Source organism: Pseudomonas nitroreducens NBRC 12694 (assembly GCF_002091755.1).
Lineage (GTDB): Bacteria > Pseudomonadota > Gammaproteobacteria > Pseudomonadales > Pseudomonadaceae > Pseudomonas > Pseudomonas nitroreducens.
This window is the reverse complement of record NZ_BDAI01000005.1, coordinates 1-56,537: the sequence shown is the minus strand read 5'-3', so window position 1 is coordinate 56,537 and position 56,537 is coordinate 1. Positions and strand designations below refer to the sequence as shown.

50 protein-coding genes and 1 tRNA gene (1 of these 51 running past the window's edge) are annotated in these 56,537 nt (G+C 63.8%); 27 read left to right on the top strand and 24 right to left on the bottom strand.

Annotation, left to right across the window (positions count from 1 at the left end; translation table 11 throughout):
• The 11 genes from PNI01S_RS15070 to PNI01S_RS15020 all read left to right on the top strand — a co-directional run.
• Window positions 1-24, top strand: a tRNA-Met gene (locus tag PNI01S_RS15070) (it extends 53 nt beyond the left edge of the window).
• Between the two features lie 127 nt (window positions 25-151).
• Window positions 152-610, top strand: a complete 459-nt coding sequence (gene rimP, locus PNI01S_RS15065; RefSeq protein WP_024765321.1) for a ribosome maturation factor RimP — start codon at window positions 152-154, stop codon at window positions 608-610.
• A gap of 45 nt (window positions 611-655) precedes the next feature.
• Window positions 656-2,137, top strand: a complete 1,482-nt coding sequence (nusA, locus tag PNI01S_RS15060) for a transcription termination factor NusA (RefSeq protein ID WP_038803375.1) — start codon at window positions 656-658, stop codon at window positions 2,135-2,137.
• Window positions 2,138-2,164: 27 nt separating this feature from the next.
• Window positions 2,165-4,690: a translation initiation factor IF-2 gene (infB, locus tag PNI01S_RS15055; protein WP_084358520.1), complete on the top strand. Its 2,526-nt coding sequence runs from the start codon at window positions 2,165-2,167 to the stop codon at window positions 4,688-4,690.
• A gap of 106 nt (window positions 4,691-4,796) precedes the next feature.
• Window positions 4,797-5,186, top strand: coding sequence for a 30S ribosome-binding factor RbfA (gene rbfA, locus PNI01S_RS15050; RefSeq protein ID WP_024765327.1), 390 nt, complete (start codon window positions 4,797-4,799; stop codon window positions 5,184-5,186).
• Window positions 5,187-5,189: 3 nt separating this feature from the next.
• Window positions 5,190-6,104 (top strand): tRNA pseudouridine(55) synthase TruB, encoded by a 915-nt coding sequence (truB, locus tag PNI01S_RS15045; protein ID WP_037014352.1) that lies wholly within the window; start codon window positions 5,190-5,192, stop codon window positions 6,102-6,104.
• 98 nt (window positions 6,105-6,202) lie between these two features.
• Window positions 6,203-6,472, top strand: coding sequence for a 30S ribosomal protein S15 (rpsO, locus tag PNI01S_RS15040; protein ID WP_017518939.1), 270 nt, complete (start codon window positions 6,203-6,205; stop codon window positions 6,470-6,472).
• 169 nt (window positions 6,473-6,641) lie between these two features.
• Window positions 6,642-8,747: a polyribonucleotide nucleotidyltransferase gene (gene pnp / locus PNI01S_RS15035; RefSeq protein WP_037014346.1), complete on the top strand. Its 2,106-nt coding sequence runs from the start codon at window positions 6,642-6,644 to the stop codon at window positions 8,745-8,747.
• 94 nt (window positions 8,748-8,841) lie between these two features.
• Window positions 8,842-10,263 carry a DUF4013 domain-containing protein gene (locus PNI01S_RS15030; protein WP_084358519.1) on the top strand — a complete coding sequence of 474 codons (1,422 nt, stop codon included), beginning with the start codon at window positions 8,842-8,844 and terminating at the stop codon, window positions 10,261-10,263.
• A 193-nt stretch (window positions 10,264-10,456) separates the two neighbouring features.
• Window positions 10,457-10,804, top strand: coding sequence for a BON domain-containing protein (locus PNI01S_RS15025; RefSeq protein WP_024765330.1), 348 nt, complete (start codon window positions 10,457-10,459; stop codon window positions 10,802-10,804).
• 46 nt (window positions 10,805-10,850) lie between these two features.
• Complete coding sequence (locus PNI01S_RS15020) at window positions 10,851-11,048, top strand: CsbD family protein (RefSeq protein WP_024765331.1); 198 nt, start codon at window positions 10,851-10,853, stop codon at window positions 11,046-11,048.
• A gap of 63 nt (window positions 11,049-11,111) precedes the next feature.
• Here the strand turns inward: PNI01S_RS15020 and PNI01S_RS15015 are convergent, their stop codons facing one another.
• The 19 genes from PNI01S_RS15015 to dksA all read right to left on the bottom strand — a co-directional run bounded on the left by PNI01S_RS15015 (window position 11,112) and on the right by dksA (window position 34,590).
• The gene (locus PNI01S_RS15015) at window positions 11,112-12,566 is read right to left on the bottom strand and encodes a rhomboid family intramembrane serine protease (RefSeq protein ID WP_084358518.1); all 1,455 of its coding nucleotides are present in this window, start codon (window positions 12,564-12,566) and stop codon (window positions 11,112-11,114) included.
• 65 nt (window positions 12,567-12,631) lie between these two features.
• Window positions 12,632-12,955 carry a DUF2845 domain-containing protein gene (locus PNI01S_RS15010; RefSeq protein ID WP_024765333.1) on the bottom strand — a complete coding sequence of 108 codons (324 nt, stop codon included), beginning with the start codon at window positions 12,953-12,955 and terminating at the stop codon, window positions 12,632-12,634.
• Window positions 12,952-13,242 (bottom strand): DUF2845 domain-containing protein, encoded by a 291-nt coding sequence (locus PNI01S_RS15005; RefSeq protein ID WP_024765334.1) that lies wholly within the window; start codon window positions 13,240-13,242, stop codon window positions 12,952-12,954. The genes PNI01S_RS15010 and PNI01S_RS15005 overlap by 4 nt, the downstream gene beginning before the upstream one ends.
• A gap of 11 nt (window positions 13,243-13,253) precedes the next feature.
• The gene (locus PNI01S_RS15000) at window positions 13,254-16,403 is read right to left on the bottom strand and encodes a DUF748 domain-containing protein (protein ID WP_084358517.1); all 3,150 of its coding nucleotides are present in this window, start codon (window positions 16,401-16,403) and stop codon (window positions 13,254-13,256) included.
• Between the two features lie 100 nt (window positions 16,404-16,503).
• Window positions 16,504-17,184 (bottom strand): response regulator transcription factor, encoded by a 681-nt coding sequence (locus PNI01S_RS14995; protein WP_226045591.1) that lies wholly within the window; start codon window positions 17,182-17,184, stop codon window positions 16,504-16,506.
• A gap of 125 nt (window positions 17,185-17,309) precedes the next feature.
• Entirely contained in the window at window positions 17,310-18,488 is a 1,179-nt protein-coding gene (locus PNI01S_RS14990) for an acetyl-CoA C-acetyltransferase (protein ID WP_084358516.1), read from the bottom strand.
• A 99-nt stretch (window positions 18,489-18,587) separates the two neighbouring features.
• A complete protein-coding gene (locus PNI01S_RS14985; protein WP_037014340.1) occupies window positions 18,588-19,466 on the bottom strand; it encodes an oxygenase MpaB family protein in 879 nt (292 codons plus the stop codon).
• An 82-nt stretch (window positions 19,467-19,548) separates the two neighbouring features.
• A complete protein-coding gene (gene acs, locus PNI01S_RS14980; protein WP_037014337.1) occupies window positions 19,549-21,486 on the bottom strand; it encodes an acetate--CoA ligase in 1,938 nt (645 codons plus the stop codon).
• A 243-nt stretch (window positions 21,487-21,729) separates the two neighbouring features.
• Entirely contained in the window at window positions 21,730-23,394 is a 1,665-nt protein-coding gene (gene pgi / locus PNI01S_RS14975; protein WP_084358515.1) for a glucose-6-phosphate isomerase, read from the bottom strand.
• A gap of 89 nt (window positions 23,395-23,483) precedes the next feature.
• Complete coding sequence (gene panD / locus PNI01S_RS14970) at window positions 23,484-23,864, bottom strand: aspartate 1-decarboxylase (RefSeq protein ID WP_084358514.1); 381 nt, start codon at window positions 23,862-23,864, stop codon at window positions 23,484-23,486.
• A 122-nt stretch (window positions 23,865-23,986) separates the two neighbouring features.
• Window positions 23,987-24,838, bottom strand: a complete 852-nt coding sequence (gene panC / locus PNI01S_RS14965) for a pantoate--beta-alanine ligase (protein WP_024765341.1) — start codon at window positions 24,836-24,838, stop codon at window positions 23,987-23,989.
• Window positions 24,838-25,635: a 3-methyl-2-oxobutanoate hydroxymethyltransferase gene (panB, locus tag PNI01S_RS14960; RefSeq protein ID WP_024765342.1), complete on the bottom strand. Its 798-nt coding sequence runs from the start codon at window positions 25,633-25,635 to the stop codon at window positions 24,838-24,840. Before panB ends, panC begins: the two co-directional genes overlap by 1 nt.
• A gap of 141 nt (window positions 25,636-25,776) precedes the next feature.
• On the bottom strand, window positions 25,777-26,262 hold the full coding sequence (folK, locus tag PNI01S_RS14955; RefSeq protein ID WP_084358513.1) for a 2-amino-4-hydroxy-6-hydroxymethyldihydropteridine diphosphokinase: 486 nt from the start codon (window positions 26,260-26,262) through the stop codon (window positions 25,777-25,779).
• Window positions 26,259-27,662, bottom strand: a complete 1,404-nt coding sequence (locus PNI01S_RS14950) for a polynucleotide adenylyltransferase PcnB (RefSeq protein WP_038803378.1) — start codon at window positions 27,660-27,662, stop codon at window positions 26,259-26,261. The genes folK and PNI01S_RS14950 overlap by 4 nt, the downstream gene beginning before the upstream one ends.
• Window positions 27,663-28,416: 754 nt before the next feature.
• On the bottom strand, window positions 28,417-29,853 hold the full coding sequence (locus tag PNI01S_RS14945) for a sigma-54-dependent transcriptional regulator (protein ID WP_038803379.1): 1,437 nt from the start codon (window positions 29,851-29,853) through the stop codon (window positions 28,417-28,419).
• A 26-nt stretch (window positions 29,854-29,879) separates the two neighbouring features.
• Window positions 29,880-32,831 (bottom strand): sensor histidine kinase, encoded by a 2,952-nt coding sequence (locus PNI01S_RS14940; protein ID WP_054910799.1) that lies wholly within the window; start codon window positions 32,829-32,831, stop codon window positions 29,880-29,882.
• The gene (locus tag PNI01S_RS28240; protein ID WP_015478907.1) at window positions 32,815-32,991 is read right to left on the bottom strand and encodes a hypothetical protein; all 177 of its coding nucleotides are present in this window, start codon (window positions 32,989-32,991) and stop codon (window positions 32,815-32,817) included. The genes PNI01S_RS14940 and PNI01S_RS28240 overlap by 17 nt, the downstream gene beginning before the upstream one ends.
• 199 nt (window positions 32,992-33,190) lie before the next feature.
• The gene (gene gluQRS / locus PNI01S_RS14935) at window positions 33,191-34,078 is read right to left on the bottom strand and encodes a tRNA glutamyl-Q(34) synthetase GluQRS (protein WP_084358512.1); all 888 of its coding nucleotides are present in this window, start codon (window positions 34,076-34,078) and stop codon (window positions 33,191-33,193) included.
• Window positions 34,079-34,146: 68 nt separating this feature from the next.
• Window positions 34,147-34,590, bottom strand: a complete 444-nt coding sequence (dksA, locus tag PNI01S_RS14930) for an RNA polymerase-binding protein DksA (protein WP_015478905.1) — start codon at window positions 34,588-34,590, stop codon at window positions 34,147-34,149.
• A gap of 333 nt (window positions 34,591-34,923) precedes the next feature.
• Between dksA and PNI01S_RS14925 the strand changes: the two genes are divergently transcribed.
• Together PNI01S_RS14925 and sfsA are read left to right on the top strand one after the other, a co-directional pair.
• Entirely contained in the window at window positions 34,924-36,096 is a 1,173-nt protein-coding gene (locus PNI01S_RS14925) for a pyridoxal phosphate-dependent aminotransferase (protein ID WP_024765345.1), read from the top strand.
• Entirely contained in the window at window positions 36,096-36,803 is a 708-nt protein-coding gene (gene sfsA, locus PNI01S_RS14920; RefSeq protein ID WP_024765346.1) for a DNA/RNA nuclease SfsA, read from the top strand. Before PNI01S_RS14925 ends, sfsA begins: the two co-directional genes overlap by 1 nt.
• A gap of 28 nt (window positions 36,804-36,831) precedes the next feature.
• On the opposite strand, the gene PNI01S_RS14915 is transcribed toward sfsA, so the two are convergent.
• Window positions 36,832-37,161, bottom strand: coding sequence for a Rieske (2Fe-2S) protein (locus tag PNI01S_RS14915; RefSeq protein ID WP_038803381.1), 330 nt, complete (start codon window positions 37,159-37,161; stop codon window positions 36,832-36,834).
• A 240-nt stretch (window positions 37,162-37,401) separates the two neighbouring features.
• Here PNI01S_RS14915 and PNI01S_RS14910 point away from each other — a divergent pair, with 240 nt between their 5' ends.
• The 5 genes from PNI01S_RS14910 to PNI01S_RS14890 are packed head-to-tail and all read left to right on the top strand — an operon-like array spanning window position 37,402 to window position 42,086.
• Window positions 37,402-38,457: a hemin-degrading factor gene (locus tag PNI01S_RS14910; RefSeq protein ID WP_024765348.1), complete on the top strand. Its 1,056-nt coding sequence runs from the start codon at window positions 37,402-37,404 to the stop codon at window positions 38,455-38,457.
• 26 nt (window positions 38,458-38,483) lie between these two features.
• Window positions 38,484-39,377, top strand: a complete 894-nt coding sequence (locus PNI01S_RS14905) for a heme/hemin ABC transporter substrate-binding protein (protein WP_084358511.1) — start codon at window positions 38,484-38,486, stop codon at window positions 39,375-39,377.
• A gap of 50 nt (window positions 39,378-39,427) precedes the next feature.
• On the top strand, window positions 39,428-40,411 hold the full coding sequence (locus tag PNI01S_RS14900; RefSeq protein WP_089285844.1) for a FecCD family ABC transporter permease: 984 nt from the start codon (window positions 39,428-39,430) through the stop codon (window positions 40,409-40,411).
• Window positions 40,411-41,178, top strand: a complete 768-nt coding sequence (locus tag PNI01S_RS14895; protein ID WP_024765351.1) for a heme ABC transporter ATP-binding protein — start codon at window positions 40,411-40,413, stop codon at window positions 41,176-41,178. The genes PNI01S_RS14900 and PNI01S_RS14895 overlap by 1 nt, the downstream gene beginning before the upstream one ends.
• 11 nt (window positions 41,179-41,189) lie before the next feature.
• Window positions 41,190-42,086 (top strand): ChaN family lipoprotein, encoded by an 897-nt coding sequence (locus tag PNI01S_RS14890; RefSeq protein WP_024765352.1) that lies wholly within the window; start codon window positions 41,190-41,192, stop codon window positions 42,084-42,086.
• Window positions 42,087-42,626: 540 nt separating this feature from the next.
• Here PNI01S_RS14890 and PNI01S_RS14885 read toward each other — a convergent pair.
• The 3 genes from PNI01S_RS14885 to PNI01S_RS14875 form a co-directional block, all read right to left on the bottom strand.
• A complete protein-coding gene (locus PNI01S_RS14885; protein WP_024767177.1) occupies window positions 42,627-43,427 on the bottom strand; it encodes a Crp/Fnr family transcriptional regulator in 801 nt (266 codons plus the stop codon).
• Between the two features lie 104 nt (window positions 43,428-43,531).
• Window positions 43,532-43,804, bottom strand: a complete 273-nt coding sequence (locus tag PNI01S_RS14880) for a TfoX/Sxy family protein (protein ID WP_024767178.1) — start codon at window positions 43,802-43,804, stop codon at window positions 43,532-43,534.
• Between the two features lie 231 nt (window positions 43,805-44,035).
• On the bottom strand, window positions 44,036-45,598 hold the full coding sequence (locus tag PNI01S_RS14875; RefSeq protein WP_084358510.1) for a bifunctional aminoglycoside phosphotransferase/ATP-binding protein: 1,563 nt from the start codon (window positions 45,596-45,598) through the stop codon (window positions 44,036-44,038).
• A gap of 217 nt (window positions 45,599-45,815) precedes the next feature.
• Between PNI01S_RS14875 and mrcB the strand changes: the two genes are divergently transcribed.
• The 3 genes from mrcB to PNI01S_RS14860 are packed head-to-tail and all read left to right on the top strand — an operon-like array spanning window position 45,816 to window position 49,304.
• Complete coding sequence (gene mrcB, locus PNI01S_RS14870; protein WP_089285832.1) at window positions 45,816-48,140, top strand: penicillin-binding protein 1B; 2,325 nt, start codon at window positions 45,816-45,818, stop codon at window positions 48,138-48,140.
• Between the two features lie 16 nt (window positions 48,141-48,156).
• Window positions 48,157-48,975 (top strand): tetratricopeptide repeat protein, encoded by an 819-nt coding sequence (locus PNI01S_RS14865; protein WP_024767181.1) that lies wholly within the window; start codon window positions 48,157-48,159, stop codon window positions 48,973-48,975.
• The gene (locus PNI01S_RS14860) at window positions 48,975-49,304 is read left to right on the top strand and encodes a YqcC family protein (RefSeq protein ID WP_024767182.1); all 330 of its coding nucleotides are present in this window, start codon (window positions 48,975-48,977) and stop codon (window positions 49,302-49,304) included. The genes PNI01S_RS14865 and PNI01S_RS14860 overlap by 1 nt, the downstream gene beginning before the upstream one ends.
• Before the next feature lie 7 nt (window positions 49,305-49,311).
• Here PNI01S_RS14860 and PNI01S_RS14855 read toward each other — a convergent pair whose 3' ends face one another.
• Window positions 49,312-49,764: a DUF4124 domain-containing protein gene (locus PNI01S_RS14855; RefSeq protein ID WP_024767183.1), complete on the bottom strand. Its 453-nt coding sequence runs from the start codon at window positions 49,762-49,764 to the stop codon at window positions 49,312-49,314.
• A gap of 403 nt (window positions 49,765-50,167) precedes the next feature.
• Between PNI01S_RS14855 and PNI01S_RS14850 the strand changes: the two genes are divergently transcribed.
• The 6 genes from PNI01S_RS14850 (at window position 50,168) to msrQ (ending at window position 56,103) form a co-directional block, all read left to right on the top strand.
• Complete coding sequence (locus tag PNI01S_RS14850) at window positions 50,168-51,898, top strand: acetolactate synthase 3 large subunit (protein ID WP_084358508.1); 1,731 nt, start codon at window positions 50,168-50,170, stop codon at window positions 51,896-51,898.
• A 2-nt stretch (window positions 51,899-51,900) separates the two neighbouring features.
• The gene (gene ilvN, locus PNI01S_RS14845) at window positions 51,901-52,392 is read left to right on the top strand and encodes an acetolactate synthase small subunit (RefSeq protein WP_017516326.1); all 492 of its coding nucleotides are present in this window, start codon (window positions 51,901-51,903) and stop codon (window positions 52,390-52,392) included.
• 44 nt (window positions 52,393-52,436) lie between these two features.
• A complete protein-coding gene (ilvC, locus tag PNI01S_RS14840) occupies window positions 52,437-53,453 on the top strand; it encodes a ketol-acid reductoisomerase (RefSeq protein WP_017516327.1) in 1,017 nt (338 codons plus the stop codon).
• A 149-nt stretch (window positions 53,454-53,602) separates the two neighbouring features.
• On the top strand, window positions 53,603-54,427 hold the full coding sequence (gene pssA, locus PNI01S_RS14835) for a CDP-diacylglycerol--serine O-phosphatidyltransferase (protein ID WP_017516328.1): 825 nt from the start codon (window positions 53,603-53,605) through the stop codon (window positions 54,425-54,427).
• Between the two features lie 57 nt (window positions 54,428-54,484).
• A complete protein-coding gene (gene msrP, locus PNI01S_RS14830; RefSeq protein WP_084358507.1) occupies window positions 54,485-55,495 on the top strand; it encodes a protein-methionine-sulfoxide reductase catalytic subunit MsrP in 1,011 nt (336 codons plus the stop codon).
• The gene (gene msrQ / locus PNI01S_RS14825; protein WP_024767186.1) at window positions 55,495-56,103 is read left to right on the top strand and encodes a protein-methionine-sulfoxide reductase heme-binding subunit MsrQ; all 609 of its coding nucleotides are present in this window, start codon (window positions 55,495-55,497) and stop codon (window positions 56,101-56,103) included. The genes msrP and msrQ overlap by 1 nt, the downstream gene beginning before the upstream one ends.
• Window positions 56,104-56,537: the final 434 nt, after the last annotated feature.

Here is a 56,537-nt window from a genome sequence, read left to right as displayed (position 1 = left end):
GTTCAAATCCAGCTCCCGCAACCAGTTTGGCAGAGCCCCTTTTCAGGGGCTTTTTGCTAGCTGGACAGTCCGCGCCGCCGGTTCAGGGCGGTCCTTAAGGGATGGGCGTTTCGCCCATTTTTTGTTTCTACAGCATACGCGAGGCGATCAGGTGTCGAGCAAGCTAGAACAGTTGCAGGCCTTGTTGGCCCCTGTAGTAGAAGCGCTCGGCTATGAGTGCTGGGGCCTGGAGTTCATTTCCCAAGGTCGCCATTCCCTGCTCCGGGTTTATATCGACCGTGCGGAAGGCATCCTGATCGACGACTGCGAGATCGTCAGTCGTCAGGTCAGTGGCATCCTCGACGTGGAAGACCCGATCAGTGGCGAATACACCCTGGAGGTGTCGTCGCCCGGTATGGATCGGCCGCTCTTCACGCTCGAGCAGTTCGCCCGCTATGTCGGCGAGCAGGTGAAGATCAAGCTGCGCACGCCCTTCGAACGGCGGCGCAATTTCCAGGGCATTCTCCGTGGTGTGGAGGAGCAGGATGTGGTGGTCCTGGTGGACGACCATGAATACCTGCTGCCGGTCGACTCGATCGACAAGGCCAACATCATTCCCCGATTTGAGTGAGCCGCCAGAGCGCGGATTCCAATGGATTGAAAGGCGAGGCGTACGATGAGCAAAGAAGTACTGCTGGTTGTTGAGTCGGTATCCAACGAGAAGGGTGTTCCGCCTGGCGTGATTTTCGAAGCGCTGGAGCTGGCCCTGGCAACCGCGACCAAAAAACGTTTCGAGGACGACGTTGACCTGCGCGTGGAAATCAACCGCGCCAACGGCAACTACGAAACCTTCCGTCGCTGGACCATCGTCGAAGACGAGGATTACTCCAATCCGGCGTCTGAACTGACCGTCGAAGACGTGCAGGAAGAGCACCCCGGCATGAAGGCCGGTGAAGTCATCGAAGAGAAGATCGAGTCCATCGAGTTCGGCCGCATCGCCGCACAGACCGCCAAGCAGGTCATCGTGCAGAAGGTTCGCGAAGCCGAGCGCGCTCAGGTGGTCGACGCCTACCGCGAGAAGGTCAACGAGATCATCTCCGGCACCGTCAAGAAGGTCACCCGCGACAATGTGATCGTCGACCTGGGCAACAACGCCGAAGCGCTGCTGGCCCGCGACCAGATCATCCCGCGTGAAACCTTCCGCGTCGGCACCCGCGTGCGTGCCCTGCTGAAGGAAATCCGCAGCGAGAACCGCGGCCCTCAGCTGATCCTGTCGCGTACCGCGCCGGAAATGCTGATCGAGCTGTTCCGCATCGAAGTACCGGAAATCGCCGAGCAGCTGATCGACGTGATGGCCGCCGCCCGTGACCCGGGTTCGCGCGCCAAGATCGCCGTTCGCTCCAAGGACAAGCGTATCGACCCGCAGGGCGCCTGCATCGGCATGCGTGGTTCCCGCGTCCAGGCCGTCTCCGGCGAACTGGGTGGCGAGCGTGTGGACATCGTCCTTTGGGATGACAACCCCGCGCAGTTCGTGATCAATGCCATGGCTCCGGCCGAAGTGGCGGCGATCATCGTCGACGAAGATACCCACACCATGGATATCGCCGTTGCCGAAGACAACCTGGCCCAGGCCATTGGCCGTAGTGGCCAGAACGTACGTCTGGCCAGCCAGCTCACCGGCTGGACCCTGAACGTGATGACCGAGGCCGATATCCAGGCCAAACAGCAGGCTGAAACTGGCGACATCCTGCAGCGTTTCGTCGACGAGCTGGATGTCGACGAAGAGCTCGCCCAGGTACTGGTGGAGGAAGGCTTCACCACCCTGGAAGAAATCGCCTACGTACCGATGGAAGAGATGCTCAGCATCGACGGCTTCGACGAAGACATCGTCAACGAGCTGCGCTCGCGCGCCAAGGATCGCCTGCTGACCAAAGCCATCGCCACTGAAGAAAAACTTGCCGACGCCCAACCTGCCGAAGACCTGCTCAGCCTCGATGGTATGACCAAAGAGCTGGCCGTGGACCTGGCGCTGCGCGGTGTAACCACCCGTGAAGATCTGGCCGAGCAATCGATTGACGATCTGCTCGACATCGACGGCATGGATGAAGAGCGTGCTGGCAAGTTGATCATGGCCGCCCGGGCCCATTGGTTCGAGTAAGCATTCGCGGCCTGAGGAGAGAAGTGCATGACGCAAGTCACGGTGAAAGAACTGGCCAAGACGGTCGATACGCCGGTGGAGCGCCTGCTGCAGCAGATGCGCGAAGCGGGCCTACCCCATAACAATGCCGAGCAGGTAGTGACCGACAGCGAGAAGCAAGCGCTGCTGGCCCACCTGAAGGGCAGCCACGGTGATCGCGCGGATGAGCCGCGCAAGATCACCCTGCAACGCAAGACCACTTCGACCTTGAAAGTCGCTGGCAGCAAGACCGTCAGCGTCGAGGTTCGCAAGAAGAAAACCTACGTCAAGCGCGATCCTGAAGAGCTCGAGGCCGAGCGCCAGCGTGAGCTGGAAGAGCAGCGTGCCGCTGAAGAAGCTGTGCGTCTGAAGGCTGAGGAAGAGGCCCGTCAGCGTGCCGCTGAGGAAGAGGCCCGCCGCCAGGCGGATGCCGCTCGCCAGGCTGCCAGCTCTGCGCCTGCCGCTGCTGCGGTTGCTGCCGACGCCCCGCGCGCCGCGGCTCCTGCTCCGGCGGCGCCGGTCGCTGCTGCTCCTGCTGCGGACGACCGCAAGAAGGAAGAGCCCCGCCGTGCGCCCAAGCGCGACGAGGAAGACGAGCGCCGCGATCGCAAACATGCCCAGCATCGCCCGTCGATCAAGGAAAAGGAAAAGACCACCGCGCCGCGCGTCGTGCGCAGTGGTGGTGACGACGACGACAGCTTTGGCCGTCGCGGCGGTGGCCGTGGCAAGGGCAAGCTGAAGAAGCGTAACCAGCACGGGTTCCAGAGCCCGACAGGACCGATTGTGCGTGAAGTAAATATCGGTGAGACCATCACCGTGGCCGAACTGGCTGCGCAGATGTCGGTGAAGGGCGCTGAAGTCGTCAAGTTCATGTTCAAGATGGGCACCCCGGTGACCATCAACCAGGTACTCGACCAGGAAACCGCCCAGTTGATCGCCGAAGAGCTCGGCCACAAGGTCAAGCTGGTCAGCGAGAACGCCCTGGAAGAGCAACTGGCCGAGTCGTTGAAGTTCGAAGGTGAAGCCGTTTCCCGTGCGCCGGTCGTGACCGTGATGGGCCACGTCGACCACGGCAAGACCTCGCTGCTCGACTACATCCGTCGCGCCAAGGTGGCAGCTGGCGAAGCCGGTGGCATCACCCAGCACATCGGTGCCTACCATGTGGAAACCGACCGCGGCATGGTCACCTTCCTCGACACCCCTGGCCACGCTGCGTTCACCGCGATGCGTGCCCGTGGTGCCCAGGCGACCGACATCGTCATTCTCGTGGTGGCCGCGGACGACGGCGTGATGCCGCAGACCCAGGAAGCCGTGCAGCACGCGAAAGCCGCTGGCGTGCCGATCGTGGTCGCGGTGAACAAGATCGACAAGCCGGACGCCAACCCGGACAACATCAAGAATGGCCTGGCCGCTCTGGATGTGATCCCGGAAGAGTGGGGTGGCGATGCTCCCTTCGTCCATGTATCCGCCAAGGTGGGTACCGGCGTCGACGAGTTGCTCGAAGCCGTGCTGCTGCAGGCTGAAGTACTCGAACTCAAAGCCACTCCGTCGGCTCCGGGCCGTGGCGTGGTGGTCGAGTCCCGTCTGGACAAGGGCCGTGGCCCTGTAGCCACTGTACTGGTTCAGGATGGCACCCTGCGTCAGGGCGACATGGTGCTGGTCGGCGTCAACTACGGGCGCGTCCGTGCGATGCTCGACGAGAACGGCAAGCCGATCAAGGAAGCCGGTCCGTCGATTCCGGTCGAGATCCTCGGCCTGGACGGCACCCCGGATGCCGGTGACGAGATGACCGTGGTCGCCGACGAGAAGAAGGCCCGCGAAGTCGCTCTGTTCCGTCAGGGCAAGTTCCGCGAAGTGAAACTGGCTCGTGCCCACGCCGGCAAGCTGGAAAACATCTTCGAGAACATGGGCCAGGAAGAGAAGAAGACCCTCAACATCGTCCTCAAGTCCGATGTCCGCGGTTCGCTGGAAGCCCTGCAGGGCTCGCTCAGTGGCTTGGGCAACGACGAGGTGCAGGTTCGCGTGGTCGGCGGCGGCGTCGGTGGTATCACCGAGTCCGATGCCAACCTGGCGCTGGCCTCCAACGCGGTGCTGTTCGGCTTCAATGTTCGTGCTGATGCGGGTGCGCGCAAGATCGTCGAGACCGAAGGCCTCGACATGCGTTACTACAACGTGATCTACGACATCATCGAAGACGTCAAGAAAGCCCTGACCGGCATGCTCGGCAGCGATGTTCGCGAGAACATCCTGGGTATCGCCGAAGTGCGTGACGTGTTCCGTTCGCCGAAGTTCGGCGCGGTCGCCGGCTGCATGGTCACCGAGGGTCTGGTGCACCGCAACCGTCCGATCCGCGTGCTGCGCGACGACGTGGTGATCTTCGAAGGCGAGCTGGAATCCCTGCGTCGCTTCAAGGATGACGTCGCCGAAGTGCGTGCCGGCATGGAGTGCGGTATCGGCGTGAAGAGCTACAACGACGTTCGCGTCGGCGACAAGATCGAAGTGTTCGAGAAGGTCGAAGTCGCTCGTACTCTGTAAGGGTATTCGAGCGTGAACGCAGCGCCCGGGCCAGCTTGAAAGCTGCCCCGGGCGTTTGCCGCTTTCAGGCCCGGAGCCTTCTGGCTCGGGTAAGCAGGTTAGGAAAATGGCCAAAGAGTACAGCCGTACCCAGCGTATCGGCGACCAGATGCAGCGCGAACTGGCGCTGCTGATCCAGCGTGAAATCAAGGACCCCCGTCTGGGCCTGGTGACTATCACCGGCGTCGACGTGGCCCGTGACCTGTCCCATGCCAAGGTGTACGTCACCGTGATGGGCCAGGATGACAACGCCGAAGTGGTAAAGCAGAACACCAGCATTCTCAACGATGCCGCGGGCTTCCTGCGCATGCAGTTGGGCAAGGCGATGAAGCTGCGCACCGTGCCGCAACTGCACTTCAGCTATGACGCCAGTATCCGCCGTGGTGCCGAGCTGTCGGCGCTGATAGAGCGCGCAGTGGCAGCCGATCGCCGTCATGGCGGCGATGCCGAGGAGTAACGCGTGGCCCAGGTGAAACGCATTCGCCGTGCGGTCAACGGCGTGCTGATTCTCGACAAGCCGCGTGGCATGAGCTCCAACCAGGCCCTGCAGAAGGTGCGCTGGCTGCTCAATGCCGAGAAGGCCGGCCATACCGGCAGCCTCGACCCACTGGCCACCGGTGTCCTGCCGCTGTGCTTCGGCGAGGCGACCAAGTTCTCCCAGTACCTGCTCGATGCTGACAAGGGCTACGAGACCGTCGCCCAACTGGGCGTGACCACCACCACCGGCGATGCCGAGGGTGAGGTCCTTGAGCAGCGCGAGGTGACCATTGGTCGGGACGCCATCGAGGCCATGCTGCCGCGCTTCCGTGGCGACATAGAGCAGGTGCCGCCGATGTACTCGGCCCTGAAGAAGGACGGTCAGCCGTTGTACAAGCTGGCTCGTGCAGGAGAGGTAGTGGAGCGCGAGGCGCGTTCTGTTACTATTGCGCGCCTGGATTTGCTCGCCTTCGAGTCGCCCTGTGCGACGCTGGCCGTTTCCTGCAGCAAGGGCACCTATATCCGCACCCTGGTCGAAGACCTCGGCCGCGAACTTGGGTGTGGTGCACACGTTGCCGCCCTGCGCCGGACCCAGGCCGGACCTTTCCAGCTGAACCAGTCGGTGACGTTGGAGGCGCTCGAGAAAGTCCATGCCGAGGGCGGCAACGAAGCCCTCGACCGTTTCCTGCTGCCGGTGGATGCCGGCCTGGAACACTGGCCGCTGTTGCAGCTCTCCGAGCACAGCGCCTATTACTGGCTGCATGGCCAGCCAGTACGCGCTCCCGAAATGCCGAAGTTCGGCATGCTGCGGGTGCAGGATCACGAAGGTCGCTTCATCGGCATCGGTGAAGTGGTCGAAGACGGGCGCCTGGCGCCGCGTCGACTGATTCGGTCGTAAGGCCGGAACCGAGGGTGGCTGTCAGCAGGCACGGTCACTCCTCTTACTATGAACACAGGGAGAAGTCCCTGGCCTGTTACCTCAGAGGAAGCCCCATCATGGCACTGAGCGTCCAAGAAAAAGCCCAGATCGTTAACGAGTACAAGCAAGCTGAAGGCGACACCGGTTCCCCGGAAGTGCAGGTTGCACTGCTGTCCGCCAACATCAACAAGCTGCAGGACCACTTCAAGGCCAACGGCAAAGACCACCACTCCCGTCGTGGCCTGATCCGTATGGTCAACCAGCGCCGCAAGCTGCTGGACTACCTGAAGAGCAAGGACACCTCTCGTTACAGCGCCCTGATCGGTCGCCTGGGCCTGCGTCGCTAAGACGGCAAGCCTGAAGTGGGAAGCTGGGAGTCCGGGGTCGTTGGGCGGTGTATACCGCTCATCGGCTCTGGCTCCCGGCTTTCTCGCTTTTATAGGGAATGAAAACGGGTCCGACTCCCGGCATTTCCACAATTTCCCCCAAGGCAACTAAAGAGAAGGTAGAGAAACCGTGAACCCGGTAATCAAGAAATTCCAGTTCGGTCAGTCGACCGTCACCCTCGAGACTGGCCGCATTGCCCGCCAGGCCACCGGCGCCGTCCTGGTCACCATGGACGACGTCACCGTGCTTTGCACCGTCGTCGGCGCCAAGCAGGCCGACCCGAGCAAGAGCTTCTTCCCGCTCTCCGTGCACTATCAGGAGAAGACCTACGCAGCCGGCCGCATCCCCGGTGGCTTCTTCAAGCGTGAAGGCCGTCCTTCGGAGAAGGAAACCCTGACCTCGCGCCTGATCGATCGTCCGATCCGCCCGCTGTTCCCCGAAGGTTTCATGAACGAAGTGCAGGTTGTCTGCACCGTCGTTTCCACCAACAAGAAGTCCGATCCGGACATCGCTGCCATGATCGGCACTTCCGCCGCCCTGGCCATCTCCGGCATTCCGTTCGCCGGCCCGATCGGCGCTGCCCGCGTTGGTTTCCACCCGGAAATCGGCTACATCCTCAACCCGACCTATGAGCAGCAGCAGAGCTCCAGCCTCGACATGGTCGTGGCCGGTACCTCCGACGCCGTGCTGATGGTTGAGTCCGAAGCCGACGAACTGACCGAAGACCAGATGCTGGGTGCCGTTCTGTTCGCCCACGAAGAGTTCCAGGCCGTCATCCGTGCCGTTGCCGAGCTGGCAACCGAAGCTGGCAAGCCGAGCTGGAACTGGACCGCGCCGGTCGAGAACACCGCTCTGGTCAACACCATCAAGGCCGAATTCGGTGCCGCTATCTCCGAGGCCTACACCGTGACCGTCAAGCAGGACCGTTACGCGGCCCTGGACGCCCTGCGCGAGCAGATCGTCGCCAAGTTCGCCGGCGAAGGCGAAGGCCAGTTCTCCGCAGGTGAAGTCAAAGAAGTCTTCGGCCTGCTGGAATACCGCACCGTTCGCGAAAACATCGTCAACGGCAAGCCGCGTATCGACGGCCGTGACACCCGCACCGTTCGTCCGCTGAAGATCGAAGTCGGCGTACTGGGCAAGACCCACGGCTCGGCGCTGTTCACCCGTGGTGAAACCCAGGCTCTGGTCGTTGCCACCCTCGGCACCGCCCGTGACGCCCAGCTGCTCGATACCCTCGAAGGCGAGCGCAAAGACCCCTTCATGCTGCACTACAACTTCCCGCCGTTCTCGGTTGGCGAGTGTGGCCGCATGGGCAGCGCTGGCCGTCGTGAAATCGGCCACGGCCGTCTGGCACGCCGCAGCGTTGCTGCCATGCTGCCGAGCCAGGACGAGTTCCCCTACACCATCCGCGTGGTTTCCGAGATCACCGAGTCCAACGGTTCCAGCTCCATGGCTTCCGTCTGCGGTGCTTCCCTGGCGCTGATGGACGCCGGTGTTCCGGTCAAGGCGCCGGTGGCCGGTATCGCCATGGGCCTGGTGAAGGAAGGTGACAAGTTCGCCATCCTGACCGACATCCTGGGTGACGAAGACCACCTGGGCGACATGGACTTCAAGGTCGCCGGTACCGACAAGGGCGTGACCGCCCTGCAGATGGACATCAAGATCAACGGCATCACCGAAGAGATCATGGAGATCGCCCTGGGCCAGGCCCTGGAAGCTCGCCTGAACATCCTCGGCCAGATGAACCAGATCATCGCCGCCCCGCGCGCCGAGCTGTCGGAGAACGCTCCGACCATGATCCAGATGAAGATCGACACCGACAAGATCCGCGACGTCATCGGCAAGGGCGGCGCCACCATTCGCAGCATCTGCGAAGAGACCAAGGCTTCGATCGATATCGAAGACGACGGCAGCGTGAAGATCTACGGCGAAACCAAGGAAGCTGCCGAGGCTGCCAAGCAGCGCGTCCTGGGTATCACCGCGGAAGCCGAGATCGGCAAGATCTACGTCGGCAAGGTCGAGCGCATCGTGGACTTCGGTGCCTTCGTCAACATCCTGCCGGGCAAGGACGGTCTGGTGCACATCTCGCAGATCAGCGACAAGCGCATCGACAAGGTCACCGACGTTCTGCAGGAAGGCCAGGAAGTCAAAGTCCTGGTTCTGGACGTGGACAACCGTGGCCGCATCAAGCTGTCCATCAAGGACGTAGCCGCTGCTGAAGCCTCTGGCGTCTAAGCGGTAGCGAAATGAAGAGAGGGCCCCTTGCGGGCCCTCTTTTTTTGCCTTGAGAATGCGCTTTCCGCCGATCTCGCTCCAAGGATGCCCCGAGATGGACAAGCGCTACTGTCATTACCACAGTGCCCAGCCCGCGACCTGGCACTGTCAGCCTTGCGAGCGCCATTACGGCGACTGTTGCATTCCGCTCAATGCCGATGCGCCGGAGTACGCGCCGTCGTGCCCGTTGTGCCGGGGCCATCTGCGCTCCCTCGGCGCGGCGAATACCGCGCAACCTTTCTGGGAGCGCCTGCCGAAGTTCTTCGCCTACGGATTCCAGGCCGGGCCATTGGCCTTCTGTGTCTTGCTGGCACTGGCCTGTGTATTCATGCCGCCGATGTTCGTGCTCTGGATCGCCCTGTTCAGCGTGGCGACCAAATACCTGCATAGCGTGATCGAAACGGCGAGTTTTGGCGGCCAGGAAGCTCCAGGCCTGCTCGAAGCCTTCAGCCCCGACAGTCTGCGGATGTTCTTCCAGCAACTGGCGGTATTCCTGATCGCCCTGGTGCTGCTGTGGCTGGCTGCCGATTTCCACAGCGAGGCGATCTACTGGGCAGCCAATATCGCGGTCATGCTGGTTCTGCCGGCGAGCATCATCCGGCTGTCCCTGGACAAGAGCCTGGGGGTCGCGCTGAGCCCCAGCGAAGTGGGGCAGGTGATCGCGGCCATGGGCTGGCGTTACCTGATCCTCTGCGTGTTCCTGTTCATCCTCTGGCAGTCGCCCACTTATGTCGCCTGGCTTCTCTCCAACGGGCTGCCGCGGGTGGTGATGGTCCCGGTGGTGGCAGGCCTGACGGGTTATTTCGCCGTGGTGATGTGCGCCATGATGGGCTATGCCGTGTTCCAGTATCAGGGCCAACTGGGCTACGTATCCGCCGGGGAGGACGCCCCGGCCGGCTACGCCGCGCCGGAATGGCACCGCCGCAAGGCACTGGCCGAGGCGGAGGTACGAGTCAAGGAGGGACAGACCGGCGTGGCGCTGGAGATCCTCGTCGCGGCGCTGCGCGAAGGCCGCCAGGATCTCAAGCTGAATGAGCGCTATCACCAGTTGCTCTTCGCCCTGAACGAGCGTGCGGAATGCCTGAATCACCTGCCGCACTACCTGAGCCTGGCCAGCCGGCTCAACCCGCAGCTGGCTGCCAGCGCCTTCCTCAATGCCCGGCAACTGCAGGCGGACTACCTGCCCGAGGACCCGAGCGTCTGCGAACGCATTGCCGAGGTGCTGATCGAGCGCCACAAGGCCCGCGAGGGGCTGAGCCTGCTGCGCAACCTGCACAAGCGCTACCCAGATTACCCCGGCATTCCCCGCGCCTACCTGATGGCGGCACGGGCGTTTTCGGAGGAGCTGGGGCAGGTGGAACCCGCCCAGCAGTTGCTGGCTTTCATTCGCCAGCGTTATCCGGCGTTCGAGCAGATGGGCGAGGTGGTGCAGCTTGAGGCCGTGCTGGCGAAGTTGGGCAGGAGCTCAGGTACCTGATCGTGCAACCTGCATGGAGCGCAGCGGCAGACTTTGCAAACTGCAAGCGGTCGCTGTTTGGGCTGACTTGTTAAGTTGTTGATTAATAAGGTTTTTGCTGGATCGTAAAAGCTGGCACAGGGCTTGCGATAGTCCTAGTGCAACTGCAGCCAGGAACGGGCCGCAGTTTTCCAACAATTCAGGAGAAACCGCCATGAAACGTTTCAACAAACTGGCCCTTGCCGCTGCCACCGCAACCGCTCTGAGCTTCTCGTTCGCCAACTCGGTGTTCGCCCAGCCGACGACTCTGGCCGCCAATGACACCGTCCAGAAAACTGAAGAGGCGGTTTCCGACACCTGGATCACCAGCAAGGTGAAATCCAGCCTGATCGCCGACAAGGACATCAGTGGCACCAACATCAAGGTCGAGACCAACAAAGGTGTGGTTTCGCTCTCCGGTAACGTCAAGACCGACGCCGAGAAGGAACTCGCGATCAAGACCGCCAAGGGCATCAAAGGCGTGACCGCTGTGTCCGCCGACGGCCTGAAGTCGGTCGAGTAAGCACCACGGCTTCTCACCCCATCCAACTCCGAACAGGAGGATCGCCATGAACACTGACGTCATCAAAGGCAAGTGGAAGCAGCTCTCCGGCTCGCTCAAGGAGAAGTGGGGCAAGCTCACTGACGACGACCTGCAGGCGGCGGACGGACACGCCGAATACCTGGTGGGCAAACTGCAGGAGCGCTACGGCTGGACCCGCGAGAAAGCGGAAGAGGAAGTCCGCGACTTCAGCCGCCACCTGTAGCGCCTGAACCCAGGGATGATCAAGGCCCCGCCGGTACGCCGGCGGGGCTTTTTCGTGGGTGAATCAAGGGGCCAGGTGTTGCTGGTAGATCGTCAGTTGGCGGGTCGGGTCGGCTTCCGGGTAGTGCTGACGGAGGAAGCGTGACAGTTCGTGCACGGTCTGCAGCTCACCCTTCTGGCCAACCTGCTTGGCCAGTTGCAGGGTCAGGCCCGGCAGCATTTCGGGACGCAGGGCGGAGCGCGCCAGCCGGCGCCAGCTGCTTAGTGCCTGCACGGACTCATTGCGATGTAGCAGCTTGCGCAGCAGGTGTAATTGAATGGCCGGATGTGCAAGCAGCCCGGTATCGCTGGCGGCACTTTCCTCAGCCAGTCTGCGCAGCAGTGAGTCGGCCGCCGGGGAGGGCGGCAGGGCGAACAACTGCTTGAGGGTTTCGCTCATCAAGCCCCGGTCCTGCCTCCCTTTGGCTAAGCCATACAGGCGCTCGACCAGCAAAGGTTGCCCCGGGAACTGCCGCAGCAACTCCGCACCGCGCGCGGCGGCCTGGTCGAGGGCGAAGCGGCCGATCTGCTCATCCAACGATGCCAGGGCGCGCTTGAAAGGGGCTTCTGGGTCTTCCTTCGCCAGGTAGGCCTCGTCGACCGGCATCCGCCCAAGTTTGCGCGGCAGCCAGACGGCGAGGAAGCCGGAGACCAGCCCGCCGATGTGCGCGTAGTAGTTCACATGATCGGCGGCACGCAGCAGCCCGAACAGTTCCTTGCCCAGCCACAGCGGCAGGATCCACAGCGCTGGTGCCTTCAGGTAGCCCATCAGCGGTCCGAGCCAGTAGAAGAACTGGATGCGCCGCAGGCCATAGGCGCCGATGTACATGCCCATCAGGCCGGAGATGGCGCCGGAGGCACCGATGCCCGGTACCCAGGACGGATCCAGCGCCCACCACAGCAGGCTGGAGCAGAAGCCACTGAACAGGTAGAGGCCCAGATACAGGGCTCGTCCCAAGGCTGCTTCCAGAGCGAAGCCGAAGATGAACAGGAATACCATGTTGCCGGCCAGGTGCCAGAAGCTGCCATGAAGGAACATCGAGCCGAACAGGCCCTGGACGGTGAACCGCTCGGGGATGAAGCCGAAGCGCAGGCTGCTGGTCAGGTCGCGGGCGGCTTCCGCTTTCAGGCGCGCGGCCTGCCAGGCTCTGTCCTGCTGGAAGGCCGGCAGTGCGCGCAGCTCATGGCCGAACTCCAGGTCCGAGAGAACGAGCCAGGCCAACTGTTGACGCGGCAGGGCCTCCAGGGCGCGCTGCTGGTCGGCTTCCAGGCGGTCGCGGCGCTCCAGCGAGGCGCTGAACAAGGGGCGTTCATGACCCAGCAGGTCCTGGTCGAGATAGACGCGTACGGCCTCTTCGCGCCGGGCGCTATCGCCCCCCTGGTAGCCGAAGTAGATCAGGACGTTGATGACGATGAGCAGCAGCGTGATGACGGGAGGCTTTTTCCAGTCCAGCGGATGCTCGGCGGGGACGATGACCATGGCGACCGGTCCTTGGCGCAAGTGGCGTGAGTGGCGGCGAGACTAGCACCTCGCCAGCACGGCTGTCAGTTGCCGCTGCGCTTGCTCTGGATGTCGCTCAGCCGATTGCCCTCGAAGCGGACGAAATACAACATGCCGCTCCAGGGGCCGTAGATCCATTCTTCCACGGCCACTTCCATGGATTCGCCGTAGCGGGGGCCAGGCACCTGCTTGTAGCCCAGGAAGGAACGGCTGACTGGCTCGCCGCAGCGGCTGAGCACGTCGCTGGTGACATCGCCGGTGCTGATGAGCTTGCTGTTGCAGCGCAAGCTGGCGGCCTGCGCGTCCAGCGCAATGACAGTGAGCGGTAACACAAGCGCGACCAGGCGCAGAGTGAAGAGGGGCTTCAATTGCGTTTGAACTCGATGCTTTTGAGTTTGTTGGCCTCGAAGGTGAGGATGTAGCTGGTGCCGTTGCGCGGCCCGTACACCCACTCCTCGACCCGGTACTCGCGGTGGTCGTAGCCGCTGAGGGTATAGCCGACTTCATCGCGGTGATCCGGCGCGCCGCACTTCTGCTCGACTTCCCAGGCACGGTCGCCGGCGTTGATCAGGGAACTACCGCAGCGCATGCTTTCCGCCTGGGCGCCCGCCGCGCAAAGCAGCAGGGCGCAGGACATCCAGGTCAGGGCTTTCATCGAACGACTCCTTACTCGCTATCGAGGTGAAGCTGGGCGGCCACTTTGCCACCATTCTCCGCTTCGCCGAAGCTGACGTCGATGAGGTAGATGCGGTCGTCCCCCAGGCCGCCCTTGCTGACCAGATAGTCCTTGATCTGGGTCGCGCGCTCCTGACCGAGCTTGCGCAGCAGCAATTGGCTGTCGCTCCAGGAGTCGAGCACGGCCTGGCGCATCTTCGCCGAACGCTCGTCCTTGCTCAGGTCCTGCCACTCCGCCGGAGGTTGTTTCTTCAGGCGCGCACGGTAGACGCCTTCGAGCAGGATCGGCTGCAGATCCTCCGGGACTTCCAACTGGCTGGCGTCACTGGGCACCTTGTCGCCGCGGCGCTGCAACATGCTGTAGTAGTTCTTCTGGTATTCCTGTTTCAGGCGCTTGTCGGCCAGCAGCGGGCCGTCGCTGGCTGCGGCGGCGACACCTTCGACTTCCAGCTTCAGGGCTGGGCGCTGCTTGAGCGCGCCGACCAGTTTGTCGAGGTTGGCCTGGGCGGCGGAATCCAGCTCGCTGGAGCCGGGTGCGAAGGTCACGCTGCCCAGGTCCTCGTCGCCGCCGCCGGCGAGCCCGGCGATGAATTTGAAGGGTGCCTGCACCGCGCGTACCACCAGGTTGCGCAGGGTCTGCCAGACGATGGGCATGACGCTGAACTGCGGGTTGTTCAGGTCGCCCTCCACCGGCAGCTGGATATCGATGTTGCCGTTGGCGTCCTTGAGCAGCGCGATCGCCAGTTTCACCGGCAGGTCCACAGCATCGGGGCTGTCGACCTTCTCGCCCAGTTGCAGGTGCTCTACCAGCACCTTGTTGTCGGCCTTCAGCTTGCCCTGGGTTATCTGGTAGTGCAGGTCCAGGTTCAGCCGGCCCTTGCGGATGCGATAGCCGGCGAACTTGCCGGAGTAGGGCGTCAGGGTGGTCAGCTCGACGCGCTTGAAGCTGGTGGCGATGTCCAGCTTCTCCAGCGGCGAGAAGGGGTTGAGGCTGCCATTGATGGTGACCGGGGCGTACTTGTCGACCTTGCCCTTCACGTCCACCGAGGCGGGTGTCGGATTGCGGTTGTCGATGGTGCCGATCTCACCGCCCAGCTGCTGGATGGCGGTGGCGAAGTCCGGGCGCAGGGTCAGGTCGGCGAAGTTGGCCGAACCGTTGTTGATCTTCACCCCGCCGATACGGATGCCCAGCGGCTTGCTGTTGCCACTGCCGCCTTTGTTCGCGGAGGACGATGCGGATTCCGGTTGCGCGATGATCAGCTCGCTGACGTTGGTGCTGCGGTCCTCGTTGATGATGAAGCGTGCGTAGGGCTCTTCCAGCGACACCGTCTGGATCAGCAGGCTGTCGCCATGCTTGTAGGCCAGGCCGTTGAGGGTCAGCTTGGTCCATTTGACGAAGTCGCGGCTCTTGAGGGTGTCCAGGGTATGCAACTGCGTGACCTGAACGCTGCCGTTGACGCTGAAAGCCAGCGGCTCGGCGCCCTTGAGGTCGACATCGAGGTCGCTGGCCAGCAGGCCGCTGCGCAGTTCCAGGCGGATGAACGGATCGATGTAGGCCTGGGCGACGCGCAGGTCGATGTCGCGGGTGGAGACCTTGAGCTTTGCGCTGACCGGGTTGGGGATGACCTGGCCGCTGGCCTCGATCTGGCCGCGGGGGCCGAGACCGGTCTTGAGCTTGAGCTGCAGGGGAGAGGTCAGGCCGCTGTCGAGGTTCTGCAGGTCGAGGTTCAGCGGGCCGACTTCGAGATTCACCGGCTTGCTCGGTGCGCGATCGGCCAGGTGGGCCTTGTAGCCGCGCAACTGGGTGTCGCGCAGGACCACGTGCCAGGTCTTCTTCGGCTCAGCCGGTGCGGCGGGCTGGGCATCTGCGGGCTGCGGTTGGGTTGTTGAAGCGGCCACGGCTGCTGGCGGAGTCTTGGCTGCATCGGTGGGCTTGCCTTGCGCTTTGTCCTCGGCCTCGGGGGTGACCACGGCCGTCTGCTGTTCCTTGGCGGCCTTCACCGGGGGCGTTTGCGGCTGGCCGGTGGCAGTCTCGCCGGACGCCGCCTTGGCTTCGCTGGTGGGCTTCTCGGCAGGCTTCTGCTCGGGGGCGGCCTGTGCCTGAGGCGTTGGCTCCTCGGGGCGCTTGTAGGGTTTGAAGTCGGCGAAGAGCTTCTGCCAGTCAAGCTGCCCGTCCTTCTCCCGCGCAGCCCAGGCTTCCAGACCCTGGCTGCGGATCTGACCAACGATCACTTCCTGCTTGGCGAGGTCCAGCGCGGTGTCGGCGACATCCAGGGTGGCGAGCTTGGCGAGCGGCTTGCCTTCAGGTGATGTCAGGTCGAGGTCGCGCAACTTGATGGTCGTCTTGTCCAGCAGCAGCTGGGTGTCCTTCGACAGGTCCAGGTGGTAGTCGGAGGCGACGCTGAGCATGCCGTTATTCAGATTGAGCGGAGCGTTGTCACGCACATAGGGCCACCAGGCCTTCAGCGGCACATCGTCGACAGTGAAGCTGCCCTTGGAGGTGAACGGCACGATGCTCAGGTCGCCTTTCCAGTCGAGCTTGCCACCGTGCGGGCCGGTGGCGACCAGTGTCATTTCGGCGCCGTCGTCAGGCAGCGTGCTGAGGTTATGCAGCTCGAACCCCAACGGGTCGAAGACGAACTCCACCGGCTCGCTGGGGCGACGGTCGAGGAAATGCAGACTGCCTTCGGCCAGCCGTATGCGGTCGATGCGCAGCGGGAAGGGATCGCTCGGTTCCGTCGGCGGGGGAGTCGTTTCGCTCGGGGGGAGCTTGAACAGCCTGGTGAGATTCAGCGTGCCGTTCTCGGCGAACAGCAACTCGGTGTGCGGTGCATCGAGTTCGACATCCGCCAGGTGCAACTGGCGCTTCCACAGGCTATCGAGTTCGAGGTTGGCGTAGAGGCGGCGGAAACGTACCTGTTCCTGCCCCTCTTCGCCCAGGTGCAATCCCCAGAGGGTGAGCTCCAGGCTGAAGGGATTGAATTCGATGCGTTCCAGGCGCGCTGGGCCCGTCGAGTATTGAGCCAGTTGTTGGTTGGCTACGCGCAGGCCAATGCCAGGAAGAATGAGAAAACCCAGCAGGCAGTAGAGGGAGACCAGCAACAAGACCGCGCCGATGGCGCGTTTCAATCCTTTGGGCATGGCGAGAGTCGTTTCCGTCGTGACGTGCAGAACCAGTATGGCACGGCTGGGATGGTTCGATTCGAAAGTCGCCTTCGGACGCGGTTTTCAGTGATGTCTGTCAGTCGTTCAGGCGATTGGTGCGGGCGAACTCAACGAGGTCCACGAGGCTTTCAAGGTTCAGCTTCTCCAGAATGCGCGTCTTGTAGGTGCTGACGGTCTTCTGGCTGAGGAAGAGCTCCTCGGCGATGTCCTTGTTGCTCATGCCTCTCACCAGGCTGCGCAGCACCACCAGTTCGCGCGGCGTCAGGCTGGCCACCGGGTCGGCGTTCTTGTCGATGCTCAGTGACTTTTCCGGGAAGCAGCGATAGCCCGAGACCAGCATGCGAGCGGCGTTGAGAATGGCGCTGGTGTCCTTGTTCTTGCTGACGAAGCCATGCGCACCCGCGGCTTCGACCTTGCTTGAATACAGGCGCTCATCCTGCGAGCTCAATACCAGCAGGCGGATGTTCTCGTCGAAAATATGGATACGCGCCAGCAGGTCGAGGCCGTCCATCCCTGGCAGGTTGAGGTCCAGTATCACGAGGTCCGGCCGTTCCTTGCGGACAGCGTCCAGACCGCCATGACCATCGGCTGCCTCGCGTGCTACTTCGAACTGAGGATCCTGTTCAAGCAGCGAACGGATCGCCAAACGCATCGCGGGGTGATCCTCGATCAGCACCACACGTTTCTTCATGGTTGACTCCCTGAGTCCAAATAATTGCGCGCATTGATCTTGAAGATAGACCAGTTGTTCAAGCACCTACGGAATATTCCTATGCGTAGGACCGAAAGCATGCGGAGAATCAACTTAGGAGGGCATGGGCCTGCAATCGTGCGTGGAGACTTGCTGTGCAGACGGAATTCTGCTCAGCAAGTCCCGATAGGTCAGCGCTGCAGAGCCAGTGCCACACCTTGGCCGCCGCCGATACAGAGCGTCGCGAGGCCCTTTTTCGCGTCGCGGCGCAGCATCTCGTGCAGCAGGGTGACCAGTACGCGGCAGCCCGATGCGCCGATGGGATGGCCAAGGGCGATGGCGCCGCCGTTGACGTTCACCTTCGAGGCATCCCAGCCCAGTTCCTTGCCCACAGACAATGCCTGGGCGGCGAACGCCTCGTTGGCCTCGATCAGGTCCAGGTCGGCGAGCTGCCAACCGGCCTTCTCCAGGCAGCGGCGGGTAGCCGAGACCGGGCCGATGCCCATGATGGCAGGGTCGACACCGGCGTTGGCATAAGCGGCGATACGGGCCAGGACCGGCAGGCCCAGTTCTGCAGCCTTGGCCGCGCTCATCAGCAATACGGCGGCTGCGCCATCATTGAGGGTCGAAGCGTTGCCGGCGGTGACGCTGCCGTCCTTCTTGAACGCCGGCTTGAGCTTGGCCAGGGATTCTGCGGTGGTGCCGGCGCGGGGCTGCTCGTCGGTGTCGAAGCGCAGGGCTTCGCCCTTGCGCTGGGGAATCTCGATGGCGGTGATTTCGGTCTTGAAGCGCCCCGCTTCAATGGCCTCGGCGGCCTTGCGTTGCGATTCGGCGGCGAAGGCGTCCTGGTCCTCCCGGCTGATGCCGTACTTCTCCACCAGGTTTTCGGCGGTGATGCCCATGTGGTAATCGTTGAAGGCATCCCACAGGCCGTCCTGAATCATGCTGTCGACCAGTTTGGCGTGGCCCATGCGCAGGCCGGTACGGGCGCCAGGCATGACGTAGGGGGCGAGGCTCATGCTTTCCTGGCCGCCGGCGATGACGATATCGGCGTCACCACAGCGGATGGCCTGCGCAGCCAGGTGCAAGGCCTTGAGCCCGGAGCCGCAGACCTTGTTCACCGTCATCGCCGGCACCGTGTTGGGCAGGCCTGCGGCAATGGAAGCCTGGCGCGCCGGGTTCTGGCCGGCACCGGCGGTCAGTGTCTGGCCGAGGATGACTTCATCCACCCGGGCCGGATCCAGGCCGGTCTGTTGCAGCAGGCTGCGAATCACCGCGGCGCCCAGTTCATGGGCCGGCAATGTGGCGAGCGAACCCTGGAAGCTGCCGATGGCGGTACGGGTGGCAGCGACGATGACGACTTCTTGCATGACGCGAATCCTCTGGCTGGCGCGGCAACGGCCGCAGCGAAGGAGCATGGTTGCACGCTCGCCGCCGGCTCACCACCCTCCGAACCGAGTGGTCACGTTTCAGCGCAGAGGGGGCAGCCCCATTCGCCGGCGCGCGCGGTGCAGCGAACCGTTGCGCACCGCCCAGCGCAACAGCGGCACGCTGCGCTTCACGCTGGAACGGATCAGCTGGCGCTGCAGGCTGCCAAGGCTCAGGCCAAGCTGGTCAGTCGCCCACTCCGGGAGCAGGTCGATGCCGGCGCGCATCATCAGCATGCCGAAGGGCTTGGCAAGGAAGCTGGGGGCAGGGGCGTTGAAGAGCACGCTGACCACTTCTCGGGTGCGTTCGTCGTAGCGAAGCTGTGGGCGCATGTGTTGCAGGTAGGCCGCAACCTCCACCCGCGAGCGCGGGACATTGCGTGCACCGAGGCGCTCGGCGATCAGGGCTATCTCGTCGTAGTAGCGGTCCTGTTCTTCGCCGGAAAGATTCGGGTTCAGGTAGCGCAGGTGCGAGGCAAGGAAGCAACTGACTTCGGCGACGTGCACCCAGGTAAGCAAGTCCGGGTCGCTGGCCGCATAGGGGGTGCCGTCGGGAAGGGTGCCGTGGACGCCGTCGTGGATGCGTCGCACGCGCTCGATCAGCTTCTCGGCGTCACCGCGCGAACCGTAGGTGGTAGCGGAGATGAACTGCCCGGTGCGGCGCAGGCGGCCGAGCATGTCGGCGCGGAAGTTGGAGTGGTCCCACACTCCACCGAGGGCGGCCGGGTGGAGCATCTGCAGGAGCAGGGCGCTGATGCCGCCAATGAGCATCGAGCTGAAGTCGCCATGGACTTTCCAGCTGATGGATTCCGGCCCGAACAGGCCGGGATCGCCCTTGGGCGACTCGAAGTCGACCCCGCCCAGGGCGAGGCCGGTCAGGCTGAGTACCTGGCTTTCGATATGACGGCGAACGGTTTCCATTGCGGCGGACAGGCCTCGGGGCAAGGACGACAGGTCTGTTCCATAAACCTAGCATCTTTGCGCCCTCGGCCTGTAGCGCAGGTCAACGGTTGAGGCGGTTGTCGATCAGCCCCTGGACCACGCTGGGGTCCGCCAGGGTCGAGGTATCGCCGAGGTTTTCCAGTTCGTTGCAGGCGATCTTGCGCAGGATGCGCCGCATGATCTTGCCCGAGCGCGTCTTGGGCAGGCCCGGCGCCCACTGCAGCATTTCCGGCTTGGCGAAGCTGCCGATCTCCTTGCTCACCAGGGCCAGCAGTTCCTGCTTGAGTGCGTCGCTGGGCTCGATGCCGTTCATGGTGGTGACGAAGGCATAGATGCCCTGGCCCTTGAGGTCGTGCGGATAGCCGACCACGGCGGCCTCGGCGACCGAGTCATGCAGCACCAGCGCGCTCTCCACCTCGGCGGTACCGATGCGATGGCCGGAGACGTTGATCACGTCGTCCACACGGCCGGTGATCCAGTAGTAGCCATCTTCGTCGCGGCGCGCGCCATCGCCGGTGAAGTAGTAGCCGGGGTAGGGTTTGAAGTACGTATCGATCATCCGCTGGTGATCACCGTAGACACTGCGGATCTGGCTGGGCCAGCTGGCTTTCACGGCGAGTACGCCGGAGCCGGGACCATCGATCTCCTTGCCCTGCTCATCCAGCAGTACCGGTTGCACGCCGAAGAAGGGGCGGGTCGCCGAGCCGGGCTTGAGGTCGGTGGCGCCGGGCAGCGGAGTGATCAGGATGCTGCCGGTTTCGGTCTGCCACCAGGTGTCGACGATGGGGCAGCGCTTCTCGCCGACGACTTCGTAGTACCACTCCCAGGCTTCCGGGTTGATCGGCTCGCCCACTGAGCCGAGCAGGCGCAAACTGCTACGGCTGGTCTTCTGCACGGGAGCATCGCCTTCGCGCATCAACGCGCGGATGGCAGTGGGTGCGGTGTAGAAGATGTTCACCTGGTGCTTGTCGATCACCTGCCAGAAGCGCGAGGCGTCCGGGTAGTTCGGCACGCCTTCGAACATCAGCGTGGTGGCGCCGTTGGCCAGCGGGCCGTAGACGATGTAGCTGTGGCCAGTGACCCAGCCCACGTCTGCGGTGCACCAGTAGATGTCGCCGTCGTGGTAGTCGAACACGTACTTGTGGGTCATCGCCGCGCCCAGCAGGTAGCCGCCGGTGGTGTGCAGCACGCCCTTGGGTTTGCCGGTCGAGCCGGAGGTGTAGAGGATGAACAGCGGATCCTCGGCATCCATCGGCTCTGGTGCGCAGTCCTCGCTGGCCTCGCGCAGGGCCTCGTGGTACCAGAGGTCGCGGCCTTCGACCCACGGGATCTCGCCCTGGGTGCGCTCGACCACGACCACGGTGGACACGTTCGGGCAGTCCGCCAGGGCTTTTTCCACGTTCTTCTTCAGCGGGACGTACTTGCCGCCGCGCACGCCTTCGTCGGCGGTGATCACGGTGCGGCAATCGGCATCGTTGATGCGGTCCCGCAGGGCGTCCGGGGAGAAACCGCCGAACACCACCGAATGGATCGCACCGATCCGTGCGCAGGCCAGCATCGCGTAGGCAGCTTCGGGGATCATCGGCATGTAGATGCAGACCCGGTCGCCTTTCCCGACACCGCGGCTCTTGAGCACATTGGCCAGGCGGCAGACATGGCTGTGCAGCTTGCGGTAGGTGATGTTGGCGGATTCGGCCGGGTTGTCGCCTTCCCAGATGATCGCGACCTGCTCGGCGCGCTGTTCGAGGTGGCGGTCGATGCAGTTGTAGGTGACGTTGAGCTCGCCGCCCTTGAACCAGGTCGCCTGGCCCTTCGCGAGGTCGCCGTGGTGCACCGAGTGCCAGGGCTTGAACCAGTCGAGGAAGGTCTTGGCCTGCTCGCCCCAGAAGGTATGCGGGTCGTCTACCGACTGCTGGTAGAGGCGCTGGTAGGCATCGTTGTCGAGGTAGGCACGCTTGCGTACGGCCTCCGGCACGGGGTGAAGGCTGATCTCATGCATGGGGAATCCTTGTTGTTGTTTAGCCGAGATGTCCCAAGGGTGCATCCAAGGCAAGGCGGGTTCAAGGGTTGTCCATGCAGTTTCGACGCGCCACCAGACGGGAACGTTCCCGCGTGGGTGTTCTGATCGGCGCTGCAGAGCGCTAGGCGCAGAGGTGGGGAGGGCGGATGGAGCTGAGGGGGATGGCGGAGAGTGCCGGGCCGAGCAAACGGGTGAGCAGGCGCTCACCCGTTCGTAAATCCATCAGCCGCGGTGACGGCCGCGGAAGAAGTCGATCAAGCCCTGGGTGGAACCGTCCTCGGCGGCGCTTTCCTCGCTGCCGACCAGGCGCCCGTAGACCGCCTTGCCCAGCTCCTTGCCCAGCTCCACGCCCCACTGGTCGAAGGCGTTGATGCCCCAGAGGATGCTCTGCACGTAGACCTTGTGCTCGTACATGGCGATCAGCGCGCCCAGGCGGCGGGCGCTGATGCGCTCCAGCACCAGGGTATTGCTCGGGCGGTTGCCCGGGATCACCTTGTGCGGCGCCAGGCGCTGCACTTCGGCCTCGTCCACGCCCTTGGCGCGCAGTTCGGCCTCGGCTTCGGCGCGGCTCTTGCCGACCATCAGCGCCTGGCTCTGCGACAGGCAGTTGGCGTACAGCCACTGGTGGTGGTCGGCGACCGGGTTGTAGCTGGACACCGGGACGATGAAGTCGGCCGGGATCAGGTGGGTGCCCTGGTGCAGCAACTGGTGGTACGCGTGCTGGCCGTTGCAGCCCACGCCACCCCAGATCACCGGGCCGGTGCCGGCGGACACCGGGGTGCCGTCCTGGCGCACGCTCTTGCCGTTGGATTCCATGTCCAGCTGCTGCAGGTGATCGGTGATGTTCCGCAGGTAGTAGTCGTAGGGCAGGATCGCGTGGCTGCGCGCGCCCCAGAAGTCGCCGTACCACACGCCGAGTAGGCCCAGCAGCACCGGGATGTTCTTCTCGAACGGCGCGGTGAGGAAGTGCTGGTCCATGCTGTAGGCGCCGGACAGCAGTTCCTTGAAGTTGTTGATGCCCACCGACATCGCGATTGGCAGGCCGATGGCCGACCACAGTGAGTAACGGCCGCCGACCCAGTCCCACATCGGGAAGACGTTTTCCGGGCGGATGCCGAAGGCGGAAGCGGCTTCTTTGTTGCTGGAAACGGCGATGAAGTGCCGGTACAGCTCCGCCTCGCTACCGCCCTGGGCCAGGTACCAGGCGCGGGCGGCCTGGGCGTTTTTCAGGGTTTCCAGGGTACTGAAGGACTTCGACGAGACGATGAACAGCGTGGTCTCGGCGTTGAGCTTGGCGGTCATCTCGCGGAATTCACTGCCGTCGATGTTCGCCAGATAGTGGCAACGCACGCCTTTCTGGGCGAAGGGCAGCAGCGCTTCGGAGACCAGTTGCGGGCCGAGGAAGGAGCCACCGATGCCGATGTTCACCACATCGGTGATCGGCTTCTCGGTGTAGCCGCGCCACAGGCCGTTGTGCACGGCGGCGACCAGTTCGGTCATCTGGTGCAGCACGCGGTGCACCTCGGGCATCACATCGTTGCCGTCCACCAGCACCTTATCGCCGATAGGGCGGCGCAGCGCGGTGTGCAGCACCGGGCGGCGCTCGGAGGCATTGATCACCTCGCCGCGGAACATGGACTGGATGGCCTCGCCCAGCTTGGCTTCCTCGGCGAGCTTCACCAGCAGGTCGAGGGTGTCCTGGCGGATCAGGTTCTTCGAGAAGTCGAGGAACAGGCCGCAGGCGCTGAGGGAGAAGCGCTTGAAGCGCTCCGGGTCCTGGGCGAATGCCTCGCGCATGGTGAAGCTCTGCAGTTCCTGGCGGTGGGCGGCCAATGCCTTCCAGCTCGCCAGTTGGGTGGCATCCAGCGGGGTGAGGTGGTGTTCCATGACGTACCTTCGGGTAAGACGGGCGTGTTTGAGCTTGAGGCTTTCGAACGGAAAAGATGCCCGGTGGTTCCGGGCGTCGTCTCTTCGGATCAGGCGAGCTGGACCGGGATCGCGTTGCTGGTATGGCTCAGCTTGTTACCGGGAGCCATGTACAACATGCGCGGCTTGTAGCCTTCCAGCTCGGCGTCGCTGAACTGAGCGTACGCGCAGATGATCACGCGGTCACCCACCTTGGCCTTGTGAGCGGCGGCGCCGTTGACGGAAATCATCCGCGAACCCTCCTCGCCACGGATAGCGTAGGTGGTGAAGCGTTCGCCGTTGTCGACGTTGTAGATCTGGATCTGTTCGTACTCGCGGATTCCGGCGAGATCGAGCCATTCGCCGTCGATGGCGCAGGAGCCTTCATAGTCGAGCACGGCGTGGGTGACTTCGGCGCGGTGCAGTTTGGCTTTGAGCATGATGCTCTGCATGACGTGGCTCCTGTTTTTCTTCTGGTCGAGGAGAGCGGGGCGAGTATGCCCGAGCACCCGAAGTCGCTCAAGGCCGCGGTTGGCGCGGCTTCGAGGCGAAAATTCGGGTGTCGGGCGGGGAATCAGTCGATGTGGAAGGCGAGGTTGTCGATCAGCCGGGTGGTGCCCAGGAAGGCGGCAACCAGAATCACCAACTGATGATCCTCTGCGGTGGCGGGGCGCAGACCGGCGGATTCGCGGGCTTCGAGGTAATCGATACGCAGGCCGGCCGCTTCGATCTGCCGGCTGCCTTCTGCCAGCAGCGCGGGGAAGTCGCGCTCGCCCTGGCGGATGCGCTCGGCCAGTTGCCTCAGAGTGCGCTGCAGCACCGGCGCGACGGCGCGTTGCTCGTCGGTCAGGTAACCGTTGCGGGAGGACAGCGCCAGGCCATCCTCCGCGCGCACGGTCGGCTCGCCGAAGATCTGGATCGGCAGGTTCAGGTCACGCACCAGCTTGCGGATCACCGCCAACTGCTGGAAGTCCTTCTCGCCGAACAGCGCCATGTCCGGCTGGACCATGTTGAACAGCTTGCAGACCACGGTGGCGACGCCATCGAAGTGGCCCGGTCGGCTGCCGCCGCACAGGCCTTCGGAAACGCCGGTCACGTGCAGGCGGGTCTGGCCGTCCATGCCGTCCGGGTACATCTCCTCGACGGTGGGGGCGAACAGCAGGTGGCAACCGGCGCTGAGCAGCTTCTCCTGGTCGGCGGCAAGGGTGCGTGGGTATTTTTCCAGATCTTCGCTGGGGCCGAACTGCAGCGGGTTGACGAAGATGCTGGCGACCACGAAATCGGCGCGCTGGCCGGCCTTGGTCACCAGCGCGGCGTGCCCGGCGTGCAGGTTGCCCATGGTCGGCACCAGCGCGATGCGCTTGCCTTCGCTACGGGCGCGCGCCACGGCGGCACGCAGCTCGCGGACTGTCTTCACTGTGTTCATCAGGCGAAACCGTGCTCCGGGCCAGGGAAGGTGCCGTCCTTCACGGCCTTCACATAGGCAGTGAAAGCGGACTGTATATCGGGCTGGCCTTCGAGGAAGTTCTTCACGAACTTCGGCGAACGACCGGACAGTGACAGGCCGAGCAGGTCATGCATCACCAGCACCTGGCCATCGGTGCCGGCACCGGCGCCGATACCGATGACCGGGATCTTCACGGCTTCGGTGATTTCCTTCGCCAGGGCGGACGGTACGCACTCCAGCAGCAATACAGCAGCACCAGCCTGCTCCAGGGCAATGGCATCGGCACGCAACTGGCGCGCCTGGGCCTCCTGGCGACCTTGCACCTTGAAACCGCCGAACAGGTTGACGGCCTGCGGGGTGAGGCCCAGGTGTGCGCACACGGGGATGCCCATCTGCGCCAGGCGGACGATCGGTTCGGCGAGCCAGGAGCCGCCTTCGAGCTTGACCATATGGGCGCCGGCCTGCATCACCTTGACCGAGTCGCGCAGCAACTGGTCCAGGGAAGTGCCGGATTCGAACGGCAGGTCGGTGACGATCAGTGCGCCCTTGTTACCGCGTTTGACCGCAGCGGTGTGGTAGGCCATGTCTTCGACGGTCACCGGCAGCGTGCTGTCGTGACCTTGCAGCACCATACCCAGGGAGTCACCGATCAGCAGCATTTCGGCACCGGCCAGGCTGGCGGTGTGGGCGAAAGTGGCATCGTAGGAGGTCAGCATCGCGATCTTTTCGCCGCTTTGCTTGAGACCTTGCAGGGTGGTCAGGGTGACATCAGGCATGAAAGTGTCCTCGGTTCTGCGCCGGGCAGGGGCAAACGGGGCCCTATAGTCCGGATCGAAAAAGGCGAAGTCAATTGCAGGTGTTACCGGACTGTTACGGCGTTACTGTCAGTGCGCCCCACGCCTGGGGCGCAGCATGCCTCAGGACAGGCGCTCGAGGCTGCTGAGCGGACAGGCGGCGAGCAGCTCGGGCAGGGTACGACCGTCGGGGAAACGCAGTTGTGGGGCCAGGTCTGCCAGCGGGTAGAGCACGAAGGCGCGGGCGTGCATGTGGTAGTGAGGGACAGTGAGGCGCGGCTCGTCGATCACCCGGTCACCGAACAGCAGGATATCGAGATCGAGGGTGCGTGGTCCCCAGCGCTCGTCCTTGCGTACGCGCCCTTGTTCCAGCTCGATGGTCTGCAGGGCATCCAGCAGGGCGAGTGGCTCCAGGTCGGTATCCAGCGCGGCCACGGCATTGACGTAACGTGGTTGGTCCGGCGGGCCCAGAGGATCGCTGGCGTACAGCGGGGAAACCACCGCTACCTTGCTGGCAGGAATCTGCGCCATGGCCTTCAGAGCGGCTTCCAGCTGCTGGCGCGGCTCGGCGAGATTGCTACCGAGCCCGATGTACACGCGCTCGCTCATTCGCTGCTGGTGCCTTCGGTGCGTGGGCCGCGACGGCGGCGGTTGTTGCCGCCCCGCCGGCGCTTGCGCGGGGCTGCGCCGGCTTCTTCCGGCTGGCTGGCCAGGTTGCGGATCATGCCGCGGCGCTCGCCGTCGCTGGCTTCCTGGTAGTCGGTCCACCAGTCGCCGAGACCTCCGGTTTCCTCGCCGGCGCTCTCGCGCAGCAGAAGGAAGTCGTAGCCGGCGCGGAAACGCGGATTTTCCAGCAGCAGATCGGCCTTCTTGCCCTGACGGCGCGGCAGGCGCTCCTGCATGTCCCAGATCTCGCGGATCGGGATGGTGAAGCGCTTGGGCACCGCAGTGCGGCGGCATTGTTCGAGGATCAGCTCGTGGGCGGCTTCCTGCATCGCCGGGATCGGCGGCATGCCGCGGTCCTGCAGCTTCAGCACGCGGGCGGGCAGGGCCGGCCAAAGCAGTGCGGCGAACAGGAAGGCCGGGGTAACCGGCTTGCCCAGGCGAATGCGCTCGTCGGTGTTGGCCAGGGCCTGGCGCATCAGCTTGCCGGCGTATTCCGGGTCATCCTTCAGCGCCTTGGCGCTCGCCGGGAACAGCGGAGCGAACAGGTCGTATTCGTTGAGCAATTCGAAGGTGCGCTCGGCCTTGCCGCTGAGGAACAGCTTGAGCACCTCGTCGAACAGGCGCGCGGACGGAATCTCGTTGAGCAGCGGGGCGAGACGGCGGATCGGCGCAGCGCTGTGCTTCTCGATCTCGAAATCCAGTTTGGCGGCGAAACGCACCGCGCGCAGCATGCGTACCGGGTCTTCAAGGTAACGCTGCTCCGGGTCGCCGATCAGGCGGATCAGGCGGTTGCGGATATCGCGCACGCCATGGGCGTAGTCGAGGATGCGTTCGCCGGTAACGTCGAAGTACAGGGCGTTGATGGTGAAGTCGCGGCGCTGGGCGTCGTCTTCCAGGGTGCCATAGACGTTGTCGCGCAGGATGCGGCCGGCTTCGTTACGCGAAGCGTGGGCGCTGTCGGTATCGTCTTCGCTGACCGGATGGTTGGCGCGGAAGGTGGCGACCTCGATGATCTCGCGGCCGAAATGGACATGGACCAGCTTGAAGCGGCGACCGATCACCCGCGCGTTGCGGAATTCGGCGCGCACCTGCTCCGGGGTGGCGCTGGTGGCCACGTCGAAGTCCTTGGGCGGAATGCCGAGCAGCGGGTCTCGTACGCCACCGCCGACGATGTAGGCCTGGTAGCCGGCCTTCGTCAGGCGCTCCACGACGTTCACCGCGTTCCTGCTGAACTGTTCCCGCCGCAGCGAGTGCTGATGATTGCCAACGACTTCCGGAGTAGTGCGGACAGCGCGCGGACGGCGCAATGGGGATCGGATGGACTGGATCAGCTTTTTCAGCATGTGTGCACTATCGGGAATGGGTGTATGGATGGCGTCTGCAGCGCCGCGCGTTCACGGCGTTTCCTGGAGGATAGCGGGTGCCTGCTGCTGCCTGGAAACAATTGGCAGCAAATCGTCTGCCGTCTGCGCCGCGGCGATTCTAGCATTGTGGGGTGGGATGATGAAGAAAACTGGGGAAAGGGACTTGCGGGGAGAAGGGGATAGGGTGTAGCGAAAGCTACTGGGGGAGCCGAGGCTCCCCCCCAAATAGGTGCGTGCTTTGTTTTTATTATGATTACCGGGCTTGTTGTTTTTGTTTGTAGACCCGACCCTCGAAGCTATCTGCTTCGGGGAACCTTCCACACTTGGAAGGTGCTCAATAGCAAACGGATTGCTTTGGTCGCTGAGTGAGCAATGATCTTGCGATCCAACCAGTTTTGCGTGCTGCCTCAAGACAGTTTTATTCTTCTTGACTGGTTGCGGGACTGCTCCCGACGGCTACCCTTCTCCAAAAGAATCAGTTAGCTGCGCCTCCGCGATTTTGTTTTTGTTGTGCTGGAGTCGTTTCGTCTTGTTCTTATTTTGAGTGGTCGTGCTTGTTATTGTTGTTGTGCCAATAACAAAGCAGATGCCGTGCCAACTTTTGCGAATCCTTATTTTTCAAGGGTTTGCGAGGATTCGCCTCCGAACGACAGGCACAAAAAAGCCGGGTTTCCGTTACCGATGAACCCGGCTTTGTTACGGAGCATGTCTCCGGTAACAGTGTGGTGACCTGTTACGAGTCCGCCGCAGCACCCGATTTGCGGCGTGGAATGCCCAGGCGCTGGCGACGTTCCCACAGGCATTTGCGGCTGATGCCCAGCTTGCGGGCCAGCTCGGTCTCGGTCATGTGGTCCTGGTGTTCGAGGACGAAGTGCTGGAAGTAGTCCTCCAGCGACAGATCCTCGGTGGGCTCGTGATTGCTGGCGCTGCCGTTGGTCGGGCGCAGGTCGCCATCATCGCCGAAGTCGTCTTCCAGATCGTCCAGCTCGATGTCGATGCCCAGCAGGTCGGCAGGGATTTCCTGGCTTTCGCTGAGGATCACAGCGCGCTCGATGGCGTTCTCCAGTTCGCGCACGTTACCCGGCCACGGGTAGTGACGGATGGCCTGCTCGGCTTCGTGAGAGAAGGTCAGCGCCGGGCGCCCCATCTGGGAGCACTGACGCGCCAGGAAGGAGCGGGCGATTTCCATGACGTCGGCTCCGCGCTCGCGCAGGGGCGGCAGCTTCAGCGAGATGACGTGCAGGCGGTAATAGAGGTCTTCGCGGAACTGGCCGGTCTTGGCCAGCATTTTCAGGTCGCGGTGGGTGGCAGCGATCAGGCGGACGTCGACCTTCTGCGACTGCACCGAGCCGACCCGGCGGATCTCGCCTTCCTGCAATACGCGCAGCAGGCGCGCCTGGGCTTCCAGCGGCAGTTCGCCGATCTCATCGAGGAACAGGGTGCCGCCGTCGGCGGCTTCCACCAGGCCTGCGCGACCCGCGCTGGCGCCGGTGAATGCGCCTTTCTCGTGGCCGAACAGTTCGGACTCGATCAGGGTTTCCGGGATCGCGGCGCAGTTCACCGAGATCAACGGCGCCTTGGTGCGCTTGGACAGGTTGTGCAGCGCACGGGCGACCAGTTCCTTGCCGGTACCGGACTCACCCTGGATCAGCACATTGGAATCAGTCGGCGCGACCTTGCGGATCTTGGTGTAGAGCTCCTGCATGGGCGGGCAGGAGCCGATGATGCCGATATCGCCATCCGCGGCGGCGGTGTTACCGCTGCTACGCTCGGCGGCCTTGGCGTTACCGCGGGCTTCGGCGGGGGCGTTACGGTTCTCCTGGCGATCCTTGAGGATGCGCGCCACAGCCTGGAGCATCTCGTCGTGGTCGAACGGCTTGGCGATGTAGTCCACCGCGCCCATCTTCATCGAGTCCACCGCCGAGCGCAGGCTGGCGTAGCTGGTCATGATCAGCACCGGGGTGCCCTGGGCCAGCTTGATCAGTTCGGTGCCGGGGGCGCCGGGCAGGCGCAGGTCGCTGACGATCATGTCGAACGACGGGATGCTGTAGCGCTCCTGTGCCTCCTGCACCGAGCCAGCCTCGCTGACCTGGTACTGGTTCCGCTCGAGCAACCGTCGCAGGGCGGAACGGATGATGGTTTCGTCTTCGACGATGAGGATATGTGCCATGTATTCAGCTCTCTCGACGTGCTCGTTTACTGCTCGGCCGTCGGGCCAGGATGCCGCGGCAAGGTGACGCTGATGCGGGTACCGCATTCGCGTTCCGGGTCTGCCGGGCTGTCTATGGTGATTTGCCCATAATGCTCTTCCACGATCGAATAGACCAGCGCGAGGCCCAGGCCGGTTCCTTTGCCCGGGTCCTTGGTGGTGAAGAACGGCTCGAACAGGCGGTCGATGATCGATTTGGGTATGCCGCTGCCTTCGTCCTCGACGATCAGGTCGACGGTTTGCTCGGAGGCTTCGCTGCGCACGCGGATCGCGCCGTTGGGCGGCGAGGCGTCGCGGGCGTTGGAGAGCAGGTTGATCAGCACCTGCGCCAGGCGCTGGGAGTCGCCTTCCACCCAGTGCTCCGGGTCGCACAGGTTGAAGAACTGCACGTCGACGCTGCGCTTGTTCAACGAGAGCAGGCCGATGGCTTCCTGGGCGACGTCCGCCAGGCATACCGGCTCGGCCGCGACCTGTTTGCCGCCGGCGTGGGCGAAGCTCATCAGTGACTGCACGATGCGCGAGACGCGCTTGGTCTGCTCGAGGATCTGCCCGCTGATCTCGGTCAGTTCGCTATCGCCCTCGCGCTCTTCCCGCAGGTTCTGCGCCAGGCAGGCGATGCCGGTGATGGGGTTGCCGATCTCGTGGGCGACACCGGCGGCCAGGCGGCCGATGGAAGCCAGGCGCTCGGAGTGGATCAGCTTGTCTTCCAGGGACTGGGTTTCGGTGAGGTCTTCAACCAGCAGTACCAGGCCGCTGTTACCGGGCGCGAGCGGTTCCTCGATCGCCGCCTTGTGCAGGTTGAGCCAGCGGGTCTGGCCTTCGATGGACAGGCGCTGCTTGTGCAGGTGCTCGTCCGGCGCATCGATGAAGCCTTCCAGCAGGCCGCGCCACGGGTCGGGCAGGGCGGCCAGGCGGGAGCCGACCACGCGTTGCGCGCTGACGCCGGTGAGGTCCTCGATGGCGCGGTTCCACATGAGGATTTCCTGGTCCTTGGCCAGCGAGCAGACGCCCATGGGCAGGTCCTGCAGGGTCTGGCGGTGGTAGCGGCGCAGGGTGTCGAGTTCGGCGGCCAGGCCGGTGAGACGGGAGTGGTAATCCTCCAGGCGGCTCTCGATGAAGTGGATGTCCTCGGTGACGTAGGCTTCGCTGCTGGCCTTGTAGGGCAGGAAGGTTTCCACCATGTCCTGCGCCACGCTCGGCCCCATCAGGCCGGAGAGGTTCGCCTCGATGCGGTCGCGCAGACGGCGCAGGGCGTAGGGGCGGCGTTCGTCGAAGGGCAGGTGGAGGTCGCGAAGGGCCTGCTCCACTTCGCGCTGGGCGGTCTTCGCGCCCAGCGGCTTGGCCAGTTGGCTGGCGAATTCCTGCGGGGACACGGCGATCAGCTCGCGGCGCTGCGGGCGGCGGACATTGTCCACGGCGCAGGCTTCGGCGGCGCCCTTCTCTTCATCGCTGGCTTCGGTGAACAGCGAGACCAGGGTGAACACCAGCACGTTGGCCGCCAGCGAGGCGAGCGCCGCGAGGTGCCAGGTGGTGTCGTCCAGTACGTAGAGCGAATTGAACAGCGGCAGATAGATGCTCTGCATGTTCGCGACCAGCGGGGTGAGCATGGTCGCGCCCCACACCAGCATGCCCGCCACCAGGCCGGCGATGAAGCCGCGGCGGTTGGCGGTCGGCCAGTAGAGCACGGCCAGCGCGCCGGGGAGGAACTGCAGGGTGGCGACGAAGGAGACGATGCCGAGGTTGGACAGGTCCTGCTCGGCGCCCAGCAGCAGGTAGAAGGCATAGCCGGCCATGATGATCGCGGCGATCAGGGCGCGGCGTGTCCATTTCAGCCAGCGGTAGATGTTGCCCTCGGCCGGCGGCTGGTAGAGCGGCAGCACCAGGTGGTTGAGCACCATGCCCGAAAGCGCCAGGGTCATCACGATGATCAGGCCGCTGGCGGCGGAGATGCCGCCGATGAAGGCGGTCAGCGCCAGCGCCGGGCTGTCCACCGAGATGCCCAGGCCGAGGGTGAAGTATTCCGGGTTGGTCGAGGCGCCCAGGTGCAGGCCGGCCCAGAGGATCGGCGGCACTGCCAGGCTCATCGGCAGCAGGAACAGGGGCAGGCCCCAGCTGGCGCTGAGCAGCGAGCGCGGGTTGAGGTTCTCGGTGAAGGTCATGTGGAACATGTGCGGCATCACGATGGCCGCGGCGAAGAACACCAGCAGCAGCGTGCGCCAAGGGCCTTCGGCGAGTGGCGTGTGCAGGGTGCTCAGTGCTTCCTGGTTCTGCAGCAGCCAGACTTCCAGGCCGTCGGGGCCGCCGAACACGCCATACAGCGCGAACAGGCCGATGGAGCAGAGCGCCACCAGCTTCACCAGCGACTCGAAGGCGATCGCCATCACCAGCCCTTCATGGCGCTCGCGGGTGGCGATATGGCGCGCGCCGAAGAGAATGGCGAACAGCGTAATCAGCGCGCAGAACGCCAGCGCCGCGCGGTTGGGCTCCGACTCGCGGGTGAGGATGCTGATCGAGTCGGTGACTGCCTGGATCTGCAAGGCCAGCATCGGCAGCACGCCGATCAGCATGAACAACGTGGTCAGCGCACCGGCCCAGGTGCTGCGGAAGCGGAAGGCGAACAGGTCGGCCAGCGAGGACAGCTGGTACGCCCGCGTGATGCGCAGGATCGGATAGAGCAGCACCGGGGCAAGCAGGAAGGCTCCGGAAACGCCCAGGTAGATCGCCAGGAAGCCGTAGCCGTACTGGTAGGCCAGCCCGACCGTGCCATAGAACGCCCACGCGCTGGCATACACGCCCAGCGACAGGGTGTAGATCAACGGGTGGCGCACCAGCCGGCGCGGGATGAAGCCGCGCTCGGTGATCCAGGCGACACCGAAAAGGACCATCAGGTAAGCGGCGCTGATCAGGATCAGCTGGGTGAGGCTAAAGCTCGTCAGCATCGCGCTGGCTCTGCAGGATGAAGGTGACGACGATCAGGATCAGCCACAGCAGATACGGGCGGTACCAGGCGCCGTGGGGATCGATCCACCAGTCCATGATGGCCGGTGAGAACAGGTAGATGCCCACGACCAGGAGCAACACCAGTCGGTAGATGTACATGTCGTCTCTCTCTTGGTTCGGCGGGCAGGCTACCTGTGCTCACAGTCGCCGGCAAGCCGACCCGGCTCTTGCCGAAGGAGCGGCAGACCTTGTGGGAGCGAGCGTGCTCGCGAACAAGCCCTCGCAGCGGGATTCGGGTTCGCGAGCAAGGGCTAGGCGCCCCCCTCGGTCCTGCGAAGAGCCGCTGCTGTTTACCAGTCTAGAGCTGCGCGTCTTCCAGCGTCAGGCTATGGGGGATGGCGTCGGCATTCCAGTGCCTGATGCCCCAGGTGAGGACATCACCCGGAGCGCCTTGCGCCAGCCCGGCGGGCGGATTCTGACCCAGCGCCTTCAGGGCGCGCACCAGCAGCGGCGACGCCTGTGCGGCTTCCAGGGGCGGCGAGCGGTAGGACTTGCCCAGCTTGTGGCCATCGGGCTGGATGATCAGCGGGACGTGCAGATAGCGCGGCGCAGCGATGCCCAGCAGTTCCTGCAGATAGAGCTGGCGCGGGGTGTTGTCCAGCAGGTCGGCGCCGCGGACGATGTCGGTGACACCCTGCCAGGCATCGTCCAGCACCACCGCCAGTTGATAGGCGAACAGCCCGTCGCGGCGGCGGATGATGAAGTCACCCACTTCGCGGCCCAGATGCTGGTGGAATTCGCCCTGCAGGCGGTCGGTGAAGCGATAGTCCAGTTCCGGCACGCGGATGCGGATGGCGACGTCGCCGTGCCAGTCATGCTGGGTGTCGCGGCAGGTGCCGGGATAGATGCCGTTACTGCCTTCGAGCTGCTTGCGCGAGCAGGTGCAGGCGTAGGCCAGGCCGCTGCGCAGCCATTGTTCGACCTGCGCGGAGTAGGCTGCGTGGCGGTCGCTCTGGCGCTGCACCGGGCCGTCCCACTCGAAGCCGTAGCGTTCCAGGGTTTCCAGGATGGCCGCCTGGGCACCGGGCATTTCCCGTGGCGGGTCGAGGTCTTCCATGCGTACCAGCCACTTTCCACCCACCGAGCGCGCATCCAGGTAGGAAGCGACAGCGGCCACCAGCGAGCCGAAGTGCAGGTAGCCGCTGGGCGTGGGGGCGAAGCGTCCGATGTACTGGGTGGTGGGCATGGCGGCTCTTCAGATGGCAGCAGAAACGAAACGGGGCGCCGCAGCGCCCCGTTCGGGATCAACCAGGCTCAGGAGCCCAGCTGCTTTTCCTTGATTTCCGCCAGGGTCTTGCAGTCGATGCACAGGGTGGCGGTGGGGCGGGCTTCCAGACGGCGGATGCCGATCTCGACGCCGCAGGAATCGCACCAGCCGTAGTCGTTGTCTTCGATCAGTTGCAGGGTCTCGTCGATCTTCTTGATCAGCTTGCGCTCGCGGTCGCGGGCGCGCAGCTCGAGGCTGAACTCTTCTTCCTGGCTGGCACGGTCGGCCGGGTCCGGGAAGTTGGCCGCTTCGTCCTGCATGTGGTGCACAGTGCGGTCCACTTCTTCCATCAGCTCAACTTTCCATTTGTTGAGGATGGAGGTGAAGTGCGCGCGCATGCGATCGCTCATGTACTCCTCGCCCTTGGTTTCCTGGTAGGGCTCGAAGCCACGAATCAGTTGGCTGCTCTGTTGTTTTGCTTTGGTGGGCATGGATGACCGCCTCTCACTCTCGCTAATCCTCTCGCGGATGGTCCCTCTCCGGCACCGCCGGCCCCGCGCTCGCAGCGGGCGAACTTACCAGAACGATAACGGGGACGCTACTCCCGGTTGTCGAGGCTGGCAGTGCCCGCACATACCTGACTGCCAGCTTGCCGACCCACTGGTCGCGACCAGCGAGTTTCACGGCAAACCTTCGCAGAATCGCTGGTGTTTGCCAGACGAAGCCTGCAAATTCCCAAGCGCCACACTGTCTATGCGCGGCTGCCCAGTATCCATCAGTGGCCTGTTAGAATCCCGGCTCTGTCGCAAAGTTCGGAATATTGCATGGCCACCACCTTCAGTGCGCGCAGTCGCGCCATCGAACCCTTCCACGTCATGGCGCTGCTGGCGCGGGCCAACGAGCTGCAGGCCGCGGGCCACGACGTCATCCACCTGGAAATCGGCGAGCCGGACTTCACCACCGCGGCGCCCATCGTCGAGGCCGGGCAGCAGGCCCTGGCAAATGGTCACACGCGCTATACCGCCGCACGTGGCCTGCCGGCTCTGCGCGAAGCCATTGCCGGCTTCTACGCCCAGCGCTACGGCCTGTCGATCGACCCGCAGCGCATTCTCGTCACGCCCGGCGGGTCCGGCGCCCTGTTGCTCGCCAGCAGCCTGCTGGTGGACCCGGGCAAGCACTGGCTGCTGGCCGATCCGGGGTACCCGTGCAATCGCCACTTTCTGCGCCTGGTGGAAGGCGCCGCCCAACTGGTGCCGGTCGGCCCGGAGAGCCGTTACCAGCTCACCCCGGAGCTCGTCGAGCGGCACTGGGATCAGGACAGTGTAGGCGCTCTGGCCGCATCGCCGGCGAATCCTACGGGCACCCTCTTGCACAAGGATGAACTCGCCGCGCTGTCGTCCACGCTCAAGGCGCGCGGCGGCCATCTGGTGGTGGACGAGATCTACCACGGCCTGACCTACGGCATCGACGCGTCCAGCGTCCTGGAGGTGGATGACGACGCTTTCGTCCTCAACAGTTTCTCCAAATATTTCGGCATGACCGGCTGGCGCCTGGGATGGCTGGTGGCGCCGCCGGATGCAGTGGGGGAGCTGGAGAAGCTGGCGCAGAACCTCTACATCAGCGCGCCGAGCATGGCCCAGCACGCCGCGCTGGCCTGCTTCGAGCCGGCCACCCTGGCGATCCTCGAGGAGCGCCGCGAAGAATTCCGCCGCCGCCGTGACTACCTGCTGCCGGCATTGCGCGAGCTGGGCTTCGGCATCGCCGTGGAACCGGAAGGTGCCTTCTATCTGTACGCGGACATCAGCGCCTTCGGCGGTGACGCCTTTGCCTTCTGCCAGCACTTCATCGAGACCGAGCACGTAGCCTTCACGCCCGGCGTCGACTTCGGGCGTTACCAGGCCTCGCACCATGTGCGTTTCGCCTATACGCAGAGCGTCGAGCGCCTGCAGCAGGCGGTGGAACGCATTGCCCGCGGCCTCAAGACCTGGCGCCCCTGATGCGCTTCGAGCCGGCGCTGGAAGAGGCGCGCCTGATCAAACGCTACAAGCGCTTCCTGGCGGACATCGAGACCGCCAGCGGCGAATTGCTCACCATCCACTGCCCGAACACCGGCTCGATGCTCAATTGCATGAGCGAAGGTTGCCGCGTCTGGTTCAGCCGCTCCGATGATCCCAAGCGCAAGCTGCCCGGTACCTGGGAACTGGTGGAGACGCCGCAGGGGCGCCTGGCTTGCGTTAACACCGGGCGGGCCAATCGGCTGGTGGAAGAGGCGCTGCTGGCCGGTACGGTGACCGAGTTGGCCGGCTTCGATGAACTGCGCCGCGAGGTTGCCTACGGGCAGGAAAACAGCCGCGCGGACTTCCGCCTGATGTACGCCGGCAAGCCGGTGTTCGTGGAGGTGAAGAGCGTGACCCTGGGCTTCGACGACACCACCGTCGCCGCCTTCCCCGACGCCGTTACCCAGCGCGGCGCCAAGCACCTGCGCGAACTGGCGGCGCTGGCGCGCGACGGTATGCGCGCGGTGCTGCTGTATGCGGTGAACCTGTCGGAGATCGAAGCGGTGCGCCCGGCGAAGGAGATCGATCCGGCCTATGCGGCGGCGCTGGCCGAGGCGCGTACTGCTGGAGTGGAAGTGCTGGCGTATGGGGCGCGGATTGATACCCAGGAGATGTTTCTGCACCGGCCGCTGAAAGTGTTGCTCTAGTCGCTCGCGAACCGGCCCGGAACCGTTCCTATCCTGGGTCGCTATCGTCCAGCCAGATCCCCTGTTCATCCTCTCGGCAGGGCAGCGCTTGCAGAACATCCCCCAGGCACGGCCCCTGGATGCACTCGCCGGTCTCGATCAGGAACAGCGCGCCATGATGGCCGCATTGCAGCAGGCGGCCGCTGTCATCGAGAACGTTCTCGGCATCGTAGCCCAGGGGGATTTCCCGGTGCGGGCAGCGGTTGCGGTAGGCGTACACGCGGCCTTCGCGGCGCACGGCGAAGAGGTTCAGGCCGGCGGCCTTGAAGCCCCGGCTCTGGCCTTCGGCCAGGTCATGCGGGGCGCAGAGCAGGATCATTCGACACGGTCTCCATCAGGGCAGCCATTATCCGCGCGTGGATGGCAGGACCGGAAGAGGGTGCACTTCCGTGTGCTGAAGTTGGTGCTCGCCAGGAGCCCGGCGAAATCGGCGCCGACCTTAAGCCTCTCTGCAATCTAATGCAAATAATTATCACATAGATTTCCTGATTTCCCTGTGGCAAGGTTCGTCCATGCTGCCGCACCGCGGCAGGCCACCTTTCGAACGAGGAATTCTGCAATGACGACCCTGACTGCGCCGGCCTCCGAGCTGTACCGCGCCTGGCAAGCGCTGCGCGCCGAGAAACCGCGCCTGCGCGCCCGCGATGCGGCGCACCACCTGGCCGTGAGCGAAGCCGAGCTGACGGCCAGCCGCCTGGGGGTGGACGCCGTGCGCCTGCGCGCCGACTGGGCCGAGCTGCTGCCGGCACTGGGCGAGCTGGGGCAGGTCATGGCGCTGACCCGCAACGAGCATTGTGTGCACGAGCGCAAGGGGCCGTACCGCGACGTGACCGTTTCCGCCAATGGCCAGATGGGCCTGGTGGTTTCCCCGGACATCGACCTGCGCCTGTTCCTCGGCGGCTGGGCCAGCGCCTTCGCCGTCAGCGAGGAGACCGCCCACGGTACCCAGCGCAGCATTCAGGTCTTCGACCGCCAGGGCACCGCCGTGCACAAGGTGTTCCTCACCGAGCAGAGCGACCTCGCCGCCTGGGACCCGCTGGTGCGCAGCTTCACTGCTGCCGGGCAGCGCGCCGATCTGGAGCTGGTACCGCTCGAGCCCAAGGCAGTTGCGCTGGCCGACGGCGAAATCGACGTTGCTGCCTTGCGTGAGGGCTGGGCGGCCCTGAAGGACACCCACCATTTCTTCGCCTTGCTGAAGAAGCACAAGGTCCAGCGCACCCAGGCGCTGCGCCTGGCCGGCCGCGAGTGGGCCGAGCCCCTGGATACTGCCGAGCTGCCGCGCCTGCTGGAGGCTGCCGGTGCAAGCCAGTTGCCGATCATGCTCTTCGTCGGCAACGCCCATTGCATCCAGATCCACACCGGCACCGTGGAAAACCTCAAGTGGATGGACAACTGGTTCAACGTCCTCGATCCGCTGTTCAACCTGCATCTGAAGACGCCGGGCGTGGTCGAGTTGTGGCGCGTGCGCAAGCCGAGCAGCGATGGCGTGATCACCAGCTGGGAAGCCTTCGATGCCCAGGGCGAATTGGTGCTGCAAGTGTTTGGCGCACGAAAGCCGGGAGTTCCGGAGTTGCAGGGCTGGCGCGAACTTGCTGAATCCTTCCCGGCACTCTGAGGGCCGACACGATGAAGAAAGCTTCCATGACTGCCCGTCCGCTGCTGGCCGGGCTGCTCACCGGCCTCTGCCTGACGGCCACCAGCGCGCTGGCCGATGCGCTGCCGCAGCGCTGGGTGAGCGCTGGTGGTTCGCTCAGCGAATGGGTCGTTGCCCTGGGGGGCGAGGCCAAGCTGGTCGGCGTCGATACCACCAGCCTGCATCCGGCTTCGCTGCAGGGGTTGCCGAAGATCGGCTACCAGCGACAGCTCGCCGCCGAAGGCATCCTGGCGCTGCAGCCGGATATTCTGCTGGGCAGCGAGGAAATGGGCCCGCCGCCGGTCCTGCAGCAATTGCGTGCCGCGGGCGTGCGGATCGAAACACTGTCGGCCAAGGCTGACGAAAAGACCGTGCACGACACTATCCAGCGCCTGGGCGAACTGCTCGGCGCGGTGGACAAGGCGAAGCGGGCCGAGTCGGACTTCGATGCACGCCTTGCCGCGCAGGACGCCTGGGTGAAGAAGGCCCAGGCCGCACAGGCCGCTCCCGGTGTCGTGCTGCTGGTCGGGCATGCCGGCGGCAACCTGCTGGTGGCCGGGCAGGACACCTCCGGCGACTGGCTGATCCAGCATGCTGGCGGCCGCAACCTCGCTACCCATACCGGCTACAAGACGCTCTCCACCGAGGCGCTCACCGCGCTGAACCCGCAGGTGGTGGTGCTCAGCGACCGCGCCCTGGACGGCGACAAGGCACGTGCCGCATTGACCCAGCAGAATCCCGGCCTCGCCGCGACCAGCGCAGTGCGCGAGGGCCGCGTGCCGGTGCTCGACCCGACCCTGCTGGTCGGTGGCCTCGGTCCGCGCATCCCCGACGGGCTGGCTAGCCTCGCCCAGGCCTTTTATCCTTCCGCGCAGGCCCTGAACACGGAAAGTCGTCCTTGACCCGGATCGTTACCGCTCGACCGTTGTTCCTGTTCCTCGGTTTTCTCCTGCTGCTGGTCGTCTGGCTCTCACTGGCCCTCGGGCCGGTGAGCCTGCCGCTGGGCGATACCCTGCGCGCGCTGGCGCACATGCTCGGGCTGCCGGTGTCCGTCGACGGGCTCGGCCAGGCTGAACTGATCGTCGGGCAGATCCGCCTGCCGCGCACCTTGCTGGGCATCGCCACCGGCGGCGTGCTGGCGCTGGCCGGTGTGGCGATGCAGGGCTTGTTCCGCAACCCGCTGGCCGACCCCGGCCTGATCGGAGTTTCCAGCGGTGCCGCGCTGGGGGCCGCCATTGCCATCGTCTTCGGCGCCTCCATCGGCGGGCTGCCGGAAGTCTTTGCTCCTTATTTGTTGTCTGCCTGCGCCTTTGTCGGTGGCCTGCTGGTGACGGCGCTGGTGTATCGGCTGGGTCGCCACAATGGCCAGACCAGTGTGGCAACCATGTTGCTGGCCGGCATCGCGCTGACGGCATTGGCCGGCGCGCTGATCGGGCTGTTCACCTACCTCGCCGACGACGCCACGTTGCGCACGCTGACCTTCTGGAACCTCGGCAGCCTCAATGGCGCGAGCTACCCGCGTCTGTGGCCACTGCTGCTGATCACGTTGCTGGTAGCCTGCTGGTTGCCGCGTCGGGTGAATGCGTTGAATGCGCTGTTGCTGGGTGAGTCCGAGGCGCGCCACCTGGGCTTCGACGTCGAGCGACTGAAAATCGAACTGATCCTCTGCACTGCCCTCGGTGTGGGCGCGGCGGTGGCGGCGGCCGGGATGATCGGCTTCATCGGCCTGGTCGTGCCGCACCTGCTGCGGCTGATCGTCGGCCCGGATCACCGCGTGCTGCTGCCGGCATCGATGTTCGGCGGTGCGATCCTTCTACTATTGGCCGACCTGATCGCTCGCCTGGCGCTGGCGCCGGCGGAGCTCCCGATCGGCATCGTCACTGCGCTGATCGGCGCGCCGTTCTTTCTCTATCTGCTGGTCCGGGGGCGCTCCTGATGCTGTGCGCAGACAAGCTGCGGGTGAATCGCGGCTCCCAGGTCGTCCTGCAGGATGTGAGCGTGACGCTGCAGCCGGGCGAAGTGCTCGGTGTGCTCGGCCCCAACGGCGCGGGCAAGAGCACGCTGCTCGGCGCCTTGAATGGTGAATTGCCGCTTACCAGCGGAGCGGTGAGCCTCGACGGTCGCCCGCTGGAGTCGTGGCAGGGCCCCGAGCGCGCGCGGCGGCTGGCTGTTCTGCCGCAATCGTCCTCGCTGAACTTCGCCTTTTCCGTCGAGGCGGTGGTGGGGTTCGGCCGGCTGCCTCACGACACTGGCCGCCAGCGCGATGAAACAATCATCCGCGAAGCGATGCGCGCCGCGGATGCCTCGCACCTTGCCGGGCGCAGCTACCTGGCGCTATCCGGCGGTGAGCGCCAGCGCGTGCACCTGGCTCGGGTGCTGGCGCAGCTCTGGCCGGGCGGAGAGGAGCAGATCCTGCTGCTGGACGAACCGACGTCCGCCCTCGACCCGTTGCACCAGCACACCACGCTGCAGGCTGTGCAAGAGTTCGCCGGGCGTGGCGCGGCAGTGATGGTCATCCTGCACGACCTGAACCTTGCGGCGCGCTACTGTGACCGCCTGTTGCTGCTGCACGAGGCGCGTGCACATCTGCTCGGCACGCCGCGCGAGGTGCTTCAGGCCGAACCCCTGCGCACGGTCTTCGGCCTCGACGTGCTGGTTCAGGAGCACCCGGAGCGCGGCCATCCGCTGATCATCGCGCGCTGATAGGAGTCGCCATGAAGAAGGTCCTGCTCGTCACACTGCTGGCGTTGCTCGCTGCCTGCCAGGGCCAGGTGGCTGCGCCGCCGCTGCCAGACTGGCAAAGCCCGGAAGAGCGCGACAGCGCCGAGCTGGGGGTAATCCGCGATCTGCGCAGCGGCGAGCAACTTTCCCCCGCGCAGCTGCTTGATCGACTTGCAGCGGCACCGCGGGTAATCGTTGGTGAGCAGCACGACAATCCGGATCACCATGCCCTCGAACTCTGGCTGGTGCGCGCCCTGGCCGAGCGTCGCCCGAGTGGCAGTGTGCTGCTGGAAATGCTCGCCCCTGACCAGCAGAGCGCAGTCAGCGCCGCCCAGGCATCCGCCGCGAAGGGCGACATGCCAAACGACCTGATCGCTGCGCTGCGCTGGCAGCCGGGCTGGGACTGGTCACAATACGGCCCGCTGGTGACCTGGCTGGTGAAGCAGCCGGCGCCACTACTGGCGGCCAACCTGGATCGGGGCGAGATCATGAAGATCTACCGGACCAAGCCGCAGCTGCAAGGCTCGGCGTCCACCGCCGCGTCGGTGCGCAATGCATTGCTGGAGGACATCCGTGGTTCCCATTGTGGCCTGTTGCCCGAGAGCCAGTACCCGGCGATGCTGGCGGTGCAGCAGCAGCGCGACCGGCGCATGGCCGAAAGTTTCAAGGCAGCTCCCGAACCCTCCGTGCTGATCGCCGGCGGCTTTCATGCGCGGCGCGATCTGGGAGTGCCGCTGCATCTGAAGGACATCGACGCGGCGCAAGGGCTGAAGGTGGTGATGCTGGCGGAAGTCGGCAAGCCCGTGGAGCCCGGCCAGGCGGATTACCTGTGGTATACACCGGCCCAGCCCGCCACCGATTACTGTGCACAGATGCGCGGTAGCCTGTAAGTCACACGACGGAGCCGGAAGGCTCCGTTTTTCATAGGCTCGCTGTCAGACTGACGCGCAAGAAATCGCGGGCAAAAAAAGACCCGGCAAAGTGCCGGGTCTAAAACCGTGATTAGCCTGATGAGGAGATAATCTGAAGAGTCCGACTGCGTGGTCTCTCTAGCTTATCCAACTGGCCTCGCAGCCAGTTGTTGTAATAATAACCATTATCATTTGAGAGTCAACAGCTTTTCTGCGACTGATGCGAAGTTTTTTCTGCGGATTGGCGATGGGACGGAAAGGTAAAAACCGGGGCAAAAAAAAGACCCGGCAAAGTGCCGGGTCGAAACCGTGATTAGCCTGATGAGGAGATAATCTGAAGAGTCCGACTGCGTGGTCTCTTGAGGTTATCGATCTGGCCTCGCGACCAGATGACTCAATAATAATCATTATCATTTGAGAGTCAACCTCTTTTCTGCAGATTTTTTCTCATCGACGAATGAGCTACCGCGGTAACGAAAAAGCCCGGCGCAAGGCCGGGCTTTCTCAAAGGGCTGAGGCTCAGTCCGGCTGGCGCTGCAGGCGCAACTGGGTGACTTCCTTGTTCAGCAGGTCGATGCGGCGTGCCATGCCCTCGATGAGGCTGTGGGCGATGCGCGGGTTGCTCTGCATCAGGCTGAGGAACTGGTCCTTGGGTATCACCATCACGGTGCACGGCTCGCTGGCGATGACCGACGCGCTGCGCTTCTCGCGGGTGAACACGGCCATGGCGCCGAAGATTTCGTCCTTCTGCACGTCACCGACCTTCTGCCCATCGACGAAGGCCTCGGCGTGGCCTTCGATGATGATGAACACGTGCTCGGCGTCATCACCCTGCTGGATCAGCTGCGCGCCGGCGGCGAAATGCTGGAAGCCGGTAGCCGGGCGGATTTCCGGTTGCTTGAGGTGCGCCAGCGCGTCGGACAGCAGCGCGGTGTGGCCGATCAGGTAGTGCAGGAACTGCTCCTGGCGCTCCTCGTCGCTGTGGATATGGCGGAACACTTCGCTGCGCGAATAGGGAATCAGGCACAGAGGTTCTTCGCTGACGTAACGGCACGGTGGCAGCTCGATACCCTGGCGCAGGCCGACCAGGTCGCCTTCCTGCAGGTAGAACAGCGGGCGCTCATCCACCAGCGCATGGACCAGGCCATTCTCGATGAGGAACAGATGCTTGCCGGGCAACTCGCCTTCCAGGTCGTCGGATCGCTCCAGGCGGATGGCTTCGCCAGCGGGTTCCAGGCCGGCGAGCAATTGCGCCGGAATGCCCTGCAGGCGATTGATCAGTCGATCGGCGTAGGCAGGTTGTTCACCGAGTAGGTACATGGCCGTAATTCCTTGATATGGCGACGGTCGAGGGCGCACGAAGGGCCCTGAGACCATAAGCGGACAGGCACCTTGCGTAAACATTTTCCCACAGAGCTTGTGAGCTAGCTCTTGTTACGTGCGGGAAATGTCTCAAGCTCGCCGAGAAGGGCTGCCTTGTGCGCGGGAGGAAGGTCGTTCCAGTGCACATCCAGCAGGGCACCCTCGATGGCGTAAAGGAGCACCTTGGAGGCACGGAAGCCCCGGGCGCGCACGGCCCGGTAAGCGCCGACCGCCCCCAGACGGCGCAGGTCGCCAGCGTTGTGGATGCCCACGGCGTGGAGCCACTGGGCAGAGGTCTTGCCGAGGTTCTTCAGGTGCAGCAGTTCGTCGTTCATCGTCGGTCCTTGCGATGGGCACGATGGGTGTCAGGTCTTGAAAAGGCCGAGAACTGCTCGTAGCGGCCGGACACACCCTGGAAAGTGTAGCGGTGGATGAGAAAAGCGTGGCGTTGTGACATCGCCCTGAAAGCGGGGCAGGGCGATGTGGCGCAGGCAGGGCGCGCCGTGCGGCGCTGCCCACCGGCCGGAGTCATCGCGTGGCGGTGATTCCGGCCGACAAACGGTGGATCAGAGGCCCGGCAGGCGCTGGCGGATGCTGGCGACCAGGGCGTCGAGGCTGGCGGCGTCGGGGGTGTCGACGCGCTTGCTGTGTTGCTGCTCTTCGGCGCTGAGAGGGTCGCGACTGGCCTGCTGCGCCTGGATCACTTCCAGGGTCGCGTCGGAGGGGTCATTGCCCTCGGCCTGACGCTGGGTCAGCCAACTGCTGATCACCGCTTCCGGCGCCTGGCAGTCGAGGATCAGGAAGGGCACCCCGGTTTCCTCGGCAATTTCCCAGGCAGCGGCACGTTGCTCTCGCTTGAGGAAAGTGGCGTCCAGTACGACCGGGTAGCCAGCACGCAGGATATCAACGGCCAGCTCGTTGAGGCGTTGGTAGGTCGCGGTGGTGGCGTCGCCAGCATAGATGCCGGCCTTCAGTTGGCCTTGCTGGTCGGCCTGCTGTTCGCCGAACAGGCGCTTGCGCTCCACGTCCGAACGCAGGCGAATGGCGCCCAGCGCTTCTACCAGCCGCAGTGCGACCTGGCTCTTGCCGACGGCGGAAACACCGACGGTCACCGCGAGGAAGCGCGAGGGAATGGCGCTGTAGCTCTCCGCCAGGTTGGCGTAGTTGCGATACTGGCGCAGCGTCGCGGCCTTCTGCACGGCGTCAGTCTGGTGCGCCAGGCTGAACAGCGCGATCTTGGCGCGGACCAGGGCGCGGTAAGCCTTGTAGAAATTCAGCAGGGCCAGCGACTGGTAGTCACCGGTGTATTCCAGGTACTGGCTGACGAAGCGTCGCGACAGGCACTTCAGGCCGCGGTCTTCCAGGTCCATGGCGAGGAAGGCGTAGTCGGCGGTGACATCGGTGAAGCGGAAGGGCTCGTTGAACTCGATGCAGTCGAACAGCACTACCTTGCCGTCGATGATCGCGGCGTTACCCAGATGGATGTCGCCGTGGCATTCGCGGATGAAGCCATTGGCCTTGCGCTGCTCGAACACGCCGTGCAGGCGCTCGAAGCTGGACTCCGCCCAGGCCTCCAGGGCATCCAGTTGCAGCAGGTCGGCTTTGTCCGAGAGCAGCGGACGGATTTGTTCGAAGTTCTGCCGCACCGGCGCCATGCAGGCGTCCGGAGTGCCTAGTGGGTGCTCGGTGGGGACGACCGGGGTGCGCAGGTGGAAGTCGGCGATCTGATGGGCAAGGCCGTCGATATGCTGGGCGCTAAGTTCGCCGCGGGCCTGAACTTCGCTGAGCAACTGGCTCTGCGGGAATTCGCGGCACTGGATCATGTATTCGATGGCCGGGCCGTCGCCGCCGATCTGCGGGGCGGATTCGCTGCCGGTAATGGCGATGACGTCGAGGTACAGGCCTTCGGTCAGACGCTGGTTCAGGCGCAGCTCTTCCTCGCAGAAGTGCTTGCGCTTGGCGAGGTCGGTGAAGTCGAGGAAGCCGAAGTTCACCGGTTTCTTGATCTTGTAGACATGGGAGCCAGTGAGCAGCACCCAGGAAATGTGGGTTTCGATGACCCGGAAACCGTCGACCGGATGGGGGAAGAGGGCGGGGTTCTGCAGGGCTGCGAGTAGGGTCTGGCTCACGTGATGTCCTTTCCGGTCGAATTTTCTAAAGGCGGGCATTATGGCGGCTGGGTCGGCAGGTGCAAACTCTGCAGCCGGCCGGCAACCAAATGGCCATCGCGGGGTCATAGCTCGGCCACTGCCGTTCTTGTTGGATGCGCGGCAGTTCGCATCAAGCCCGGACGCCCGCTGGAGCGGCGTCTGTCTCCTGTGGACAAAGTACGTATAATGCGCCGCCATGACGCGTCCCCGATCTTCCAAACCTCGTAAAAAAAGCGGCAAATCGTCGCCTGCCATGCGCAAGTGGCTGGGCTGGGCTCTCAAGCTCGGTCTGGTTGGTGTCGTGGTGCTGGCCGGTTTTGCCGTGTACCTCGATGCGGTTGTCCAGGAGAAATTCTCCGGCAAGCGCTGGACCATTCCCGCCAAGGTCTACGCCCGGCCGCTGGAGCTGTTCGTCGGCCTGAAACTGGGCAAGGACGACTTCCTGCGCGAGCTGGATGCGCTGGGCTATCGCCGCGAGGCCTCGGTCGCCGGTCCCGGCGCCGTGTCGGTGTCCGGCAACGCCGTCGACCTCAATACCCGTGGCTTCCAGTTCTATGAAGGCGCCGAGCCTGCGCAGCGCATTCGCGTGCGCTTCTCCGGCGACTACGTGGCTGGCCTGAGTCGCGCCAATGGTGGCGACCTCGCTGTCGCGCGCATGGAGCCGCTGCTGATCGGCGGCCTGTACCCGGCGCATAACGAAGACCGCATCCTGATCAAGCTGGATCAGGTGCCGCCTTACCTGATCGATACCCTGGTGGCCGTGGAAGACCGCGACTTCTGGACCCACCACGGGGTCTCGATCAAGTCCATCGCCCGGGCCGTCTGGGTCAACGCCAGCGCCGGCCAGTTGCGCCAGGGCGGCAGCACGCTGACCCAGCAGTTGGTGAAGAACTTCTTCCTGACCAACGAGCGCAGCCTGTCGCGCAAGCTCACCGAAGCCATGATGGCGGTGCTGCTGGAACTGCATTACGACAAGCGCGAAATCCTCGAGGGCTACCTCAACGAGGTGTTCCTCGGTCAGGATGGCCAGCGCTCGGTGAACGGCTTCGGCCTCGCCAGCCAGTACTTCTTCAGCCAGCCGCTATCGGAGCTGAAGTTGCCCCAGGTGGCTTTGCTCGTTGGCATGGTGAAGGGGCCTTCCTATTACAACCCGCGTCGGAATCCGGAGCGTGCGCTGGAGCGCCGCAACGTAGTGCTCGACGTGCTTGCCGAGCAGGGTGTGATCACCGCCCAGGAAGCGGCTGCCGCCAAGCAGGCGCCGCTGGGTGTGACCACTCAGGGCAGCATGGCCAACAGCTCCTATCCGGCCTTCCTCGACCTGGTGAAACGCCAGTTGCGCGAGGACTATCGCGACGAGGACCTGACCGAAGAAGGCCTGCGGATCTTCACCAGCTTCGACCCCATCCTGCAGATGAAGGCCGAGTCCGCCGTCAGCGAAACCTTCAAGCGCCTGGAAGGCCGCAAGGGCGTCGCCGAGACCGAAACCGCGATGGTCGTGACCAACCCGGAAACCGGCGAAATCCAGGCGCTGCTCGGCAGCCGTGACCCGCGCTTCGCCGGCTTCAATCGTGCGGTAGATGCGGTGCGGCCGATCGGTTCGCTGGTCAAGCCGGCGGTTTACCTGACCGCGCTGGAGCGTCCGAGCCAGTACACCTTGACCAGCTACATCCAGGACCAGCCGTTCCAGGTGAAGGGCAAGGATGGCCAGGTGTGGACGCCGAAGAACTATGAAGGCACCGCCAACGGCACCATCTTCCTCTACCAGGGGCTGGCCCGTTCGCTGAACCTGTCCACGGCCAGGCTGGGTCTCGACCTGGGCGTGCCGAACGTCCTGAAGACGCTGGAGCGCCTGGGCGTGTCGCCGAATTGGCCGGCCTATCCGTCGATGCTGCTGGGCGCGGGCGCGCTGAGCCCGATGCAAGTGGCGACCATGTACCAGACGATTGCCAGTGGCGGCTTCAATACCCCGCTGCGCAGCATCCGCAGTGTGCTGGCGGCAGACGGGCAGCCGCTCAAGCGTTATCCGTTCCAGGTCCAGCAGCGTTTCGATCCGGGCGCCATCTACCTGCTGCAGAGCGCCATGCAGCGCGTGATGCGCGAAGGCACCGGGCGCTCGGTCTACAACCAGTTGCCGGCGTCCCTCACCCTGGCGGGCAAGACCGGTACCACCAACGATTCTCGCGACAGCTGGTTCTCCGGTTTCGGCCAGGACCTGCTGGCAGTGGTGTGGATCGGTCGCGACGACAATGGCAAGACGCCGCTCACCGGTGCCACCGGTGCGCTGCAGATCTGGACCAGCTTCATGCGCAAGGCCAATCCCGCGCCGCTGGACATGCCGATGCCGGATAATGTCGTGCAGGCCTGGGTCGATCCGCATACCGGGCAGGGCACTGACGCCAACTGCCCGGGCGCAGTGCAGATGCCTTATATTCGTGGAAGCGAACCTGCGCTGGGCACAGGTTGCGGAAACCAGACGCCAGCCGGCGAAGTCATGGACTGGGTGCGCGGCTGGTTGAACTGATGCAAGAGGATTGGAAGTGAGAAAAGCTTGGTTTGCAGCGTCGGCGACTCTGGCGCTTCTGTCCGGTTGTGCGACCCCGCAGCAGGGTGCGATTCCCGTGCAGGACTCCGGTACCTCCGTCTCCAACTCGGAGCGCGTTGGCCGCAGCGGTGGCAACACCCAGGCGCCAGTTCGTGCCGGTGCCGGCCAGAGCATCCCGCAGGGTGACTCCGGGGTTACCGTGATGGTCCCGCAGGATGCCGGCATGGCGCCGATCCAGACTTTCCCGGCGCAGAGCGGCGCCGCGCCGATCAGCACCTCGCCGATGACCACGGCGCCGGGAGCAACGGGAACGAGCTACTCGCAGCAGCCAATCTCCACCAGTGGTGGCATCACCTCCAATGGTGGTTTCCAGTCGCAGACCTACCAGCAGCCGATCAATCAGGCTCAGCAGGCTGCGCCGACCACCCAGAACTACCAGGGGCCTTCCGGCATTCCGTCGAGCAACTCTGGCCTCTCGGCGGACGAGCAGCTGGATGGACCGGTGCTGGCGCTGCTTACCTCCGCCTCGCAGCAGCAGGGTGGTGGTGACCTCAACGGCGCTGCCGCCAGCCTGGAGCGCGCCCAGCGCATTGCTCCGCGCGAGCCGCAGGTGCTCTACAAGCTGGCCCAGGTACGCCTGGCACAGGGCGATGCTGCGCAAGCCGAACAGGTGGCGCTGCGTGGCCTGTCGCTGGCCAACGGTCGCCCGACCATGCAGGCCAGTCTGTGGGATCTGATCGCCAAGTGTCGTGACCAGCAGGGCAATACCGCTGGCGCCGCCGAGGCACGGCAGAAAGCCAAGGTGACCCTGTAATGGACGGGCGCGTGCTGGCCGTCGCCGATCAGTTGCTGCTGATCGAGCGGGAGCTGCGTGCAATCGGTCTGTGGGGAAGCGAAAGCCCGTCGCCGGACAGGCTTTCCAGCGTCGAACCCTTCTGCGTGGATACGCTGGCGCTGGAGGAGTGGCTGCAGTGGATATTTCTGCCGCGGATGAAGCTGATCATCGAGAGCGGCGCGGACCTGCCCACTGCCTCGGGGATCCGTGCCATCGCGGAAATGGCTTATGCCAATGAGGGCGCGCGGGTGGCTGGTCTGCTCGATGCGCTCGGCGCCTTCGACCAGTTGATCAGCCCGACGCCCTGAGCGGGCGTCAGTTGCAGTTCTCGCGGATGTTCTTCTCGCTGGTTGCGATGCGCTCCTGACGTTCTTCTTCGGTGATCCGGCGAACGTCGCCATTACCATCATCTACTCGAACGCGCGGGTTGTTCTTGAGTTGCGCCAGGTTGGTACGCTCCAGTTCGCACTGCTTGATGCGCTCGGCTTCTTGTTGCGCCACTTCCTGGCGCACCTTCTCGTCGGCGGCCTTCTGCTTTTCGTCATTGCTGGGTGGCAGTGTCGGTTTGGCAACGACGGGCGGCGGAAAGTTGCTGGTGGCCTTGGGCTGGGCGGTACTGGTGTTGACGGCAGAGGCGTTCGCGCCCTCCGGTGGCTGTGCCCCGAAGTGGGTGATGCCCTGGGCATCGACCCATTTGTAGACCTGCGCGGCCATCACGGTCGGGGCCAGTGCGAGCAGCAGGCTGCCCATGAAAATCGTCCGTCGCATGCTTTGTCGATCCTTGGGGTGCGGAGTCTGTCGGTAACTATAACCAAATCGCGGGCTTATTCACTCTGAGAAAGTTCACATCCCCGCTTCATTCAAAGCCATATATGGCTTGACTTGGTCGCTTCGTTTCAGAAGAATCCAAGGTTCGCTGCAGTGGGCCGGCCGCAAGCTGGTTTTACTCGGCAGACAAGAGGTGCTACCCGCGCCGCAAAGTTTCACCCTGTTTCGCGTTACCTCGCGCTGGGTGGAGGCTCTCCGTAACACAAACAGGAGTGTCTCCAGGTTCTGCTCAATCGGCAGTCGACGTAGCCGGCGATTACATTCGCCCATGTCTGCCGGGCAGCCATCCAAGTCGGTCCCCCACGTTGGGGGTTTCCGTATATAGCGTTCTAGAGGTGACAACGTGGAACTTTTATCCGGCGCTGAAATGGTCGTCCGCTCCCTGCGTGACGAAGGCGTTAAGTACATCTACGGGTACCCGGGCGGTGCCCTCCTGCATATCTACGACGCTCTCTTCAAAGAGAACGAAGTAACCCACATCCTGGTTCGCCACGAGCAGGCCGCTACCCACATGGCCGACGGCTATGCGCGGGCCACCGGCAAGCCCGGCGTGGTGCTGGTGACCTCCGGTCCCGGCGCGACCAATGCCGTCACCGGCATCGCCACCGCCTACATGGACTCCATCCCGATGGTGGTGATCTCCGGCCAGGTGGCGAGCAACATGGTTGGTACCGACGCGTTCCAGGAAACCGACATGGTCGGTATCTCCCGCCCGATCGTGAAGCACAGCTTCATCATCAAGCACCCGTCGGAAATCCCTGAGGTCATCAAGAAGGCCTTCTATATCGCCCAGTCCGGCCGTCCCGGCCCGGTGGTGATCGATATTCCGAAGGACATGGGCGATCCGACCCAGAAGTTCGAATACAGCTACCCGAAGAAGGTGAAGCTGCGCTCCTACAGCCCGGCGGTCCGTGGCCACTCCGGCCAGATCCGCAAGGCCGCCGAGATGATGCTCGCCGCCAAGCGCCCGATCATCTACGCCGGTGGTGGCGTGATCATGGGCAATGCCGCCGAGCCGCTGACTGAGGTCGCGCGCATGCTCAACGTGCCGGTCACCAACACCCTGATGGGCCTGGGTGGCTATCCGGGTACCGATCGCCAGTTCGTCGGCATGCTCGGCATGCACGGCAGCTACACCGCGAACCTCGCGATGCACCACGCTGACGTGATCTTTGCCGTCGGCGCGCGCTTCGACGATCGCGTGATCAACGGCGAGACCGCAGCCAAGTTCTGCCCGAATGCCAAGATCATCCACGTCGACATCGACCCGGCCTCGATCTCCAAGACCGTCAAGGCCGACATCCCGATCGTCGGCCCGGTGGACAGCGTCCTGACCGAAATGGTCGCGATCCTCAAGGAAATCGGCGAGACCCCGAACAAAGAAGCCCAGGCTGCCTGGTGGAAGCAGATCGAGGAATGGCGTGGCACCCGCGGCCTGTTCCCCTACAGCATGGGCGACGGCAGCATCATCAAGCCGCAGACCGTGATCGAGACCCTCTGCGAAGTCACCAACGGTGATGCCTTCGTCGCTTCCGACGTGGGTCAGCACCAGATGTTCGCGGCGCAGTACTACCGCTTCAACAAGCCCAATCGCTGGATCAACTCCGGTGGCCTGGGCACCATGGGCTTCGGCTTCCCGGCCGCCATGGGTGTGAAGTTGAACTTCCCTGACGCAGACGTTGCGTGCGTGACCGGTGAAGGCAGCATCCAGATGAACATCCAGGAGCTGTCCACCTGCCTGCAGTACGACCTGCCGGTGAAGATCGTCAACCTGAACAACGGTGCGCTGGGCATGGTCCGCCAATGGCAGGACATGCAGTACAACAGCCGCTACTCGCACTCCTACATGGAATCGCTGCCGGACTTCGTCAAGCTGGCTGAAGCGTATGGCCACGTCGGCATGCGCATCACCGACCTGAAGGACCTGAAGCCGATGATGGAAGAAGCCTTCGCGATGAAGAATCGCCTGGTCTTCCTCGACATCCAGGTCGATACCAGCGAGCACGTCTACCCGATGCAGATCCGCGGTGGTGCGATGCGCGACATGTGGCTGAGCAAGACGGAGCGTACCTGATCATGCGACACATCATTTCCCTGCTGCTGGAAAACGAACCCGGCGCGCTGTCCCGCGTCGTCGGCCTGTTCTCCCAGCGCAACTACAACATCGAAAGCCTGACCGTCGCCCCGACCGAGGACCCGACGCTGTCGCGCCTGACCCTGACCACCGCCGGTCAGGACGAAGTCATCGAGCAGATCACCAAGAACCTCAACAAGCTCATCGAGGTGGTAAAACTGGTGAATCTCTCGGAGAGCGCGCATATCGAGCGCGAGCTGATGCTGGTGAAAGTGAAGGCTACCGGCGCCCAGCGCGCCGAGGTCAAGCGCACCACCGACATCTTCCGCGGACAGATCGTCGACGTCACCAGCAGCGTCTACACCGTGCAGCTGGCCGGCACCAGCGACAAGCTGGACAGCTTCATCCAGGCCATCGGCACCGCGTCGATCCTCGAAGTTGTCCGCAGCGGCGTCACCGGTATTGCCCGTGGCGACAAGACTCTCAGCATCTGATTTGAAATACGGCCCACGAGGCCAACTGACAGGGGATTACCCAAATGCGCGTTTTCTACGATAAAGACTGTGACCTCTCCATCGTTCAGGGCAAGAAAGTTGCCATCATCGGTTACGGCTCCCAGGGCCATGCCCACGCCTGCAACCTGAAAGACTCCGGCGTCGACGTCACCGTCGGCCTGCGTGCGGGTTCTTCTTCCGTTGCCAAGGCTCAGAACCACGGCCTGAAAGTCGCCGAAGTGGCCGAAGCCGTTGCCGCTGCCGACCTGGTCATGATCCTGACTCCGGACGAGTTCCAGGGCCGTCTGTACAAGGACGAGATCGAGCCGAACCTGAAAAAAGGCGCCACCCTGGCTTTCGCCCACGGCTTCTCCATCCATTACAACCAGGTCGTACCGCGCGCTGACCTCGACGTGATCATGATCGCGCCGAAGGCCCCGGGCCACACCGTACGCTCCGAGTTCGTGAAAGGCGGCGGCATCCCCGACCTGATCGCGATCTACCAGGACGCTTCGGGCAATGCCAAGAACGTCGCTCTGTCCTACGCCTGCGGCGTTGGCGGCGGCCGTACCGGCATCATCGAAACCACCTTCAAGGACGAGACCGAAACCGACCTGTTCGGCGAGCAGGCCGTTCTGTGCGGCGGTTGCGTCGAGCTGGTGAAAGCCGGTTTCGAAACCCTGGTCGAAGCCGGTTACGCTCCGGAAATGGCCTACTTCGAGTGCCTGCACGAACTGAAGCTGATCGTGGACCTCATGTACGAAGGTGGCATCGCCAACATGAACTACTCGATCTCGAACAACGCCGAATACGGCGAGTACGTAACCGGTCCGGAAGTGATCAACGCCGAATCCCGTCAGGCCATGCGCAACGCTCTGAAGCGCATCCAGGACGGCGAATACGCCAAGATGTTCATCTCCGAAGGCGCTACCAACTACCCGTCGATGACCGCCAAGCGCCGCAACAACGCCGCTCACGGTATCGAAGTCATCGGCGAGCAACTGCGCGCCATGATGCCGTGGATTGCTGCCAACAAGATCGTCGACAAGACCAAGAACTAAGGTCCTTTCGACAAACGAGGAAACGCGGCGCTTGCCGCGTTTTTTCGTTTAGGGGCGGTGATCTGGTATAAAGCGGGGGTGCCGGACGTGTCCACGCAAAAGCGTGCACCGGCAAATCTCAGCCTCAACGAGTTCTCAAGGAATCGTCCATGAGTGAAGGTCACGAGGAGCCGAACAAGGCTTCCGACACCGAAGAAAGTCTGCTGCCCATCGATGAGCACATCGAAGAGGGTCATGACGCCGAAGGTCGCAAGGTTCGTCATCGCGGCATCTACCTGCTGCCTAACCTGTTCACTACTGCAGCACTGTTTACCGGTCTCTACGCCATCATCAATGCCATGAACGGCGATTTCTCCAACGCCGCCATCGCCATCTTCGTCGCCATGGTCCTCGACGGCCTCGACGGTCGTGTGGCCCGTCTGACCAATACCCAGAGTGCTTTCGGCGCCGAGTACGACTCGCTGTCCGACATGGTCGCCTTCGGAGTAGCTCCGGCGCTGGTCGCTTTCGAGTGGGCGCTGAGCAGCCTGGGCAAGGTCGGCTGGATGGTCGCCTTCATCTATGTTGCTGGTGCCGCTCTGCGTCTGGCGCGTTTCAATACCCAGGTGGGCAAGGCTGACAAGCGCTACTTCATCGGTCTGGCCAGCCCGGCTGCCGCGGCGCTGGTTGCCGGTACGGTCTGGGCGTTCGCCGACTTCGACGTTCAGGGCGCCAAGGTTTCCCTGCTGGTTGCGCTGATGGTCGCCGCCGCCGGCATGCTGATGGTCAGCAATATCAAGTACTACAGCTTCAAGGATCTTGACCTGCGCGGCCGCGTGCCGTTTATGGCAATCCTGGTAGTGGTGCTGGCATTCGCCGTGGTCTTCACCGACCCGCCGCGCATCCTGCTCCTGCTGTTCCTTGCATACGCAACCTCCGGACCGGTGCAATACTTGTTGCAATTGCGCCGTCGCAAGCAGCCGCCTGCCGTGTAATTTCCAGCGGGCTCCGCAGTCTACTGGTGCATACAGCCAGTTGTTGCGGAGCCCGTCATGCTGATCAAGTCGTCCCGCCTTTCCGATTGCCACGAATCGGAAGTCACGCCCGAATCCCTCTATCTCTCCCGTCGCCACTTTCTCGGTGGTGCGATGGCGGCTGCGGCTCTATCCGGATTGCCGCGTCTGGGTTTTGCCGAGGGCGGTCGCTATGCCGATGTCGCCGAAGCGGCTGCCCCTTCCTGGCTCACGGAAAAGCTCGCCGCTACACGCTGGGATGCCGTCACGGTAAAAGATGAAGCCATCACACCGTTCAAGGACGCGACCACCTACAACAATTTCTACGAATTCGGCCCGGACAAGGGGGATCCTGCTGCCAATGCGGGTGCCTTGAAGACCGAGCCATGGTCCGTAGTGATCGATGGGGAGGTGGGTAAACCCGGCAAGTACGCGCTCGAGGACTTCATCAAACCCTATCTGCTGGAGGAGCGCGTCTACCGATTGCGCTGCGTCGAGGCTTGGTCGATGGTCATTCCGTGGATCGGCTTTCCGATCTCCGAGCTGATCAAGCGGGTCGAACCGACCAGCAAGGCGAAATACCTGCGCTTCGAAACCCTGGTGGATCGCAAGGATATGCCGGGTGTGCAATCCAACTTCGCCTTGATCGATTGGCCCTATGTCGAAGGGCTGCGCATGGATGAGGCGATGCATCCCTTGGCGATTCTGGCTGTCGGCATGTACGGCCGGGTACTGGCGAACCGGAACGGAGCGCCGCTGCGTCTGGTGGTGCCGTGGAAATACGGCTTCAAGGGAGCCAAGTCCATTGTGCGGATCAGCTTCGTCGAGGAGCAGCCGAAGACTACCTGGCAGAGTCTGGCTTCGGACGAGTATGGCTTCTATGCCAACGTCAATCCGACGGTAGACCATCCGCGCTGGAGCCAGGCGCGCGAACGTCGTCTGCCCAGTGGACTATTCAGCCCCAATGTTCGTCCTACCCTCATGTTCAACGGCTATGCCGATGAGGTCGCTTCGCTTTATGCGGGCATGGATCTGAGGAAGGACTACTGATGCGCTATCCGTTCTGGCGGGCCGGGGTATTTCTGGCTGCATCGGCGCCGCCACTCTTCTGGCTGTACCAGGCTTGGATCTTCGATCTGGGGCCGGACCCGGGCAAGGCGCTGGTGGACAGGCTGGGCCAGGGCGGTCTCGTCCTGTTGCTCATTACCCTGGCGATGACGCCTCTGCAGAAAGTCACCCGGTGGGGTGGCTGGGTACAGGTTCGCCGCCAGCTGGGTCTCTGGTGCTTCACCTATATAGTGCTGCACCTGAGTGCCTATGCCGTCTTCATCCTTGGGTTGGACTGGGCCCAATTGGGAGTAGAGCTGAGCAAGCGGCCCTACATCATTGTCGGCTTCGGGGCGTTCCTCGGGTTGCTGGCCCTGGCTATCACTTCCAACCGCTACAGCATGCGAAAGCTGGGGGCGAGCTGGAAGAAACTGCATCGCCTGATATATGTCATCCTCGGTTTGGGGTTGTTGCATATGCTGTGGGTCGTGCGGTCTGATCTGGAGCGCTGGGCGATCTATGCAGTCGTAGGGCTTGTGCTGATGCTCCTGCGCATGCCCCTGATAGCTCGTCAGCTGCCTCGATTGCGCAGTCGACCGACCGCCGGCTGAAGAAAGTTTAAATTAGTCGTTGACGGCCGATTTAAACTCCCTATAATGCGCACCACTCCCAGCGACGAAGCGCTGAAAGAACTTGAAAATCAAGTACTTACAGAGATTAGAGGTTGGGGGTGGCGATCAGGCAGGTGATTCACTTGCCGCTCTTCATTAGCTGCTCCGGCAGCGAGCTGAAAAGAAGGTCGCCGAGGTGCTTGACAGCGAGTTTGATCGCTGTAGAATGCGCCTCCCGCTGATGAGAGGTTTGGCTTCTCGGAAGCCCAAGCGATTGAGTAGAAAAGAAATTTTCGAAAATAAAGCTTGACGAAAGATGAGGTTAGCGTAGAATGCGCGCCTCGGTTGAGACGAAAGCCTTAACCAACTGCTCTTTAACAAGTTGAATCAAGCAATTCGTGTGGGTGCTTGTGATGTAAGACTGATGATCGACT

Bases quoted from the DNA above. Each gene is read 5' to 3' on its own strand.
- PNI01S_RS14890 (WP_024765352.1), top strand. From the start codon at position 41,190: ATGAAGAAGGTCCTGCTCGTCACACTGCTGGCGTTGCTCGCTGCCTGC.
- PNI01S_RS15000 (WP_084358517.1), bottom strand. From the start codon at position 16,403: ATGCCCAAAGGATTGAAACGCGCCATCGGCGCGGTCTTGTTGCTGGTC.
- PNI01S_RS28240 (WP_015478907.1), bottom strand. From the start codon at position 32,991: ATGTACATCTACCGACTGGTGTTGCTCCTGGTCGTGGGCATCTACCTG.
- ilvN (WP_017516326.1), top strand. From the start codon at position 51,901: ATGCGACACATCATTTCCCTGCTGCTGGAAAACGAACCCGGCGCGCTG.
- PNI01S_RS14895 (WP_024765351.1), top strand. From the start codon at position 40,411: ATGCTGTGCGCAGACAAGCTGCGGGTGAATCGCGGCTCCCAGGTCGTC.
- sfsA (WP_024765346.1), top strand. From the start codon at position 36,096: ATGCGCTTCGAGCCGGCGCTGGAAGAGGCGCGCCTGATCAAACGCTAC.
- PNI01S_RS14915 (WP_038803381.1), bottom strand. From the start codon at position 37,161: ATGATCCTGCTCTGCGCCCCGCATGACCTGGCCGAAGGCCAGAGCCGG.
- PNI01S_RS15020 (WP_024765331.1), top strand. From the start codon at position 10,851: ATGAACACTGACGTCATCAAAGGCAAGTGGAAGCAGCTCTCCGGCTCG.
- msrQ (WP_024767186.1), top strand. From the start codon at position 55,495: ATGCGCTATCCGTTCTGGCGGGCCGGGGTATTTCTGGCTGCATCGGCG.
- panD (WP_084358514.1), bottom strand. From the start codon at position 23,864: ATGCAGAGCATCATGCTCAAAGCCAAACTGCACCGCGCCGAAGTCACC.
- gluQRS (WP_084358512.1), bottom strand. From the start codon at position 34,078: ATGCCCACCACCCAGTACATCGGACGCTTCGCCCCCACGCCCAGCGGC.
- rpsO (WP_017518939.1), top strand. From the start codon at position 6,203: ATGGCACTGAGCGTCCAAGAAAAAGCCCAGATCGTTAACGAGTACAAG.
- PNI01S_RS14880 (WP_024767178.1), bottom strand. From the start codon at position 43,804: ATGAACGACGAACTGCTGCACCTGAAGAACCTCGGCAAGACCTCTGCC.
- nusA (WP_038803375.1), top strand. From the start codon at position 656: ATGAGCAAAGAAGTACTGCTGGTTGTTGAGTCGGTATCCAACGAGAAG.
- PNI01S_RS14860 (WP_024767182.1), top strand. From the start codon at position 48,975: ATGGACGGGCGCGTGCTGGCCGTCGCCGATCAGTTGCTGCTGATCGAG.
- PNI01S_RS14910 (WP_024765348.1), top strand. From the start codon at position 37,402: ATGACGACCCTGACTGCGCCGGCCTCCGAGCTGTACCGCGCCTGGCAA.
- folK (WP_084358513.1), bottom strand. From the start codon at position 26,262: ATGAGCGAGCGCGTGTACATCGGGCTCGGTAGCAATCTCGCCGAGCCG.
- PNI01S_RS14905 (WP_084358511.1), top strand. From the start codon at position 38,484: ATGACTGCCCGTCCGCTGCTGGCCGGGCTGCTCACCGGCCTCTGCCTG.
- panB (WP_024765342.1), bottom strand. From the start codon at position 25,635: ATGCCTGATGTCACCCTGACCACCCTGCAAGGTCTCAAGCAAAGCGGC.
- rbfA (WP_024765327.1), top strand. From the start codon at position 4,797: ATGGCCAAAGAGTACAGCCGTACCCAGCGTATCGGCGACCAGATGCAG.
- msrP (WP_084358507.1), top strand. From the start codon at position 54,485: ATGCTGATCAAGTCGTCCCGCCTTTCCGATTGCCACGAATCGGAAGTC.
- PNI01S_RS15025 (WP_024765330.1), top strand. From the start codon at position 10,457: ATGAAACGTTTCAACAAACTGGCCCTTGCCGCTGCCACCGCAACCGCT.
- PNI01S_RS14950 (WP_038803378.1), bottom strand. From the start codon at position 27,662: ATGCTGAAAAAGCTGATCCAGTCCATCCGATCCCCATTGCGCCGTCCG.
- pgi (WP_084358515.1), bottom strand. From the start codon at position 23,394: ATGGAACACCACCTCACCCCGCTGGATGCCACCCAACTGGCGAGCTGG.
- PNI01S_RS14985 (WP_037014340.1), bottom strand. From the start codon at position 19,466: ATGGAAACCGTTCGCCGTCATATCGAAAGCCAGGTACTCAGCCTGACC.
- acs (WP_037014337.1), bottom strand. From the start codon at position 21,486: ATGCATGAGATCAGCCTTCACCCCGTGCCGGAGGCCGTACGCAAGCGT.
- PNI01S_RS14945 (WP_038803379.1), bottom strand. From the start codon at position 29,853: ATGGCACATATCCTCATCGTCGAAGACGAAACCATCATCCGTTCCGCC.
- PNI01S_RS14940 (WP_054910799.1), bottom strand. From the start codon at position 32,831: ATGCTGACGAGCTTTAGCCTCACCCAGCTGATCCTGATCAGCGCCGCT.
- infB (WP_084358520.1), top strand. From the start codon at position 2,165: ATGACGCAAGTCACGGTGAAAGAACTGGCCAAGACGGTCGATACGCCG.
- panC (WP_024765341.1), bottom strand. From the start codon at position 24,838: ATGAACACAGTGAAGACAGTCCGCGAGCTGCGTGCCGCCGTGGCGCGC.
- ilvC (WP_017516327.1), top strand. From the start codon at position 52,437: ATGCGCGTTTTCTACGATAAAGACTGTGACCTCTCCATCGTTCAGGGC.
- PNI01S_RS15030 (WP_084358519.1), top strand. From the start codon at position 8,842: ATGGACAAGCGCTACTGTCATTACCACAGTGCCCAGCCCGCGACCTGG.
- PNI01S_RS14925 (WP_024765345.1), top strand. From the start codon at position 34,924: ATGGCCACCACCTTCAGTGCGCGCAGTCGCGCCATCGAACCCTTCCAC.
- PNI01S_RS14885 (WP_024767177.1), bottom strand. From the start codon at position 43,427: ATGTACCTACTCGGTGAACAACCTGCCTACGCCGATCGACTGATCAAT.
- PNI01S_RS14990 (WP_084358516.1), bottom strand. From the start codon at position 18,488: ATGCAAGAAGTCGTCATCGTCGCTGCCACCCGTACCGCCATCGGCAGC.
- PNI01S_RS15005 (WP_024765334.1), bottom strand. From the start codon at position 13,242: ATGAAAGCCCTGACCTGGATGTCCTGCGCCCTGCTGCTTTGCGCGGCG.
- pssA (WP_017516328.1), top strand. From the start codon at position 53,603: ATGAGTGAAGGTCACGAGGAGCCGAACAAGGCTTCCGACACCGAAGAA.
- mrcB (WP_089285832.1), top strand. From the start codon at position 45,816: ATGACGCGTCCCCGATCTTCCAAACCTCGTAAAAAAAGCGGCAAATCG.
- dksA (WP_015478905.1), bottom strand. From the start codon at position 34,590: ATGCCCACCAAAGCAAAACAACAGAGCAGCCAACTGATTCGTGGCTTC.
- PNI01S_RS14855 (WP_024767183.1), bottom strand. From the start codon at position 49,764: ATGCGACGGACGATTTTCATGGGCAGCCTGCTGCTCGCACTGGCCCCG.
- PNI01S_RS15015 (WP_084358518.1), bottom strand. From the start codon at position 12,566: ATGGTCATCGTCCCCGCCGAGCATCCGCTGGACTGGAAAAAGCCTCCC.